The following is a 57,671-nucleotide window of genomic DNA, read 5'->3' as shown; positions in this document are numbered from 1 at the left end:
ATAAGGTCTGGTCCCAGGGTTTGAGCATGAACGATTCGATGGTTTAATTGATTTGTTTTTGCCTCATTCTGCTCGAGAGCTTCAAGGGCTTGTTCGACTGCTCGATCTCCGATAGCATGCATCGCAACCTGCATATTCTCACTACCCGCAATCTGCAGCATCTCATTTAATTGTTGTTGGGTATAAATGCAATTCCCATAAGTTTGAGGTTTATCATGATAAGGAAATCTCATAGCAGCGGTATGCAGACGCTGCGTCCCATCAAGAAAGATTTTTATGGCACCTACCTTTACCTTTGTGCTTCCTTGACCAGTGCGCTTATCCACCTCCTTTATAAACCTCTTCAAATCTTCTTCATTAAATATATAATGATGCAGAAAGACAGTGATTGGAAGCTTCCCTTCTTCCTCCAGCTCCCGATAAGCCCTCCATAACCTGTCATAGCTGCCTATGAAATTGAGGTCATCTGTATGGACTGTTGTAATCCCGAATTGCAGCAGGTGGGGGATGGCTTTTTCGATGGCAAGCTTTGCATCTTCAACCGTGCGATCTAAAAAATGGCGTTTAATATAATGGACAGCTGTGTCCTTAAATCGTCCATTCCAGTTTCCATGATCATCTGTTTCCTTAAAATCGTCTGGCTCTAATTTAAAATTTTCCTCTTCCTTTAGCAAATCTAGCACTTTATCATTTACGACACATTCATGGCCATCTTGATGAAGAAAAAATATCTTTTTATTGAGATGAATTTGATCAAGATCTTTCGCAGTTAAATACGAAGCAATGTCATCAAATTTTGCATCATCAAAGCCTTTCCCGCTTATCCAATCATGCTCCTCCATTTCAGAATGAAATTCAGCGACTTCTTCTTTCATCATTTCCCAGCTGTCTACATGCCTTAAATCAAGTTCTTTTTTCAAAAGACCATAGCGAAGCAAATGCATATGAGAATCAATAAAAGATGGAGCTATTGTTCGTTCGTTTGCCTCTATAATATGCTCTCCAATCTCATCTGTTTTCCCTTTTCTTATTTCTTCTATTTTTCCTTTTTCAAAGCGGACATGATAAATGTCATCTGAATGGTAATGACTATAAGGCTGATAGATTCTAACATTATTAATAATCATTTCTTTTTCACTCCCTATGTAAAAGGACTACTCCTTATCTGAATTTCCCGTCTATTCTTGTTCTAAACACCCTTTAATGTTTAAGCTTTTTGAAGTCGTGGAAGGAGTCAATTAACAACATAATGAGGAGGATTTTTTTATGCAACCATTCAACCTATATATTAATGGCCATTATACGGAATCTGAATCTAGTGAAACTATTGATGTCTTGAATCCTTCTACAGGTGATGTCATTTCAAAAATTGCTAATGGTACAGAAGAAGATGCGAATAAAGCAATCGAAGCGGCTGATCGCGCTCAAAAAGAGTGGGAAAAAGTATCGCCGGTTGAAAGAGGAAAAATCGTTCGCCAAATTGGAGATCGGCTTGAACAGAAAAAAGACACATTTATTAAGCTTTTGCAGGAGGAACAAGGAAAACCGTACGACCAGGCGGAAGCTGAAGTAGATACTGCAATTGATTATTTTAGATATATGGCAGACTGGGCAAGGCGGATGGATGGCGAAATTGTCCAAAGCGATCGACCGAACGAAAATATTTTTATTTATCGCCGCCCTATTGGTGTTGTAGCCGGAATAGTTCCTTGGAATTTTCCTGTGTTTATTTTAGCGCGCAAGGTCGCAACCGCTCTTGTCACAGGCTGTACTATCGTTTTAAAACCAAGTCAGCAAACTCCAAATACAGCGAATGAGTTTACGAAGATTATTCATGAATTAAATCTGCCTAAAGGAGTATACAACTTTATTACAGGAAAAGGCTCGACGATCGGAAATGCGATGGCGTCTCATCCTAAGGTCGGCATGGTGACGATGACCGGGAGTATTAAAGCAGGCCAAAAAGTGATGGAAGCCGCTGCCAAAAACATTACAAAAGTAAACCTTGAGTTGGGCGGAAAAGCACCTGCAATTGTGACAGAGAATGCAGATCTGGATTTAGCGATAGAGAACATTAAACAATCACGATTAACAAATGCCGGTCAGGCATGTACAAATGCGGAAAGAGTCTATGTTCACCGTATGATAGCAGATTCTTTTATTAAGAAATTAACAGACGCGATGAAAGAAGTAACAATAGGTAATCCGCTTGATTCGAGAGATATTGATATGGGACCGCTCATAAGCGAAGATCGTTTAAAAACCGTCGATGAAATGGTCCAAAATGCTCGCAAGGATGGAGCAGAAGTTTTAACAGGAGGCAGTCAAGTAGATCGTAAAAACGGTTATTATTATGAGCCAACAATTCTCACAAACGTAACGCAAGACATGGAAATTATTCAGGAGGAGATTTTCGGGCCCGTCTTACCTGTTATCATTTATGACAATCTCGAAGAGGCCATCACCATGGCAAATGATACAAAATATGGACTCTCCTCCTCTGTTTACACGGAAAACCTTCATGAAGCCATGCACGTTGTGAATTCTCTTAAATTCGGCGAAACCTTTATCAACAGAGAAAACTTCGAAGCCATCCAAGGATACCACGCCGGAATGAGACAATCGGGCCTTGGAGGCGCAGACGGAAAACACGGAATGGAGGACTACCTCCACACACATGTAGCGTACTTTCAATATAAGAATGAATTATAAAAAGGTTAAAAGAGAAGTTTAAAAAGCAATCGGTAAAATCACCGATTGCTTCTTTTTAATTTAAGGTAACAAGCTTTTATTGAAGATTACTTTAAAGCCTTTAATCGCCAGACATGGCTTTGAAAATCACCATTCAGTTCTGTTGGTACGCTTAAACCAACAAACTCAAGCTCATCTCCTCCATAAATGTCATTTGTGTTTTCCACCTTATAGGACTTTAATGGATCAAGTCCTTTTACTTTGAAGCTCTCAAACGGACTGTTCGCTTCAGATAATAGTCGAAAATAAAAGACAATTGCTTCATCTTTATCTTTATTTATAAATGCCCATGCTGCCTCATTGTTTTCGAATGGACTTATCAGCCTGTAGAAATCGCCAAATTGAATAAGCTTTCTTATTTCTTTATAGGTTGAAACCTGCTTCTTAACTACTTCTTTTTCTTTTTCAGTTAACTTTGATAAATCGAGCTCGTACCCTAAATTTCCTGACATTGCCGCGTCTCCGCGAATATCTAAAGAAGTATAGCGATGAACTTGATGATTCGGAATATCTGAAACGTGCGATCCCATTGAACTAATTGGATAAACGAGACTTGTTCCGTATTGAATCTTCAAGCGTGAAATCGCATCTGTGTTATCACTTGTCCATGTTTGCGGCATGTAATAAAGAATTCCCGGATCAAAGCGTCCGCCGCCTCCAGAGCAGCTTTCAAACAAGACATGCGGAAACGCTGCAGTGATTTCATCCATCACTCTATATAAGCCAAGCATATATCGATGAGCTGTTTCTCTCTGTTGATCAGGGGGAAGAATAGCTGAACCAATTTCTGTCATATGTCGGTTCATATCCCATTTCACATAGGTTATTGGACAACTAGCCAAAATGTCAGATACCATTTTTATCATTTCATCACAAACATCTTTTCTTGAAAAATCAAGAACCAGCTGATTTCTGCTTTCAGAGCGCGTGCGATTCGGTACATGCAGACACCAATCCGGATGTTTTCTGTATAGATCACTATTGACAGAAATCATCTCCGGCTCAAACCATAATCCAAATTCCATGTCCATGTTCCGGACGCGGTTTACCAAATCCTCAAGACCGCTTGGTAATTTACCTTTATCGACAAACCAATCTCCAAGTGATGATGTATCATCATCACGTTTACCAAACCAACCATCATCTAAGACAAATAGTTCGATCCCTAATTCTTTACCAGCTTTAGCAATTTGTTCGATCTTATCGGCATTGAAATCAAAATAGGTGGCTTCCCAGTTATTAATTAAAATCGGACGCTCTTTATCCCTGAATGTCCCTCTGCATAGACGTGTACGATAGAGATCATGGAACGTTCTTGACATACCGCCCAGACCTTCATGCGAATAGACCATTACCGCCTCTGGACATTGAAAGCTTTCACCAGGGTTTAGCTTCCAGTTAAAATCAAACGGGTTAATGCCTAAAGAAACTCTCGTGTTATTAAACTGGTCAACCTCAGCCTGTGCTAAGAAATTACCACTGTATACAAGATTCAAACCAAAGACTTCTCCATTGTCTTCATTCGTACCTTTTCGTAATAATGCAACGAATGGATTGTGTTGATGACTGCTTGCCCCTCTCCGGCTTTCAACAGATTGAATACCTGACCTGAGCGGTTGTCTCTCTATGTGACGCTCTCTCCCCCATGCACCAGGGAGATGGAGAAAATCAAAATCAGCATCACGGAAATCAATATTTACACTTAATGCTCTTTTTAGATCAACTGACGCGGATCCGGTATTTATTATTTTTGCCGTTCTGGTGATAACATTTCGCTGTTCATAAACTGTATAAGTCAATAGTACGCTTATGTCTGCTATCTGATCCTCGAGGGTGATTTCAAGAGTTTCTGCTTCGTTTTTATCCTCTGCGTATACTGCCGGCAGGCCTTCAAGCGCCGGCTTTCCTTTATAGATGACATGTGATTTGTAGCGTAAGTCTGTAACAGTCGTACCATTATCAAGCTGCAGTTGATAGGCAGGATTTCTATAATCTGTATTCCCATATCCAGGATACTCCTGTGGCAATGTGTCAAGAGAAAATGTACGATCTATTGACGGATAGGGATTTCCTGAAAAGGCACGATCGACAAACTGCAGCTTATTGGAATGATTGTATTGATTTATTTTTCGTCCCCAATATAAATGCGATAAATATCCATCGCGAATAATTTGCATCACATAGCTTGTATCGTTTGCTTGTAAATGAAAGATGTTTTGTTTTTCCTCAAAAATAATTGCCATTTGCTTTTTCACTCCGTTTCAATTTTCTGCTTATAAAGGCATTTCATTATACGAATTATTATTTTATTGCTCCCCTTGTCACACCACCGATAATCCATTTTTGTGCGATGACATAGACAATAACCATTGGTGATAATGCTAATAGATAGGAAGCAAATGCTAAATTAACATCTGTCGCAAATTGCGACTGGAAAATGTATTGAACCAATGGAAGAGTAGAATGTTCCTGGTCACTTAAGATAATTAATGGCAGCAAAAAGTCATTCCATGCCCATAAACAAGTTAAAATTCCAACTGTAGCATTTATAGGAGTTAATAACGGAAATATCACCTTCCAAAACACACCCCATGTGCTGCATCCATCAACAATTGCTGCCTCCTCAAGCTCTATCGGGATCGACCGTATATACCCTACATAAATAAATGTATTAAAGGCCATACCGTAAACAATATATAAAAAGATTAATCCATTTGGATCTGTCATCCCAAGACTGGAAGTAAGCTTTATAACTGGTAACATAATTATAGGAAATGGAATAAATAAAGCACCAACAAAATAGTAATACAAACCTTTAAAAAATTTCCGGTGCAGATTTCTGGCAATGACATAAGCAACCATTGAGTTAGTCAGAATTGTAAAAACAAGTGTAAGAACCGTAATATAGGCACTATTCTTAAATGCATGAAAGAAGTTTGTTGCTTCAATCGCATTTGCAAAGTTTTCAAAATGGAACCCGAGCGGTAGTGACAGCACTGAATTTGCCAGCTCTTCTGGTGTTTTTAATGCAATCGAAATCGCAATATACAAAGGAAAAATGATAAACAACGAACCTAAAGCTATTAATATGGTCACAGTCCAATTCGTTTTTTTCTGTTTCATTACATGTCAATCTCCCTTCTTTGAAGCACTTTAATTTGAAAAATAGATATCAACATGATGACAATAAAGTAAATGACTGAGTTGGCAGATTGATAGGCAAACTCTCCACCTTGGAAGCCTCCCTTATAAATGAGAACCGAAATCGCTTCCGTTGCCCGGCCCGGTCCGCCATTGGTCAACGCTATTACCTGGTCGAATACCATTAAGAAATTTTTCATGGCAAGAACCATATTAATCGTAAAGAAAGGTGCAATCATTGGGAATGTTATTTTCCAAAATTCCTGCAATTTGTTGGCGCCATCAAGACTTGATGCTTCATATAATTCATTTGGCACCGTTTGAAGCCCTGCTAAATATAAAATGACATTTAACGCACATGCTTGCCAAACCGCCACAAGAACGATTCCGATCCAAGCTAAATTTCCATTACCCAATATATTTGTCGAAAGAAAACCAATATTTAGCTGTTCACCAAATTTCGGAACAATGTTTGAAAAAATATAGTTAAAGATGTAGCCGACAATTAACACACCAAGAACGTTTGGTAAAAAGTAAACAGCTCTGAAAAAATTTTTAAATTTTATCTTTGCATTTAAGCCAATGGCAATTAAAAGACTTAAGATATTCACTAGTATTGTCGATAAAATCGCAAATTTAAATGTAAAAGCATAGGAATTAAATATATTTTCGTCTTTAAATAAATTTAAATAGTTTTTAAATCCTATAAAGTCATATTCAAAACTTAAGCCGTCCCAGTTCGTAAATGAATAATATACACCTTGTAAGGCGGGAAGTGTGTGAAAGACGGCAAAGAGTAAAACGCCAGGCAACGCCATTAAATAGATTGTGATATTTTTCATTTTCATAGTTTTTTCCTTCCCTTTTAGTTGATTAGAGGAATGTTCATTAGATAACCATTAACTTTTTTATGGTTTCAAAAAGTTTAAGTAGATTAAAGTATTAGTGCATTAAAGTTAGTTATCATTGTCCAGCGCAGGTGGACACGTCCTGGTACCGGCAGGCATAAGGAAGTGACGTCTTTGCCGGCCAGGCGCCAGCGGCCCTTAGTTCATAAGCCAATCCGCCCGAAAAGGGTTAAGAACAACTTTCTGCCAGCTCGCCCGAATGCTTGTCGCTGAAGGACTAGCGCCCCTGAGCTTTTCGTTCTGTTCCCTTTTTATTGACGGTCCTGTACTTTTGACCATTCTTTATCAAGAGTCTTTAAAAATTGATCAACATCTTTTTTCTGTGTTAACACTTGCAGCTGTTTTTCGAGTCCTACTGCAATTGGTACATAGTGATCAGGAAAGTCAAGAAGTTCGCCTTTTTCAATACTAGCTTTTAAGCCCTCTAAAACAGGGTCTTCCTGGACAACGCTTTTTTTCGCTGAAAATGCGTTCTGCTGATTAATATATGTTTTTATATTTTCATCGTCTAATAGAAACTCAACGAATTTTTTAGCTTCTTCAGGATGTTCTGATGTCGTCGGAAACGCAAGTAATAAGTCCACTCCTGAAACTAATTTGGATCCACCAGGTTTATTTGTTACAGGGTAGGGGAAAACTCCAAGATTAATGTCAGGATTTGCTTTTTTTATTTCAGGAATTGCCCAAATCCCTTGGAGATACATGGCTGATTCACCTTTAGCAAAAGCAATGTTTCCATCAGAATATGCTCTTCCATACTGGGCTTTATGACCATATTCAACTAGTTTTAACAGCTTCTCCGCTGCCTCCTTATGACCTTTTGCAAATGTTGTTTCCCCTTTTCTCAAATCCTGATAAAACGTTTCTCCTTGTGTGTTGGCTGCAAGGGCATTATAGGATGGAAGGGTTGTCCATGCATCTTTAAAGGTAAAGTAAAATGGAATTTTTCCTGCTGCCTTTATCGTTTCGGCTGTTTTAATAAATTCATCCCATGTAGTTGGTACTTCAAGTCCCAATTCTTTGAAAATATCTTTATTATAAATAACCGCACTCGCGTTAGCTGCGTATGGAACCGCATACACTTCCTCTACAGCCGGAACTTCTTTCATCATTTGAACATAATCAGGTTGGATATCCTTTAACAATTCATTACCAGTAAGATCTTTAAATATTTTTGCGTTAGCCAAATCGGCAAAAGTAAAGTTTGCTCCAATTCCGATAACATCAGGAATTTCACGCTTCACAACGCGCATTTTCAAGACTGTTTCGGAATCAGGTGGATTTGATTGAACAACATCAATTCCAGGGTTCTCTTCTTCAAATTTTTCAATTAATTGATCGAATGTTCCTTTTGCTTCGGTTTTATAATGGAAAAATTCAATTTTAATTTTATCACTAGATTCATTAGCTGCATTATTTCCACAGCCTGATAGGCTTGCGAGAGTTAAAAAGCTAGTCAATAGTAAAGTCACTGTTTTCCTCATTTTAATTTCCCCCCTACATTAAGTAACCGTTTTCTTAATCCTATAAAAACGAGGTGAAAACTTTATCAAAGTGAACCCATTCAACCTCTTATCCTTTCAAACCTTATTTGCCTGACAACTATCTCTAATAACCAGCTCTGTCCCAAGAATAGACCTTATAGGAATGTTTCTGCCATTAAATCGATCATATAAAAGCCTGGCTGCTACCTTTCCCATCTCGCCTGTATGAACCTTTACAGTTGAAAGCGGCGGATTTAAAAATTCTGCTGCCTCAATATCATCAAAACTAATAATCGAAATATCTTGAGGCACTATAATCCCTGATTCATGAAGAGCACGCATTGCCCCAATTGCCATCGGATCACTTGCAATCACCATTGCACTTGGTAAATTGCCTTTGTTGATAACCTCTTTCATTAGTTGATATCCACCGCTTGCTCCCCATTCACCAATATAAACATGCTCTTGATCATACAGCTCTTTTCTTCTCATGACATTTTCGAAAGCGATTCTTCTAATATCTTCAACTTCTTCTGAAGGTTGTTTTTCATCAAGTTTTATAAGTGTATCTTTCCCTCCAAGAAATCCAATATTAGTATGATTTAGTTGAAACAGATACTCTAATACATCTTCTGTTGCTGTATCAAATCCTGACGCAACAACATCATAATTCTTTAAATACGGGAAATGGTTTACAAAGACAACATGCTTATTACTCTCCAAAAATTCTTTCAAGCAATTGGGATCGATTCCTCCAATCACAATCAAGCCATCTAAATTTTCTATATCTTTTAAGGATGCATCATTACCTGCTCTGATAATCTTTTTAATAGTGAACGGAAGTGTTTCGCAAGCAATCTCCACCCCAAGACGAATAGACATAAAATATGGATCATTCACCTCTTCTTCCTGAGTAATGACTGAAATAATCCCAATATTGTATAACTCAGAAGGCTCATCGGAAATCTTTTTGGAAGTTTTTCTTTTTCTTGAAGGCTTATAGTTTAACAAATCTGCTGCATCTAATACTCTGTTCCTTGTATCCTCAGCTACCGATAAAGATGGATCATTATTTAAAATTCTGGAAACTGTGGCACTTGATACATTTGCTTCATTCGCAATATCTCTTATCGTTGTCATATTATCACCATACAATTTAGTAAATTTTACTTTCTGTATTCTTACAGTAATGCGTTTTCATTTTTGATTTTAACAGGATTTTTGTCATTATACAACAAAATTATAATATTTTACTTATAATTTACTATTTATTTTATTTAATTTACCATTTATTTTACTAAATTTTTATAATTGCTTTTTTTATTATTTTGTTTTTTCGTAAAACTATTCACACTTATGTTTTAACTGGAAGGTTAAATCCTCTTAAGTTATGATTTTTTTGAAAAATATCAGGTTGGCTGAGGTACAATACAGACTGCTTTAAAAAAAATTAGAAGAAGATAAGTGTATAAAACTTGAGCCTGGGAGGTCATCTTGGTACATTTCTAAGATCTGAATTTATCCAATTTAGTAAAGGTTTCAGGAGCAAATCAGATAACAGGAGTCATGCCGCTTCCTTATTCAAAAAAGTATGAAGGGCTGGCAGCTGATCTGAATTTATGAGAGGATCTGAAATTCGCCTTTATTGAGTAAGAACTAGGAAGATAGAACTTTGCTCTTGTTTCCAAGTTTTCCGCAATATAAGAACTAAAAAAAGAAAACAATCTTAAAATTGCTTTGAAATTTGGTGTTAAGACTTATGTATCAGAACATGCAGGTATAAAATGGAATGAAAGTAGGTGTGGACAGTTTTTCCACAGATCAAAAAATAGTAACGAAGGCAGAATCAAAAGTAATGATAGAATAATTAATAGAATTGATTTCAAATAACCTTCCTTCAAGCTTTAATTTTACTCAATAACGATTTTAACAGATGGAATTGGTGGGAGTATGGTGAATTTCGCCACTAACATGCCCCCATTTCCCACCATAATACCTATTTATCCCGATATTTGCACCATCACCTGGATATTTACATCATTATCCGAATATTTGCACCGTCACCGCTTTCCACATGTGTCGACTCTAGCATAACTGCCCTACTAAAGATAACAGAAAATAAATTTTTACACATAAGTTAAAATAAGTCGTTCTAAGGTAACTTCGTTTCACCCATTAAATATTTGTCACATTCCCTGGCAGCCTCTCGACCTTCATTGATCGCCCAAACTATAAGACTTTGTCCGCGGCGCATATCACCGGCAGCAAAAACGCCTTTGATGTTGGTCTTATATTTTCCATATTCAGCTTTTACATTTGAACGTTCATCTGTTTCAACATCAAGTTTTTGCAGGAAACTTTGCTCAGGTCCAGTAAATCCTATCGCAAGTAACACTAACTGAGCAGGCCATACTTTTTCTGTACCAGGAATCTCTTTTCGAACTCGTCGCCCATTTTCATCCATTGTTGTTTCTACATTAATAGTATGGACTTCTTTGACTTGCCCGTTTTCATCCCCAACAAACTTTTTCGTCATCACGGCATAGGCACGTGGATCTTCTCCAAAGACAGCCGCTGCTTCTTTTTGACCATATTCAACTCGATGAATCACTGGCCACTGCGGCCAAGGATTATCATCAGCTCGAGTGTCACCTTTTTTCTCATAAATATCAAACTGTGTTAAACTTTTGCATTTATGTCTAATTGAAGTAGCTAAACAATCAGTCCCTGTATCCCCTCCACCAATGACAATGACATCTTTATCTTTTGCTGATATATAGTCGCCATTTTCAAGATTTGAGTCTAATAAACTTTTCGTATTAGCATGGAGAAAGTCCATTGCATAATGAATCCCTTTTAACTCTCTCCCGTCCACCTGTAAATCGCGATGCTTTGTAGCCCCACCGCAAAGAACCACAGCATCAAATTCTGTTTGAAGAGTAGAAATTGGGTAATCATTTCCTACTACTGTATTTGTCACAAACGTAATTCCTTCTGCTTTCAGAAGATTTACACGTCGCTCGACAACAGCATAAGGAAGCTTCATTTCAGGTATTCCATATGTTAAAAGACCCCCAACGCGGTCATGACGTTCAAATACAGTTACCTTATGTCCTGCTTTGTTAAGTTGAGCGCCGCACGCCAAACCTGCTGGTCCAGAGCCAACGATTGCCACCTTTTTATCAGTTCTGATTTCTGGAGGCTCTGGCTTCACCCATCCTTCCTTAAATCCTTTTTCAATAATTTCTAATTCAATTGAACGTATTGCAACCGGTGGCTCATTTATACCGAGAACACATGCACCTTCACAGGGTGCCGGGCAAGCCATCCCTGTAAATTCAGGAAAGTTATTCATTCTATGCTCTCGTTTTAAGGCCTCTTGCCATTGCCCTTGAAAAACTAAATCGTTCCACTCTGGTATTAAGTGATTGACGGGACAACCAGAAGTCATCTCGTTTAATATCGTACCTGTATGACAGGTTGGAATCCCGCAATCCATACAACGAGCACCCTGTTGTTTTAGCACTTTTTCATCAAGCGGCAACGTATAAACGTCCCAATCATTCGTTCGTGTTACAGGGTCACGTTCGGGTCGTGTTTGACGTTGATAGTCTATAAAACCCGTTGGCTTTCCCATCGTTTACCCCCCATCCTTTATTGAATTGACTACTTTTTTGCCTTCTTCAAATGCAATGAGCGCGGCATTATGATTACTTAACCCGCTTGCTTGCAAGTGTTTAATTCTCTCTTGCATCTCTAGATAATCTTTTGGAATAACACGAACAAATTTTTCTTTCATTTCTGCCCAATTATCCAACACTCTCTTTCCAAATGCACTGTTTGTATATTGAACATGTTTTTCAATCATTTCATAGACAGTTTGAAGTTCAATTTCATCAACAATAGAATCAAGATAAACTAGTTCTTGATTACACTTTACTCGGAAACCATTTGATTCATCCAATACATACGCAACCCCACCTGACATTCCAGCTGCGAAGTTTTTCCCTGTTGCACCTAACACAATGACCTTTCCACCTGTCATGTATTCACAACCATGGTCTCCAACGCCCTCTACAACAACATTGGCACCACTATTTCTTACACAAAACCGTTCACCAGCAATTCCATTTATATAGGCTTCTCCTGCAGTTGCCCCGTAAAAAGAAACGTTTCCGATAATAATGTTTTCTTCTGGGATAAATGTGCTCTTCCTAGAAGGGCGGACAATAATTTTACCACCCGATAAACCCTTCCCTATAAAATCATTTGCATCTCCAACAAGTTTCATTGTTAATCCAGGTGGAATAAATGCACCAAAACTCTGTCCAGCAGAACCTTTACAGGTAAGACGAATAGTGTCCTCAGGCAGCCCCTTTGCACCATAACGTTTTGTTATTTCACTTCCTAGCATCGTCCCTGCAACTCGGTTAATGTTCCGAATTGAGAAAGTCGCTTCTACCGGTTCTTGGTTTTCAATCGCTTCTTTACATAATGGGATTAATTCTTGTTTGTCTAATGTTTTATCAAGTCCATGAACCTGTTCAACTGTCGCATATCGACTAACATTTTCAGGTACTTCTGGTTGATAGAGAAGAGAGCTTAGATCAATCCCTTTAGTTTTCCAATGGGTAATGGCTTGATTGACTTCTAGGACATTCGTCCTGCCAATCATTTCATTCATTGTTCGAAACCCGAGTTCTGCCATTAGCTCTCTTACTTCAGTTGCAATGAATCTCATAAAATTTGTAACATGCACGGCTTCACCATTAAACTTCTTCCTAAGCTCTGGGTTTTGTGTCGCAATCCCTACTGGACACGTGTCAAGGTGACAAACACGCATTAAAATACAACCTAAGACAACTAAAGGGGCCGTTGAAAACCCATATTCCTCTGCTCCAAGGAGCGCAGCAATTACAACATCTCTACCTGTCATCATTTTTCCGTCTGTTTCAACAACGATCCGATCACGCAAACGATTCAACAGTAAGGTTTGATGTGTTTCTGCCAGCCCAATTTCCCATGGCATTCCTGCATGTTTTAAACTTGTCCGCGGAGCTGCCCCAGTTCCCCCGTCATAACCACTGATGAGGACAAGATCTGCTCTCCCTTTCGCGACACCTGCTGCAATAGTCCCAACACCTACTTCTGAAACAAGCTTGACACTAATCCGGGCCGTTGGGTTTGCATTTTTCAAGTTATGAATTAATTCAGCTAAATCCTCAATTGAATAGATATCATGATGCGGTGGTGGTGAAATCAGTCCTACACCTGGAGTTGAGCCCCTCACTTCCGCAATCCATGGATACACTTTCTTTCCAGGAAGATGACCTCCTTCTCCTGGCTTTGCACCTTGAGCAACTTTTATTTGAATCTCATCGGCGTTGACTAGATAATGACTATTAACGCCAAATCGACCCGAAGCGATTTGTTTAATGGCACTTCGCCTTAAATCACCATTTGGATCAGCTGTAAATCGATCAGGGTTCTCTCCCCCTTCTCCCGAGTTACTTTTACCTCCGATCCGGTTCATGGCAATCGCAAGTGCCTCATGAGCTTCACTACTGATTGAACCGTAAGACATTGCGCCTGTTTTAAACCTTTTACAAATCTGTTCTATTGATTCCACTTCGTCAATCGGTATAGCATCTCTTTTCTTAAAAGAAAGCATTCCTCGAATCGATTGTAAATTGTGTTCCGTATCTGTTAGTAATGATGAGTAGTTTTTAAAGAGTTTATAATTATTTGTACGACAGGCATGTTGAAGCAAATGAATCGTCTTTGGATTGTATTGATGATCTTCTCCATTTTGACGCCACTGAAAATCATCGCCTGATTCTAATGTCTTCTCTAACCCTTTTGAATCATCAAATGCTCTGTTATGTCTCAACAAGACTTCTTTTGCAATAATATCTAATCCGATTCCACCTATACGTGATGCGGTTTGTGTGAAATACTTATCGATAACGTCCTGATGAATGCCAACGGCTTCAAATATTTGTGCACCCCGATAACTTTGAATCGTTGAAATTCCCATTTTCGATATCACTTTAACGATTCCATCCGTAACAGCCTTCCTATATACTTCAACAGCTTTCTCAAATTGGTAATCAAGTAAGGCTCCTGTTTCAATTAGACCTCCGATTGACTCAAATGCTAAATACGGATTGATTGCTTCTGCCCCGTATCCAAGTAAGGTTGCAAAATGATGGACTTCTCTTGGTTCTGCAGATTCAATTAGAATACTTACCTTAGAACGTGTCCCGCTTCGGATCAAGTGATGGTGCAATCCTGAGACAGCAAGCAGAGCCGGCAATGCTGAATATTCCTCATTTACTCCTCGATCAGATAAAATGAGCAATGCCGCTCCCTTTTCAATTCCATTGTCAGCTTTAGCAAATAGCTCATCTAATAGCATTGCAAAATCAGGAGGCTCAGCTTCGATTGGAAATAGTATTGATAACGTTTCACACTTAAAGTCTGATTGATAAAGTTTTTTTAGTTGACCATTATTCAATATCGGCGAATCAATTTGAATTTGTCTGCAGCTTTCTGGCTCAGGTTTGATAAGATTTCTTTCCGGTCCAATTGTTGTTACAACAGAGGTGATGATTTCCTCTCTTATCGCATCAATCGGAGGATTAGTTACTTGTGCAAACAACTGCTTAAAATAGTTATAGAGAAGCTGGGGTTTTTTTGATAAAACGGCAAGTGGGGAGTCATAACCCATAGAGCCAACGGGGTCTTTCCCGTCCGTAACCATAGGCTTCATCATTTTATTTAACTCTTCATAGGTATACCCAAATGCGAGTTGTTGTTTCGTACGTTCATCCACATTAAATACTGGTTTGTCATCACTCGTGTCTGGTATGCCATTTAAACTGACTAAATGTTCAGACAGCCAAGCTTGATACGGCTGTTCTGACGCAATTTGCTTCTTAATTTCTTCATCTGGAATAATCATGCCTTTTTCTAAATCGACCAGGAGCATTTTCCCTGGATGAAGCCTGTCTTTATATTCAATATCTTCAACAAAAATATCTAAAGCACCAACTTCAGATCCTAATACGATCATTCCGTCTTTTGTTACATAATATCTTGCTGGCCGTAATCCATTTCGGTCTAGACACGCCCCTATTTGTCTTCCATCTGTAAATACAACAGCTGCCGGCCCGTCCCATGGTTCCATTAGACAGCTGTGATATTCATAAAAAGATTTCTTTTCATTATCCATTGTTTCATCATTAGCCCATGGCTCAGGGATCATCATCATTGCTGTATGAGCTAGAGATCGTCCTGAAAGGTGAAGAAATTCAAAACAATTATCAAACATTGAAGAGTCACTACCATCTGTATCAATCACCGGGAATAGCTTTTGATAATCCTCGCCTTTAAATAATTCCGATTCACATTGCGACTCCCTGGCCTGCATCCAATTAACATTTCCCTTAATTGTATTAAATTCGCCATTATGTATCGTAAATCGATTCGGGTGTGATCGCTCCCAGCTTGGAAATGTATTCGTACTAAAGCGTGAATGAACGAGGGCTAATGCCGATTTGAAATCCCGATGATTCAAGTCAATATAAAAGGAATCAAGTTGTTCTGGAATTAACATACCTTTATACACAATTGTACTTGTCGATAAGCTGCAAATGTAAACGCCTTCTTGATGTTCAATATCAGAGGAAGGTACTTCTTTTTCAAGTCTCTTTCGAATCACATATAATTTTCTTTCAAAAACACTCTGATCATTGATATCACTGGAAGGAGCAATAAACATTTGGCGAATAAACGGTTTTGATTTCTTAGCCATGTCACCGACATACGAATCATTGACCGGAACAGTCCGCCAACCAAGAAAGATTTGTCCTTCCTCTTCAATTACGTTTTTGACCAGTTTTTGAGTCTGTTTTCTTATTTCCGGGTCCTGGGGGAGAAAGACCATGCCAATCCCGTATCTGCCTTCTTCCGGAAGTATAATGTTTTCTTTTTCGCATTGTTTCTCAAAAAAAGAGTGTGGGATTTGTGTCAGAATACCTGCACCATCTCCGGTACTAGTGTCTGCTGATTGTCCTCCCCGATGCTCTAAATTACATAAAATTGTTATAGCATTTTCAACAATTTCATGTGTTTTTTTTCCATTAATATTTGCGACCATCCCGATCCCGCAGGCTTCATGTTCATGTTCAGGATGATATAAACCTTGCGCAACCGGATATCCTTGCTTTTTCATAACGACACCCCTTTTTAAAAATGAAGCTTTTAACTACAGAGGATAAGAGGATAAAATGAACCTTCCATCAATGGTGTTTTTTCATCCCCACTGATGTTTAGCCTGGGGCCCACAGGATGTGGGTCACACAGACGTTGGCGATTGACGTGGCGCTCTTAGTCTGTGCTCCTTTGTTTGGGCTTTAACGGGCAAGTTATCCCCCGCCTACCCTTCTTCGATTTCACTAAGTCTTGAAGTGGTGTATTACTGCCCATTAATGTGGGATAAAACTGGCTTATTTATGTACATCTGCTCCAATATCGAGAAAACAGCCATTTATAATTCCCAGCGATAATGAATTTAGTTGTTAAAGTACATACCTAACACATATATAGTGTTTGATTTTTTCCTCCATTTAATACAAGTTCATAGTAACCAAACTTAATATGTTATCCATCCTAGAAAGCCTCAATGTCTTCATACCCTATTAACAAATTCGATTTCACCTATTTATCGTGGTCATGAAACTGAAAAACTGCGATCACAAACATGCCAAAGCTAAGCATTAACGACATCATTTCAAAAGTAATCATTAATTAATCGCCACCTTGAGTTCATCTTGCCCAACTCTATGTTTGTCCTTTCAAACAAAAGTTAATCACACAACAAAAAAGCCCCTAATATAGAGGCTCAACTGTGTATCATTATAGGATGTATGTTTGGTCAACACCCCTCTTCTGTTCAATGTACCGTTTGGTATTCAAAAGAATGTATCATCGCTTTCATCAGTTAAAACATTATGGGAGTTCTCTGCTTTTTCCTTTTGACACCTCTAGGACAGAAAAAGGAGAGAAGCACAGCTATCCCTCCCGTTAATTTTTCACATATAAAATCTTTAAAAGACTCCCGAAATCTTTAGAATGATCCATCATCTTCTTCGCAAGTGATTAGGCTTCTTTTTTTGTTAGACTCATTGTAACAGATCGCCTCTCACATTCTCTTTTTCTACGAGTCTGTCCAATTATGAAAGAAACTATACATACTCCCCCGTCCACCCGCATATAGATGTAATAAATATGGGACACCAAGACAGTGTCCCTAAGCAAAATTTGTATTTAAGCTAATCCTGCTCATGGGCTAACGAGTACTTTTTCTCCACCAGCTTTATGAAGAAGAGTCATTTGTGTCTTCTTTCGCAGTTGCTGGCTGCTCTGTTAACTGTTCAATATTTTTCGTCACCTTTGTATAATAAGTAAAATCCCCGTAGCAATAGGGATACCTGAAATTGCTTTTGTCCCCGCCGCAATTATAAATATCGGGCTGCTTGTCTACCTGAATACTTGAAAACTCTTTAGCTAATTCTTCTGTATGCTTTTTCCCGTTTTTCTCTATAAAATCAATATAGCCAAGTCCCATATTGTAGGATTGAATAATCGTTGCATCATCTACATTTTTTTCCTTTCCATACGTTAGGCTGGCGTGGAAATGTTTTACTCCCTGCTGGATACTTTTGACAGGGTCTTCGATTGTATTTCTAGGGAGCCCTGCCGATTCGGACGATTGCATCGGATCTCCCCCACGCCCCTTACTTTCCTGCTGCATCAAGGCTAGCAAAATAGGAGTATAGGATTCTAGCTCATATTTTCTTAATTCTTCTCGCAAGACATCCTCATATCTAGTCACATTTTCAAATTCGTCTCTATTGTTTACAGGCTGACTAAGGTTTGAATTTACTTCAAAAATTGCAATGAAAAGAATGGCTACAAAAAGGATAAACAATAAGCCTAGAAAATTGTTCAGTGTTCTTTTAGCTTTTTTCATCTGACATCTTACTCCCTATATTCTTATCTACTAATATTATATAAAAATTGACTGCTGTAATAAAAGTACTAGAGTTGTAGCTGCACTAAGCCTTGAGCCTTACTTGAAACTTTTAGGCTTTCATTTCGTCTATTTGTTTGAGTATAATTTAGTTGTCTATCTATCTCATAAGTGAGGGATTTCATGATGTTTGAAATTAAAAAAATTAAAGCAAAAGATACATATCCGTTACGAATGAAAGTATTATCATCTAACAGCACTTTAGAGGATTGTCAGTATAAAGGTGATCTGGAGGAATCTTCCCTGCATGTTGGAGCTTTCGCAGAAGATCGTGTCATTGGAGTGGCTTCTTTTTTTAAGCAAGCACACGAAAAAGTACACGGGAAAAATATGTACCGGCTAAGAGGGATAGCCATTGATCCAGAGCACCGAAATCAACTGCGCGGACAGACACTAGTCTTATTTGGCGAAAATTTACTGAGACAAGCTGACACCGAATTAGTTTGGTGTACAACTGGTATTAACAATATCGAGTATTACCAGCACCTTGGCTTTAAAGAAAGTGAACATATATACAACAACGGGGATAAAGGGTTATATGTATTAATGTATAAACATCTATGATTAGAAGTGAGAGGTCAGAGGTGGAACTGGATGCAATCAGCGAATGAGCTGATTTCTTTTTGTATAAACCACCCTATACCCTTTAACGTGTAATTATTTCGGTAACGGTGCATATTTCCCGATAACGAAGCAATTTTTCCGATAAGTTGCGCTTTAATGAACTCAACATTCTGATCTTAGAAGAAAAACGGATCTGCTTAGCAATACCTGCTGACCAGGCCGGCCTCAGCATTTCGTTCTTACCCATTCCAAAAGATTCGTTCATCCTTGTCTTTTGCTTCTTCCGGTATTTCTTCTTTTAATGGTTCTTCTTTATTTCGATCAACTGCACCAAAATTTTCTTCATAAAAAGGCTGGTTATCAGGAATATTCTCTTTTTCTCTTAATATGATATTTTTTTCTTTGAGCACCTCATAAAAATAAGGGATAATAAGAAATACTCCTCCCCAAATGACAGCATTGATATATGTACCAAAATTAACAGGGACTTGCATCCAAAAATAGCCCATATCCATCATCATTTGCCCTGAAGAAATTTGTTCCTGATAAATATCAAACAAGGCATTCAATTGTAAAGCAGCTCCTGCAATGGCAATCCCTATAAGGATCACACCAAAAATATTACATATCGATTTAATTTTCACACGCTTGATCCCCCTAGAAACTTTTCCCATCTATCGTACCAAACATACACACAATTGTTCAATTATTAATATGTCGTAAATTGAAAGATTTTCTGTAAGACATACATAATATATTTAAATACGGGCAATTTATCTTGATACTTCTCGTATTCTACTGTATATGTACCCTTTTCATTGTTCCAAATCCGGTTGAAATAGTCATCAACTTCTCTCGTTATTTCCTCATCTGAAGGAGCGACAATCTTCAAATTATTTTCCAGATTATAATTTGCTAAATTTCTCTTCGTAAAGTTTGCTGATCCTCCTAAGATAACCGCATGGTCTCCGTGATCTACATAGAGAATTTTAGAATGATATTGTTCCTTGTCTGTATTATACCAACGAATCTTAATATTTTTCTTCTCCATATTACGGAGCTCTGATGCAACTGGAAGATTTGGCAAGCCTATTTTCTCTGCTCCAAAAGCATTCTGATTCGGATCCAAAACAAGGTTCACTTTCACATTACGTTCTGCTGCATCTACAATGGCATCAATGACCTCTCTATCTGCCAAGTAAAACATTCCAATCCATACCCGGTCACCGTCAGCTGCATCATCTAATGCTTTTATTATATGTCGATAAATTTTCCCTTCGGTAAGATACTGAATCTGAATGGGTCCTGAGCCTTTTGTTTTTTGGTCATACTTTGGCATTTTAGGGCCCTCTGAAAAATCTGAGACAGCCTGTTCTGCCTCAATAATGTCGGCAATAATACCGCCTTTGACCTTAAAAGCTATGTTAGAGTGAAATCCACTTGCGTCATGGGGATTAGCGGAGGAAACAATCGCCGCATTTTCAGTTGCTATCAGTTTTCTATGGTTCGCCTTTATATTCATTAGCTTTAAATACGACCTCATCGTCACCTTTGGTGCTGTTTCTGCCATAGGATTGGGCACCCACCCAGTTCCTTCTTGTCCAAACCATTGAATAAAGGTTCTCCAAACACTTGAATAAATTGGGTTAGGATCACGTAAGGGATTTAATTTTGTGATGACAACATCTATTCCATGCTTTTTCAACTGCTCAAGCTGTTTTGCCTCATGTGATCCATACGTCGTATTGACAGAATCACTCACTACAATAATTTTTAGCTTTGGCTTTTTTTCTTTTTGATTGATAAGTGTGTTTGTTAAACTTTGACTAATGTTTGGATAATCAATGTTTTCATCCACATAGGAATTGTAAAGAAACATATCCACAACGATAAATTGCTCCGCTTTTTTGATTGTTTGGTTGATCTCTTTAAAAATGGATTGCTCATAAACTTGGGCACCATACTTATCTTTATATGTTAAATCTGTTAAAAAATCCACATCTTCTACTTGATATACTTTTCCGCCGTAGGAAACACCTTGCGGAAGGGGTTTATACGTTTGATAAATCATGACGATAGCTAGAAATAAACTGAGAGATAATAAGAGAAGGACTGATTTCTTTTTAAAAAGCTTTTTTATTTTCATCTTTGTTAGCCTCTGCCGTTTCTTATTTTTGTCTGAATTTTTAATGGATAAAAAATGACTTAAAGGCAAAGCTGCCCTCAAGCCATCTTTCCTTGTCCATTTAGTTAACCAGTTTTACAAGCATGTGAGCCAGCATTCCACGTTCCTTTACATCTCCAGCCTTCCACAATTCTTGTAAAAGCTTCTCTTCTCGGTTTTTCGGTTCTTCATACCTAGCTAAGTAGCCGGCAACCATTTCAGCTGATTTAGCCAGCTGCTCCTCTGTCAGTCCTAGCTTTTTCCCTTTGATCACTTTATCACCAAGATAGTCTTTAAAGCTTTCAAAATTGGAGAGAATATCTTGTTTTTTGTCTTCACTCAAATGGTTTAATGTTTGCTCTACTTTCTCGACATTTTCGGAATGATTCTCATTAAAGGAATTTCTCATGTGAAAATCTCTCCTTTATTTTATCATGTTTACACTATTCCACTTAGGCAAAATATTAAACCTTTCTCTAAAGAAACCATTTTATCTGAAGGAGAGAATGAATATGAAAAGCACAGAGCCAGGTCTCATTAATAGCTTCTCCAAGCCTTCTCATACTTTTCAATAATTGTTGGTTTCATCAAAGTATTGGTTTCGATTGAAACAGGCTGACCATCATCATTGACTATTTCGTTATCAATATCTTTTCCAAAAGTAGTTAATCCGGCTACTACTTCATTTGTCAAAAATTTTGTCTCAACAAAAATGTCTGCTTGATCCAATTTAACTGGTTCTCTTTTCGCAAGGACAAATCCCCAATCGCCAAAGCTTGGCACATCTACGTGCAGATTTTCTGTATAAAGACCAGCCTCTTTGATAGTCTGATTGATTGTCCAATATACTTCTGTTGCAAAAGTAGGACTTGTGCCTTGGATCATTAGTGATCCTCCTGGTGCAAGCCTATTTCTTAGCAGCTGATAAAATTCAAGCGTGTACAGTTTATTCAGCGACTCATTGTTTGGATCTGGCAGATCTACTAAAATGACATCATAAAATTGGTCAGAATGATGTTCTGCAAATTTAAAAGCATCCTCATGCAGGACCTTCACCCGCTCATCCTCAAAAGACTTTTCGTTCAACTGAACAAGGTCTCGATTTGTTTTTCCAAGTGCAACTACTTTCGGATCTAAATCAACTAATGTAATAGCCTTAACTTCTTCATATTTTCGCAACTCCCTTAATGCCAAACCATCTCCACCGCCAAGAACGAGAATGTTTTCCCTTTTTTCCGCTGTAGCCATCGCTGGATGTACAAGGGTTTCATGATAACGGTATTCATCACTAGAGCTAAATTGCAGCTGGCCATCAAGAAAAAGCCGAAGGTCGCCCTGTTCTTTTGTCAAAATGATCTGCTGGTAATCAGTTGTCTCAGAATAAATAATGGGATCTCTATATAGCTTTTGCTCAAATGAAAAGGCCATTTCTTCTCCGAAAAATACACCTGCGATAAGAAATACTAATATGGCAATCCCTGCTGTAAAATGGCGTTTAAAGGTTTGAAGCTCCTTTTTAAAATAAAGTAAAATCCATAATGCTATGACCACATTAATAACCGCTACCAGGAAAGCGGTTTTTACTAACCCAAATTCCGGTCTTAGCAAGTAAACAAAAAGGAGCCCGCCGATCAATCCTCCCGCATAATCAGAAAAAAGAACGCGTGCCGTGCTTTTTTTCAAAGTGACGCCAATATCATTAGCCTTACGGATTAAAATAGGCAGTTCCACACCTGTTAATGCTCCGACAACTAATGTAATAGCATAAAGAAAAAAGGCATCTGTCCCTTCACTTAAAAAAGCAGAGATGCCAAATAATAAAAAGGTAGATGAACCTGCAATGATTCCGATCAAATATTCAATCCATACAAAGGAAAGAATTAAATTCTTGGTCACCCTTTCACTAATGGTCGCTCCGATCCCCATTCCTGTTAGAAAAAGAGAAATGGTGAGGGTGTATTGCTTTACACCATCACCAAGTAAATAGGACCCAGCCGCACCAAACAATACTTCAAAAATAATCCCGCATACAGAAACTATTCCCGAAGCCCAGTATATTGCTTTGCTTTGTTTTATCGTTTGTTCACCCACACAACTGTCTCCCTTGTTATTAATCATGGCTGTTTTCATAAAGTTTGTTGCTCCCTGTACATTCTTGAGGTGAGAAATGGGATGTCAGACTAAGATGCAACTGGAGACCCACTGATTGCTCTTAACTATCCTTTCTTATCGGGCAGTAAATCCTCCTCCATGCTTCTGAGGAAACGATAATTTAGGTGGATAAACTGCCCGTAAAGGTCCAATTGGTTCAAGGGCCCTTGCGGTCATCCCGTATAAGGACTAACCATCAGTGTCCCCACAGGTAGTTTCAATTTATCCTTCAGAAGCAACAAATATTTTAGAAAACAAGCCTTTCATTAAGTAATGGAAGCACCAATAACAAATGCTAATCCGACTGAAACACAAAAGCTGATAATCCCGACAGAAATATTTCCTTTATGAAGCTGCTCCTCCACTGAAAACTTTCTTGTAAAGAGCTCAAATAATAAATAGGCAATCATCTGTAATAAAACCCCAAATGCTCCCCAAATTAAAGTATCCATTATATGTGAGCTATGATAAACAGAAAAAGATAAAATGATACAAATTCCAACAATCTTGCCGCCGATTGAAAGCGATACGGCATGATTTCCGTTTAATACCTCATCCCAGTCTTTATATTTTTTAGTCATAAATTCAAAAACCGTTAATCCAATTACTACAACAGCAATCGCTATGAAAAAATAGACGATTGTTAAGATAAAAGGCTCCATTTTTTTACTTCCCTTCCAGATTATTTTCCAGTACCAGGTCCGCCGCCGCGAACAGATGAGGATCCTCCTCTAACGGAAGGCGTTTTGCCTGATCCTTTAAAAGTTCCCCCTGAAGTACCGTATCCTCCATAGCAAGCCCCAGGATTGTTTTTACATTTATTTCTTTGATTATTCGCCCAATTGTTACCCAAAAGCCGGTCTAAGATATAGAATGTAAGAAGACCATTAAAAAAGCTGGGATGGTAATTATCACGAACAAAGCCATATGTAGCGATTTCTACCAATGTATTTTCATCGTTATTTTCATCCTTAGTTAAAGTGACAAAGGCTTCATCATAAATAAGAACTTGTTTATCTTCATTTTTATCACTTATTTCCTCAGGTGTTTCATATTCCTGCAGCTCTCTTGCCACTTCGTCGATCGTTTTATTTTCTGCCGAATAAATTTCGGAAAAGTCTTCTGAGTTTTCTTGACTTGTTACAGTGTCTTGAAAGGTATAATTATTGTTAATAAATTCGGCAATGCCATCTCTAAAAAGAGACCCGCCCTGTGAATTTGGTACTCCGTTTCCACAAGCAGCTAAGATAAGAATAAATGATAACAGAACAAAAAAAAGTGGTTTTTTCATAGAATCACCTACTTTCTTTAACAATCTAATGCGCCCCACTTATTTTAGTAAGGCGCACCCTTCACTTCATTTTGCTTATTCTTTACCCATTTTTCTTTTTAGGGCAGCTAATTCATCATCTACATCATTGCTTTTATCTAAAGCAGCCAGTTCATCATCAAGGCTTCTGTTTGAAGATCTCATATCTTCGCTTGTTTCAGCTTCTGCTTCAAATTGAAGCACTTTTTCTTCCATTCTCTCAAATCCGCGTCTTGATTCATCACTTCCGATGCCTGACATGGTACGATTCATTTTCGTTCTTGTTTTTGCTGATTCGGCACGTGCCTTTAAAGCATCCTTTTTCAACTTCATTTCATGATATTCTGCTTTCATTTCGTCTAATTTCTTACGAAGTGATTCAGAATCTAATTTTGCCCGGTCATAAGACCCTTTTAAAGTTTCTGCTGATGAACTATGAATTTTTTTATCTTCCAAAGCGCGTTTAGCAAGATCATCATTGCCTGCTTCAACTGCTTTCATCGCTTGCTCTTCACGCTTTTCTGCCATTTTTTGCGCTTCTTCAAATTTACGATGAAGCATTTTTTTATTAGCAATTTGTTTGGCAACAGCTGATTCGGCATCCCGAATGTCCGATTCCATTTCTCTCATAAATTGGTCAAGCATTTTTACAGGATCTTCTGCTTTATCCAGCATAGCATTCAATTCAGAATCTACCACAGTCTTTACTCGCTTGAAAAATTTGAACATCGTTTTTCCTCCTAATTACTTGCAATTATTTTCAATTCATATTCTTCAATTTCATATCCCGAACTCACTTCGATTTCGCTACCCCACTTTTCTACAGAAAGAAATCTTTCTTCCTCTTCATCACAAAAGTCAAAGTATTCACACGTTATTCCATTTACATTCTGACCTCTCCCTACCCCATATACCTTTGCTGAACCAGATTCATCCAAATAATAGTATGTTCCATCATGTTCAATTTTTTTCGGGATAGGCAAAGTCAATTTCATTTTTACTTTTTCATAAATACCAAGATTAAGCTCGTCATCCATTTCTACACTTAGCCAGATTGTTCGAGACATTCCCTCCAGCTGATAAGCATGCCATTTAAAGCCATGGTCATCATAGCTTAACTTGCTGACAACTGTGTAATCTTCTAAATCATAGGTCACAATGTCTTCCATTTGCAAATTAAACATATTACGTTCAACTACTGGTTTAGGCGTATCTTTTTTCCCAAATAATTTACTTAAAAAGCTCATTGTTCCACCTCAGGCTTTCTATCCTTTGTTCCAATTAGTACTACGGTCATATTTCCAAAAGGTTTCAAAATTTTTTTCCATTTAAATCATATCATACTATTGGATTAAATTGCCTTTGAACTTATATGCTTTTTTCCAATTTACCAATTGAAGTTTTTTTCTTTTCTAGTAAAATGGAAAACTGTGTGTGTTATTTCACAAGACTAGCTTCCCCTAAGTAGAGGGGTTTACTCCAAAACAGAAGGAAGGCGCCAATTATGTTACTCACTGTATCTAACCGAGAATCACTCGATAATAAAAATAAAGAAGAACTTAAAGAAGAGATAGAAGATCTTGAGTTTCAGCTTTTTCGTATGCAGGAAAATATGAAGAAAATCTCCAAACATTGGGAAGTAATGGGGATTGATCAATCTAAAGAAGACAAATGGGTCATCATCTATGCTCAAGATGATGGAAATCAATGCAAAATTATGCTGAATGAATGTGATTCTTCGTTTCAAGGAACATGGGATTTTTCCATTCATGCCATTTATAAAGATGATGAAACTCTTCATATTGGAGATATAAAAGGCCCAGCTAATAAAGGGTACGGTTCAATTTGTATGGAGTTTCTGAAAGAGAAAGCGCGCGAGCAAAATATCCCATTTATTACAGGAGACATTGCAAAGCGAGATTGGGATCATGTCGATCGCCTCGAGCACTTTTATTCAAAACATCATTTCCGTGTAGAAATTGATTATGAGGAATGTACAGGTGAGATTGTTTGGTATGAATAGGAAAACACCCACAGCTTACTAGAGGTGAGAGGTGGGACTTGATGAAATCGGCGAAAGAACCGATTTCTTTTTAACTTTTATCGCTTTGATCATTCTGAAATAAGGCAATCGATGTCTCGACGATTGCACCTATTCTGACATCTCACCTCTAGTAATGACTGGTCCCCTATACCCTTAATAAATTCATTTCCATTACTGTTACTGCCTGTCCTGAGAGAATAACCCTGTCACCCTGCCAGTCCATTTTCACTACACCGCCACGCTTTGAAGCTTGATAACCTGTAAGTTGTTTTCGATTTAATTTCCTGCCCCAATAAGGAGCTAAACAGCAGTGTGCAGAACCAGTAACGGGGTCCTCAATGACTCCTACTTCTGGATAAAAAGCACGCGAGATAAAATCATAGGAGGGATCTGTTGACTGGCAAGTAACAATGATTCCTCGTGCACCTGTTTCTTCATAGATCCCCCAATTTGGGTTCAAATTTTTCAATTCGTCTTCTGATTGTATCTCTACCAAGTAATCCAGCCGGTTTCTTCCAACATACAAGGGGGAAACTCCTAAAGCTTTTATCAATTCCTCTTGTACATCACACTTTTCTTCTGGTTCACTCGGAAAGTTCATATGAATCCATTTATCAACCTTATTAGCTGTTAATTTTCCGCTTTTAGTAAAAAAGACTGCCAGTTCAGATTCTTTTAAAATACCAGTTTCCCATAAAACATGCGCACTCGCTAAAGTAGCATGACCGCATAAATCGACCTCAGAAACTGGCGTAAACCATCTAAGTGAATAGCCTTCTTTCTCATGCATTAGAAAAGCAGTCTCCGAGAGATTCAGTTCCATGGCAATCTGCTGCATCCATTTGGATGGTTTTGGTTCGTCAAAAATACATACACCTGCTGGATTTCCGGAGAATGGCTGATTCGTAAAGGCGTCAATTTGATATAATTTCATACTAGAACCTCTCCTTTTTCCCAAATCGTTTTCTATTCTTTTTCTACATATTAACAAGTACCCAAATTAAGTCTATCATAAAAAAAGCAGCTTCAAGTAAAAACCTGAGCTGCTGCTTTCTTTTAGTCTTCGATATACCGTCTCGCTCCTGCATACTCTTCCCCATAACCTGATGTTTCAACTTTATCTATTCGTACGTGAGTCGAGGTGTTCGGAGAGTGAATCATCTTGCCATCCCCGACATACATACCGACATGGTGTACTCTTCCTTTTCCTTGGTCGTAAGCAAAGAATAATAAGTCACCTACTTGTAAATCTTCTTTTGCAACAGGTGTCCCAAATGCAGCTTGGACAGATGAATCACGCGGAATGGTGATGCCGTTTGCCTTGTAAATCGTATGGGTAAATCCGGAACAATCAAATCCAAACCCTGACATCCCTGCCCAAAGATAAGGCAAGCCTAAAAATTGTTTACCTGTTTCAAAAACATCTTTACCAGTTGGTTTTGGTATATCATCTTCACTCTTATAAATTTCTATTTCATTTTTTGAAATCCACTTCATCCCATCACTCGGTGTGGCAACTAAAACTTGGTCTCTCATTTCCTTTTTAACGGGCAGCCTTGTGTTAAAACTCACTTCCATATATTCTCTTTTCAGCTTCTTATCCTTGTACAGCCATGCAGTTGGAGATATAACTAACGCAAACCGCTTGTTATCATATTTTGAATAAGCTTTTCCCTTCGTCAGCTGCTCTTTTGGCATCCATCCAGGATACCCTAATTCATTTCGTGGGGTTGGCTGGCCATGTGCAGCTACTTTTACCCAGTCACCCTTTTCTTCTAAAATTGTTACCTTTGATCCTAGTAATGCTTGTGTTTCTAAATTTCCTACCAACCAAAGTTTTTCCTCATAACTCATACTCTTCGTCCAAGTCCATAAGTCCACCGGGTTTACCGTTGAAGGCATGTCAATTTCTCTTGCAAGATTTGGTTCTGTCCATAAAGTCGCCGCTGCTACATCAATGTAAGCTGTCTTGCTTTCAACTGCTTTCACACCATCCACCGGAAAATTACTTCCTAAAAAAATGATTACCGCTAAAAAGACAATCAATTTCTTCATAGGTTTATCCCCTTTCATTTATTTTTTCAGGCAAGACGAATTAAAATGTCTTGTATGAATACCCAGGCCTGGTAAATCTCCCAAAATAATGGATTCCCCTTTAAATTGAATTCCTTCTATTTCTTCTTGAAGCCATAAAGGAGCATCCATATCAACCTTTGTAATATTTGGGTGTGCCATTGCCAAATGAATAGCTGCTGTTACACTTACTGCAGATTCCATCATGCTGCCAATCATACATTCAATCCCGGCTGCTTCTGCAATATCAGCAATTTGAAGTGCTGTTCGAATCCCACCCGTTTTCATCAGTTTAATATTTAAATAATCGACAGCGTTTTCGTTAAGTAATCTCAAGGCATCGCTTGGAGAAAACAGACTTTCATCTGCCATGATCGGAGTTGTGACATGATCTTTAATTTGTTTAAGCCCATAAATGTCTGCTGCTTTTATAGGCTGTTCAACCAGCTCAATATTAGCTTCTGCTTTTTCAAGATCGGTAATAATGTGGATGGCTTGTTTCACAGTCCAACCCTGGTTTGCATCAAGCCTAATGGTCACCTTATTTCCGACAGCTTCTCTAATCGCTAGTACACTTTTCCCATCAGTTGTCCAATCCTTCCCAACCTTTACCTTTATTGTTGAAATTCCTTCTTGGACAATTTGTTTGGCTTCATTCGTCATCTCTGCAATTGAACCAACACTAACCGTTTTATCGTTTTTAAGCTCCCTGAATTTCCCTCCTAGAAATTGATAAAGAGGTACATTGATTGATTTACAAAATGCATCGTATAGGGCTATTTCCATTGCCGCCTTGGCACTTGTATTTCCTATACAACTATTTTGGATATTGACAGAAAGATCATTAAGATTTCTTAAATCTTTTCCTGTGACTTCAGGTATAAGAAGGTGCTTTAAAACACCTTCGATACTTTCTTTCGAATCTCCGGTTATAGCTAAAGTCGGTGCTGCAGATCCAATCCCAGTTACACCATTCTCTACTTTTAAATAAACAAATGTGTTTTCAATTTCGGTCACAGTTCGTAAGGCGGTTTTGAATGGTTTAACCAATGGTATGGTGATTGTTTTTATTTCACAAGATTGAATCCTCAAAAGATGTCATTCCTTTCTTATAATGCCCCTAAAATGTACGAAGTTAAGATTCCATAATACGTTCCAAGCAAGCTTCCTAAGACTGCCATTAAAATCCCTATTGGAATCAACGCCCGATTAAATGCCCCTGCAAGAATTGGAGCTGACGCAACCCCACCTACATTCGCAAGAGAAGCTACCCCCATCGTGAAAAGATCAAGCTTAAAGACTTTCGCTAAAATTACCATGATTAATCCATGGAAAAACAGGATCATAAAGCCTGAAATGATATAAATCGGTGCCTGAAACATTTGCGAAAAATCAGCATGAGAAGCAATTAATGCAATCACAACATACAGCATTACTTTCGATATTTCCATCGATCCGGATATGGTCGAGACTCTTGTCATCGCGAGAAGTAATCCAACGATAGAGGCAATGATAATCGTCCATGTCGTTGCATTAACGGCAGCCCCAAGCTCAGGCAGCATTCCGCCAATTTTAATAGCAACAGCCGATACAAAAAGACCTAACGCTAAAAACCCAAGCAATTCTACAAAACCCATTGGTTCTTTTTCTTCTTCTGAAGTTGCAGCCAGTTCAGCTGTTACCTGATCAATATATGAGGTATCCGTTTTAGTCCATTTATTAAAAACCCCTGCAAAAGGAACAAGCCAAAACAATAGCATCACCCAAAATGAATAGTTCACGGTATCCATAATTAATGCATATCCAAAAATATTTTCAGGGACGTCCAGTATTCCCTGTAAAATTACCATATTTGCTGAGCCGCCCGTCCAGCTGGCGCTTAAAGCAGCAAAAGCCTTCCATGTCCCTTCTGCATAAAACCCTTGCAGGAGAACATAAGTAATCGTGAATCCACCTATGATACTTAATGATGCTGCGAAAAAGGTTAACAGCATTTTAGGTCCTAAACGCATTATTTTTCTCAAGTCACACTGCAAAAGCATAAGCATTAATAAAGCTGGCAGTAACAATCCTCTAACTGTACTATAGGCACTTTCTACAGATTCACTTGCTGAAAAGACGCCAAACGTTTTAAGCAATGCACAGGTAATGTAAATCAACACAATTCCTGGCACATACTTAAAAAACTTCCCGCCAATTCTTTTCTCTGCTAAAGCTATGACGGCCGTAATTGCGATCAAAAATGAAACATACATAACACCATCTTGGATCATTCTATTTCCCCCTTTTTTTGTAGGTCTAATAAGAAAAGCGCAAGCGCCTTGGTCAGCCAGGGCAAGCATAAGACGCAAATGAAATGAAGGTGTTCTTTACCTTCAATTCATTTGTGGCTTATGACCTCAGGCGGGCTAGGCGTTGGAGCTGGACACGAAAACTTGGTACAAAAACTTATACTCCCTCATTAAAGTAAGGTTTCTTTCTTGTTTTCTCGGTTTTTCTCAGTATTTCAATTTTTATAAGATGAACATATTGTCTTTGAACGAAAAGCTCAGGGGGCGCTAGTCCTTCGGTGACAAGCATTCGGGCGAGAAGGCTGGAAGGTTGTTCTTTAACCTTCTCGGGCGGATTCTTGAGCTGATGTCGCCTTGCCGGCAAAGGCGTCACGGCCTTATGCCTGCCGGCACTAGGACGTCCTGTCCGCCTGCGCTGGACATCGATAGCCAACTTTAACACGTAAATACTTTAATTAACTTAAACTCGCTGATTTCATAAATTAAAAAATCCAGCTATTAGAGACAACTTGATCTCTAATAGCTGGATTTCATCTGCGCAAAACAGGTGAAGCAGCTAGCTTCCTTTAATTTTTTCGTATTTAATACTCGCATTTTTCAATGCAACAATAAGAGCTCTTTGCGATGATCCGAAATAGCGCCGTTCAATTTCTTCCGTTAATTTCTCAATCTCTAAGATTGACTTTCCAATCAATAACGAACGTACAAATCTTGTCGTTAACTCAACGATTGAGGAGCACTCAGCATCAACTATCTCATGTGTATGTAGATCAATCACCAAGCCAACAAAAAACGCATTATATTTATGCATAATGGGATTGCTAGATGATGTTTTAGAATCTCCTATAACATATACAGTATCACGATGAAACACAGGGACCTCCTAAAGTCAGATAATGCACGAGGTATTTATGAGGATATCATAAATATTCGCCGCATTGTGATTGGATCCTTAGTACGATTATAGACTATCCCCCTATTGTTTGAAAACGGAACTTTAGTCCTAATTTTCAAAATTTTTCATTTATTCTAACCCTTTTACAGCTCCTCTTATCATTCTGTTTTACGCTAGCGACTATTTTTTTCATATAAATCTATTAACTTCACAATTCTAATAAAGGAATCCGCTTTTTATACTTATCTACTAACAGTCTATTATCATCATCCGCACCATCAACATTCCCGCTTTTAAAGATTGGCGGGGTTATTCCTTTTTGCAGCAATATGTCTACTGCTCCTGCTACAAGGCTGTTTACGATTGTCATTCCTGCAATCGTAGAACCTGGTGCGAAGGCAAGATTTGATTTTTCTTCCTGAAGCAAGAAATCTCCCAATTGTATACAATTATCAATGACTAGGTCTGCCGCCTCAAACAGAAATAAGCCATTTTTATGCCGAGATGATTGAGTTTCAGCATATCTAGGTGAAGTGATCGCAATGACAAAAGCACCATGCTCTTTTGCGATTTGTGCTACATCAATAGGAACCGGGTTTCTTCCCGAGGTAGAGGAAACGATAAGAACATCCTTTGCTTGGATATCGATGTTTACCATAAAAGTTTGTGCCATCCCGTTTGTTCTTTCTAAAGTTGAGGAGTTTACAGCTCCGCGGTGCAGCATTAAATCCTCTACCAAAATTGGATTCACTTGAGCAAGTCCTCCAGCACGATAAAATAATTCCTCACCAATCATATGAGAATGCCCGCATCCAAACAAATGAATGATTCCTTCGTTTTCTATACTTTCTGAGATTTTTTCGGCTGCTTTCTGCAAGACATCGTTTTGTTTGTCTTCAATCGTTTCTAATAATTTTTTGATTTCGGTAAAATAATTTTGGATAAGAGACATGCTATAAACCTCCATATTATTTAAAAGCAGTTTATTTGGCCCGGTTGATCGCTGGATTCAACGAAATATCGATCAAATTTGCCCGCTTCCATGGGTTGGCCGAATAATTGATCGAATTGGATGGATTATCGATCGAATTGGTCGGATTAATCCCAGTATTGGACGGGATTGCTCTGATCTGTCGGGATAAATCAATCATAAACCCGGTTGCCTTGAAACAAATTAATCACTAAAAAAGAGCTTTATCCTAAGCTCCTTTTTCTGCATTCAGCTCCAGCTTTGGCAATGCTTCTTCATCGACAATGACAGTAACATTCGGATGAGTATTTAAGATAGAAGCTGGGAACTGTTCTGTTACTTTTTCCGATAATAATTGTTTAATGGCTTCTTTTTTTGATTCACCTGATACGAGCAGTACAATTTCTTTTGCATTCATTATTGACTTAATCCCCATGGTAATCGCTTGTGTTGGCACATCTTCTGGTTTATTGAAGAATCTCGCATTTGCTTCTCTTGTCGATTGGGTTAATTCAACGATATGTGTCATCGATTGAAAAGAAGTACCTGGCTCATTGAAACCGATATGTCCATTACTGCCAATACCAAGGATCTGCAGGTCAATTCCGCCAAGCTCCTCAATATTTTTTTCATAGCGCAAGCATTCCGCGTCTAAATCTTCCACTTCCCCATTTGGAATGTAAGTATTGGACGGTTCGATATCTATATGATCAAACAGCGTCTTTTTCATAAAAAAATGATAACTATTAGGATGATCTTTTTCCAAACCTACGTATTCATCCAAATTAAATGTTGTCACTTTCTGATAAGAAGTAAAGTTTTGTTTATGATCGTGAATCAGCTTATCATAAAGCCCCTGAGGAGTTCCGCCTGTCGCTAAACCAAGCTTTATTTCCGGATTTTGACGGACTTTTGAAATAATAAACTCAGCAGCTTTTTGGCTCAATTCATCATACCCTTTAGTTTGCAAGATGTTCATGAGTGATTTCCTCCCTTTGATAAGCTATTTCTCCTTTACATAGAGTCATCCATACGTTATGGTTTTCATCCAAAATAACGATATCTGCATCTTTGCCAGCTTCAATACTTCCTTTTCTGTCAAAGATTCCAAGCTGCTTAGCAGGAGTGACAGAGCTCATCCATATGACGTCTCTTAAAGAACAGCCTGTGAACTCCATCATATTATTTATTGCTTGATTCATTTGCAAAACACTGCCTGCAAGGGATCCATTTTCTAAAACAGCCTTGCCATCTTCGACAAATACTTTTTGGCCTCCCAATTCATATTCTCCGTTTGGAAGACATTTTGCTCTCATGGCATCTGTTATAATAATCATCCCTTCATGACCCTTTTGATGATAAGCAAGCTTTACTGTCTTAGGATGAACATGAATGCCATCTGCTATAATCTCTGTTTTCAGTTCTTCGTGTATCAATGCGGCCCCAGCTGTTCCAGGATCGCGATGGTGCAATCCTCTCATTCCATTAAAAAGATGGGTTACATGTGCTGCACCTGCTTGTATCCCTTTGATCATCTCATCATACGTTGCATCTGAATGTCCAATAGAGCTAATAACCCCTTGTTCACTCATATATTCAATCAGTTCCAAACCACCGTCAATTTCCGGGGCAATTGTAACAAGCTTGATATGTCCCTGTGCTAAGCCCTGCCATTGATTGAAAAGCTCAATAGTTGGTTTTAGCATATATTCAAAAGGCTGAGCTCCTGCCCTTTTATAGTTTAAAAAAGGACCTTCTAAATGGATTCCTACAATTTCAGCTAAACCTGCTTGATGATTTTCCTCTATATACTCACCCGCATTTATTAACGCATTTTCAATTGCATGCTTAGATTGCGTCATAGTAGTAGCCAAAAAACTTGTCGTTCCCTCTTTTGGCAATGCTTCAGCCATTGTGCTTAATGCATCATTAGAAGCATCCATTGTATCTGCACCATTTACACCATGAATATGAATATCAATAGCCCCTGGAACAGCAAAATAAGAAGAAGGAATCTGAATGAACTTATATCCGGTTATATCATTTATATCGTTTAAGCTTCCTATTTCTTTAATTAGACCCTTTTCTATTTTAATAAACCCATTAGAATAGGTTTGCTGTTCACCATAAACATTTAGTCCGGTAATGATAACGTTCTCCATCATAAGAAACTCCTTTTTTCAGCAAACAATTTTTATTAAAGTTTTTCATGCATAAAATTGATTTAACAATGTCGAACAACTAGCACTGATCTCTTTTTACAAAAGAAAAGAAATAACTTCTTTCTGTGTTGCACACCTTGTAGAGCCCCAAGCTTTCAAGGAGCTTCCTCTATTGAATTATCATTCTTATTTTTAGTGTAACATTACAGAACTTAGTTGTCTATACCAATTTTTATTTTGTAGAACTTCCCTTAACAAAAAACTCGTTTTAGAAAAGGATTCTAACAAAATTGATTACTAGTTTACAAGATAATGGTATAGACAACTAGATTTTAAAATAGGAATTAACTTCAGCCTAAAACGTTGGTGTACAATATAGGGACGGCCAACATTAAAAAAAAGGAATTGAAGCAGAAATCATAAACCCTTCCCTCTCTCAGCCAAAAGAAAAAACACCGATTATCGGTGCTTTATCTTTCATACACATGGAGCTACTATTCATTCGTCAAGCCATGTAATCGTCGAGCTGATCAAAGGGTCCGCCTAAACCTTGCTTCATTGATTCGAAACCTTCCTTAAATGTCTTACCTTCTTCCTCAGATGCATGTATAGGAACCCCTCGGAGGGTGAAATGCTTTGGCTCGGTCCACGTCTTGAATACAAGTTCGCGTGGCACATCAAAGGTAAGCGTAATAACCAATTCGCATTCAACAGCATTCATTGTCATGCTGTTTGTTGCATTTTCCTTTTACATTTCAATTCCTCAATAAAGGCTGCTGCCATTTTAGTTATATTGTTAAGGTATTCTTACTACTTAATGAACTAGATTTTATTATTTTGTGATGGTAAATATAAGAGCCGGCTATCAAAATATAGGCGATAATGAAAACCAGCATTCCACTAGGAGGATCGCCTACAGCTATGCTTGAATACATGGCACCCGTAATATCAAATACAAAACCGGCATAAGCCCATTCCTTTATTCTAGGAAAACCAGGAATCAGTATCGCGACAACACCTAATAACTTTGCAATTCCTAGAAAGGGCAGGAGGTAGGCTGGATAACCTAAATGATTAAATAAAGCAACAGCATCGGGAGCAGACATAATATCCGGAATAGAACCCAAAACCATTAATGCCACCAACAGACCTGTAAAAATCCAGTAAATAATTTTAAATTTCTTCATTTTATACCCATTTCCCCTTATTTTGAAATATTTAAATGTCTATTGCCCATTTCCCTTTGGTATATGTTGTGTCATCAAGTCTTAGCCAATCGTTCCTCGAGACGATCAAGGGTGGATTTTGCTCCGTCAATGGCACCGTACTTCTTGACCACCTTTCTGAGCTCCGCTTCAAACTTAAAGAGCATCCGCAGCTGAACTTTCATACATGATTTCACTCCTCCTATTCATGTTGTTATAGCTCCTCTAAATGACTATGCTTTTCATCATCGTTCAATTCCTTTTTTGCAAGCTTGCAGGTAATCGTCCAACAGGTCGACTCTCTCATTCCAGATTTGATGGTAAGACTCCAACCAGGCATCAAGTTCTTTGAATGGCTTGGCCCTCAGCTTGTAGATCCGTCAATTGGCAATTACATGAACCTGGGGACGAGCCCTTCATTACTAAGTACACGAAGATGTTTGGAAGCATGCATCTGGTTAAGCCCGAGTCGATCGGCAATTTCCCCTGCAGTAAGAGAGCAGTCATGCAAGAGTTTAACAATTTGTAACCGATTGGGCTCGACAAGAGCATTCAAAGTTGTTTTCATGATTACAATATACCTAATACAGAATATTCCTTTAAAGGAATATAATTATAATTTTTCCCTAATTAGGGTAATACCAGCGTAGCTGACACCACCCGCAAACACATGGATAAAAATGTAAGAACCCTCCGCGTCTGGAGAGTTCTTTTTATGAGTGATAAATGTACCAATTGCAGCCTGTTTCTTAAACTAACGTCTTCGTTAGTGAACCAGGATACAAAAAGCTGGTACTTTTCTGATGGTCTATGCTACAGTCACGATGATGGGCTGATTCTTTGTAATTATTATAGTATGCTCCTGTTGTGCCGCAAAGCTATTGTCAGGCACGCATAAAGTCCACCCATCCGACTGCTCAACGACATATCCAGCACCTGTAGATAAAAAGGGCTCGATTGTAATGACCATGCCCTCTTTCAATACACGTTTATCATCCTTGTTATAAACGGGTAGAATCTCTTTGGGCGTCTCGTGCAGGGATTTCCCAATACCGTGACTACACAGATTCTTAATAACATTATAGCCGCCCTTTTCAGCCTCGATTTGAATAACCCTCCCGATTTCGTTCAATTTTACTCCATGCTTAAGTGAAGAGATCACCTTCATCATAGTATTGTGCGTGTATTGGCAGAGGCGTGTTAAAGACGGGTTGTATGGGGGGATCGGAAAAGAGTGCCCCGCATCCGCAAAGTAGCCTCCCCGTTCGGCTGAAACATCGATGTTTATTAAATCGCCCGGTTGAATCATTCTATTTCCCGGTATTCCATGAGCAATTTCATGGTTAATGCTAATACAAGTGTTGCCGGGGAAGTTATAAGTTGTTTTAGGTGCAGGCACAGCCCCATGCCTTTTCAAAAATCCTCCACCAATATCATCCAGTTCCTTTGTCGTAATTCCAACACGTGCGTGACTTTTCATTTCACTAATCGTCAATGCAACGATTTTGCCAATTTCCTTCAGACCATCGATATCTTTTTGAGATCCTATTGTCATAAGAGACCCTCCATTTTCCAGATAACTTCATTTTACCACATAATAGAAATCTTCCATTATCCTGCCCGTTAGTGTAGTCCTCATTAATAAAATAAGTTCCGAATTTGTTTTTGTTATAGGAACTTTACTTTGGAGGGGATAACATGAAACGGAATTGGGAACTCGACGAATTAATCGAGCATTTTACGATCCTACCGAAGGTTGATCGAGAACAAGACCGAGGAAACTAGGATTGGATTTGCCATGCTACTCAAGTTTTTTCAAAATGAAGCCCGGTTCCCAACTCATAAGTCCGAAGTTCCCAAAGCGGTGATCGCGTACATTGCAAAACAAATCTTCTTTGAGCCGGAATTATATGCTCAGTATGATTGGACCGGTCGTTTAATCACCTACCACCGAACACAGATCCGGGAGTTCTTCGGGTTCCGCGAGGATACGATAGAGGATGCTCAGAAAATGGCAGAATGGCTATGCCAACATGTTCTGCATCACGATCATGAATTTGAGCATTTAAGAAGGAATTGGCTTGCATATGTATAAATAATGAATAAGAGATATCTCTTATAAGAAAGGAAGGCTGGAATGAAAAAAAAATACAATAAATTATAACCTCCATATAATAGATTAAATTTACATCATTCACGAGCCCCTCCATTGTGAATCAACTTTCCATTCAAAATGATTATGACATGCGGAGGGATTTTTAATGAGAAATGAACAAGAAATGATGGACTTAATAATAAACACTGCCAAGGAAGATGAACGTATTCGAGCCGTATATATGAACGGTTCGAGAACGAATCCGAATGTGCCAAAAGATATTTTCCAGGACTATGATATCGTTTATGTCGTAACGGAAACAGCCTCTTTTATCGAAGATAAGAATTGGATCAATATTTTTGGAGACTTGCTTATGCTGCAAGAACCTGATAAAAATAACAAAAATGTTGGGATGGATATGGATTTTGAACGGTCTTACGGCTATTTAATGCTGTTTACAGATGGGAATCGCATCGACCTTCATATTCAAACAAAAGAATGTATGATGGATAGCTATGTCAGTGACAAACTGACCATCCCATTATTAGATAAGGACACCTGTTTTCCATCCATTCCTGACTCAACAGATGTTGACTACCATGTAAAAAGACCAACAGAACCGATGTTCATGAGCTGCTGCAATAATTTTTGGTGGTGTCAACAAAACGTTGCCAAAAGCATTTGGCGTGATGAATTACCCTATGCAAAGTTTATGTTTGAATGTGTAATTAGACATCACATGCATGAGATGGTTTCATGGTGGATTGGAACAAGGTCTAACTTCCAAGTCTCAACTGGGAAAATGGGAAAGTACTTCAAGAAATTCCTTTCCGAATCATACTGGGAAATGTATCAAGAAACTTATTCCGATGGCAGTTATGAAAATATGTGGGATTCTGTATTTGTTACCTGTGAATTGTTTCGGACGTTAGCAAGAGATGTAGCAGATTCACTTTCCTATATTTATACAGTTGATGACGATAAGAACATGACTGAATATTTGCAACATGTAAGAAAATTACCTTCAGATGCAAAAGAAATCTATTAGTAAATGGAGCACCCTGCAAAGTTTGTAGGGTGCTTATCTATTCAGCAAACCTTTTTCTTGAAAATCTGTGCATATGGATGTCCAAGGAATCTTCCGAAAGGGCGCGATTGTAATTTCCATGGAGATTTGGGTGCTAACCTTTATCCCTCTTTCATATAAATGAAATAATGAATCAACCCGAGACATATCAATTTTTCACGAGAAGTCACTTTTTCATTAAGAATAAGAGTATGCTGATTTGCTTCTTTAAACCATTTTGTCCATTCGACCGGCATCCATCCTTCCCTGTATCGGCACAACTCTTTTCCTGCAGCAGCTTGAAGGCACACATCATAAAGATAGGCATCCGTGATGATCTCCGCTAATACTTCATCAGAATTTGAATATACTTTTCCTTTCAATGTCAACTTGAATTTTTCTTCTTTAAATAAGCCAATCACTTTTTGATGTTCATCTTCTATCTTAAGTGGTGAATAAATCCCTGCACCATTTTTTATGTAGCCAATAACTTCGTTTTTGTTATTTCCTATTACCCACTTTTTAGGAAGAAATGTCCGAATATTATTTGGCATGAGCAAATCTACTATCCAAGGAGTAGTGGGAGTAATTTGATAGATTAGAATTCCATTCGGGTTATAGGCAGTCAATTTTAAAAAATGAGAGGGCTCTTTCCTCAACACAAATTGACGCTCTTTTTCGTTCTCTTTCATTTGAATTTTTTCATCAGCCATTCCTTTAGTTTTTTTATAGTTATTGAAGTGATAAAGACCTGTGAAAAATAATACAATAACACTTAATGCAAAGGGCAGCACGAGATCCCATTGCTGGCTGGAACCCAAGTTAGGATAAAAAATGATTAAAGTAATGATACAAATAAGCAGACAGACACCTGAGCCAATAAAGGCTATTTTTGAAATCTTTAAATAGTGGTTAGTCATATATGAACCCTCCTCTCTTACATTTTCGATAGATATAGGGAGAAAGTTTTGATAATAGATTGTGAAGTTGTTTTATATCGAGGAACCACTCGGTAGATAAACAAGTGGAACAGACTATTTAACTATTTATTTTACTTTTAGATAGAGTCTTGCAGAGAAAAGAAAAAAACCCCTCTGTTTGACAGTTCATTTTCAAAGTCTGTTAGTACTTGTTGGTAGCTGTCACCCTGAAGGTTGCTAGAACGCATGTGCCGTATGACTGACAAATACATGGTGATCAAAGTATCTGTGTCAATCGTATCCATTCTGTCCTTCAATTCAATCCCACCTCCCCTCGTTAGAGAGTCCGAGTGGCTCCATTCTTCACTTTAATGCATTCCATATGGTTTTATTTACCTAAATTTCTAAAATTTTCACCGTTCTTTAGTCGCGATTATTAGGTTAATTATACCATAAAAGGAAAATTAGATAAAAAAAACAAGCTCTCCGTATGGAGAACTAAATGTTTAAAGCATCTTATACATTATGATGTGCGGTCCAAGTGGATCAATGTTAAATACATCTCCTTTTTTGCACAAACCCAATTTTTGATAATAGGCTTCTACATCTGTCCTGGCATTGCACCACCAAACATCAGCCCCTTGCTTTTTAAGAAGGTTTTCAGCAAAATAAATAACATTACTGCCAGCCTTTAAATTTCTAAATTCTTCTAAAGTAGCCATTCCTCTAAGCCGATATTGGCAGCTTCCTTCTATTTCAAGATGTGCTTGGTGATAAAAGGAAGCAATACAGATTAATTTTTCGTGTGCGAATGCACCAATATGAAAACTACCTTTGAACTCATCTCCTTCATATTTGCATTCATTGATTGTTTGATTAGGCCGGAGAACTTTTTGCCTTATCTCATATGTATCTTCCGGTTTTATCTGCTTAATATTCATCAAGCTCTTCACCCCTTTATTATTGTAACTAGGAGAGTTACTCTCTATAAAGACGGAAATTCTTATCAACTGCCATAAGAAAATACAAAAAGCGAGGGGTGCCCGTATAGCGACGTATGGACTGAACTGAGCCGTTAGGCCCAAGTCGCGATTAGATGGTTGCATATCGCAAGGAGGTGAGGGAAGTCCACTGGTTGCTGGAGCTGGATGAAGAAACGATTATCCGCACTATTAATGGTTTATCATTTCTTATACGATTAAAATAGCAGCCCTGATAAGGAGCTGCTATCTTACTTAATCCACTAATTTAATCCGATCTTCGTTTGAAGCTTTGATTGGCTGCTGTGCTTTTTTTATATAATTTACTAATGCATCTTAATTATCATAGTGAAATTATTAATTTGTAGACTTGAGATTTGTATTTCGATTTAACATAATCGCAATAGCATAATCACTATCATATTCCGATTTTTCAAACTTTTTATAGTAATCTAGAAACTCCTTTTCTTTACCCAAATCCTTACTAATTACAGCAGCATTATATAATAAAACTTGTTTATATTTGTCAGATGAATTTTCTAATAACTCTGTAATCATACTTAAACTCTTTTCAGGATTTTCACTAAAAGTATCTAATGCTTTAACAAATGAGGCTGCATATTCATTAGATATAGAAAGATTATTGAGATTTTTTAATTCTTCATAATCTTTTAATTTAAAAAGTGTGTCTGCAAGTAGGAAATATCCATAATCATTTTTAGGATGTTTACTTGTGAAATTTCTGAAACTTTTTTCTGCGTCATTTAGTTTATTTACTTGTAATTCTAATAATCCTAATTTTATAAACCTTTCAGAGTTTTGTTCTGAATCAATTAAGAGGGCCTTTTTTAAAGCGCTAATTTTTAAATGTGACTCTAGATAGTCTTGGTTACTAAGAAGATCGTAAGCTTTTTGATTATTTTTGGAATCTTTTAATGAAATAAATTTATTTACCATGTCATCAAGCATTTGATAAAAATCTTTTTCTGATTCTTCTACATTTTGTATTTCTGCTGCCTCAATTGCTTTCTTAATATTATTGATAAATTCTTCTTCATCGTTTAATAAAAAATAAACTTGAGCAAGATTTGTTAATGCAACGGGATTATATTCGTTAAACTTTAGTAATTTCAAAATAGTCGTTTTTGCTTTGTTGTATTCCTCGATGCTCATATAACTTACAGAAAGTTGATGTAAAGCGTCTGTATCATTCTTTTTTATCTTTATTATTTCTTGATTTAATTTAATAGCCTTTTCATATTGATCTGTTAAAAGGTATTGCCAAACCAGCTCCTTTTTTGAGGCAAGGTCGTCTTCATTATTTTTTACATATTCCTCTAATTGGTTAATATCTTTATTTCCACTTTCTTCATTCAGTGAATTAGCTTGTTGTTTATCTATATTATTAATTAATATTGCTATCATAAACAAAGATGCTACTGCTAGTAACACAAAAATATATTTTTTCTTCATATTAAACCTCCGTTTAGATATAAGACTGCTTTTTAAAAACATAAGAAGATGCAAAGAAAAAAATCATTATAAATGCAAAAGTAGATACAGTAATTTGAAAAGATTTTAATAAACTACTGTTAGGATCAATTAAACTATATATAACAGCATAGCCATCAATAAAAGTAATGAACATATTCTGCTGGAACAGGTATAAATTTTAATAAGAGAATAAAAATCAAACTACAAATAATGGATATCATTCTTTTTTTAATTATTACATTTACCAACATTGTAATTGACCCTAGAGCAATAAAATAAATTAACAACATAAAATGGACTATTGTTACTTGCCACAGTACTTGAACCCAGCTATATAACTCAATTTCGTATCCAACCGGAAGTTGCACTGTGCTTGAACCATAATTAATAAATAAACGAATAATAATATATTTCCCGGTATGAAGTACAGAATGAAAATTATTGAAGCAGCGATAAACTTAGAAAAAAATATTTTTTCCTTCGAAAATTTACTTGTAAATAATAATTTAATAGTATCTTTGGAATATTCACTACTGATAAAATATGAATAATGAAAGATAAGCCATTTAGTATGGTTTAACTCTAGATTTCTAATAAAAAATGAGCGGAAAAATTGAAAGATCCTGTTTAATGTATTTTGAAAGTTATTGGATTTTGTTGATGATGACCACGTGTATTAATAGAATTGAAAGTGTACTTCTTCTGCTTGAGGTCAAATTGGGGTCAAATAACAAAGTTGTTGAAGCTTCTCTAACCTTTGAAATCCTATTCAACTATGAGTTTAAGTATCCTATATTAAAAGATAAATGTGAAAGGAAGTTATCCAGTTACTGCAATGAAACTTCTAGCTTTCATTTTTAATACATAATTATAGCTTTTTTTCACTCCTTGGAATAAAGTTGCATTTCATCGAAATAAATAAAGGAGTGATTTATCTTTTTTGAGTCATTCTTTGAATGGCTTTTTTACTTTGTTATTAAAAAGGGCAAAGTTTGGATACTTTGGTTCCCATCTGAGAAAACCTATACTAATCCAAGATAAAAATCCAAATGAAGGTTAGTCAAAAGAAGAAAAAGACAAAGAAGTAAGGGAAGAACAAAATTCATCCAAAAAGGTAAGTAAGGTGAAGATTTTTCCTACAACTGAACTGTATTAAGATAAAGAAAACACAGAGAGCTCAAGCCGATTCAATGTTAAGTTATCACAAGGAAGTGAGGAAGTCCACTAGTCGTTGGGCGCCTAGAGCTGGATGCAGAAACGCTTATCGACAACAATCAAGCTTTATCATATCCTTAACGATTAAAATAGCAGCCCTGATAAGGAGCTGCTATCGTACTTAATCCACTAATTTAATCCGATCTTCGTTTGGAGCTTTGATTGGCTGCTGTGCTTTTTTTATATAATTTACTAATGCATCTAAATCAATAGGGCCAGTTTCTACATTTGAACCATTTGTTAGAACTGTAAATCCATCACCGCCGCCAGCAAGAAAGTTGTTTACCGTAACAGTGTATTCTTGATTGGGAAGCAATTCCTTACCTTCGGAGGTTTGGATTTTACCGATTTTTTCTCCTATTGGCGCAGCCCTGTTCCAGTTGTAAGTTAAACCTGATATTTGCAATATTTTTGATCCGCCTTCTTGCCATTGCTGTTCTAAAAGATCTTTAATTTGCTCACCAGTTAACGTCATCTTCACTAATGAATTATTAAACGGTTGAATATTGTACAGTTCTCCCCAAGTGATTTCCCCTGCATATAAGTTATCACGAATACCGCCCGGATTCATGAAAGCAAAATCTGTTTTCATCGCTTCCCTTTGCACGTCTGCAATAAAATTACCAAGAACAGATTCTCCGCTGGCATCTGCTGACCTTGTCAGCTCTTCTTCGGCTGTTCCAACAACTTCATTGATGAAAGGACCTACTTGTTCTTCGTAGCCTTGCACCATACGTTGTATTTTTTTGTGTGGTTTAATCCCTTCATGAAAAGTTGTTACGATTTCTGCTTTTTTTTCAACAATGTCTTTTGTTTTTGGATCAATTTTTAAATCTATATCAGAAAAGGCAGTCCCAGAAGAGTAAGATTGAACAATTAATTTATCATCAACAACTGTGTTTGCAAACTGATGACTATGTCCCCCTACAAGAATATCAACTTCATCATCAATTTCAGTCGCGATTTCCGCTAATTCACCACTCGGGTTTGTTCCATCTTGATTTGAGCTAACAGGAACATGAGCCAAAACAACAATTGATTTGACCCCTTTCTTCTTTAGCTGTTTCGCAGCATCATTAATAGCCTTTGCTTCATCAATAAATTTTACGCTGCTCACAGCCTCCGGCAGCACAATACTTGGAGTTTCAGTCGTAACAACCCCAATAAACCCAATTCGCATCCCATTTACTTTTTTGATGACATAAGGAGGAAGAATAGGCTTTTCGCTTTTTTTATCAAGCACATTGGCTGCTGTATATGGAAACTCAGCACCTTCGAAATCTCCTGTTAGCTTATGTTTTCCTCCATTAATCAATCTGAACATTGCCTTATAGCCATCATCAAACTCATGATTACCAATAGTTCCTACATCAAATTTCAGTTCATTTAATATTTCAATTGTCGGCTCATCTTGTAAAAGCGCGGATGCTGGTGCGCTTGCACCAACAACATCGCCTGCATGTACGAGCAGAGAATTTTTCACCTCTGCCTCTCTTTGTTTTAAATAGGCAGCCATGTAGGCAGCTCCTCCAGCCGGTTTTCCGTTTACTGTTTTGAATGTATTAATTTGACCGTGAAAATCATTGATTCCCAGAATTTGAACTGGTATGTATCGATTTTTATATCTTTCTTTATCTTGCTTCGCAAACCCAGGTGTTGAAAAAATACACAAAGCCAATGTTAAACATAGAATTCGTTTTAATTGATTCATCCTATCATCTCCTCTCATAATTGCTTTCATTTTAAATGTAAAAAGTAAGGAGCAACTAGGCAAGCAAATCTTTTATCATTTCTCCAAATGAAAAGATAGACCCGCACAATATGAACTAGGTTTCAACGAAATTCACCAATTTATATTACAATGTGACTAAATATGTAGGATGATTTTTATAATGAAAGGTTAGACAAAAAAATTTGGTAATCCAATTATTCTTTTAGCAGCAGGTCTAATGGAGAATCCTTCTTCAAATTGGATTTTGAGAGTATTATGGGGATTAATTTGATGTTGAGCTTCCTTTGAGATATATAGTCCGGCATGCCCTTAATTGTTTAATTGATAAAATTTTTTTGTATTTTCGAAAACAGCTTGATAAACGGCTTCTTTTTTCAAACTTTTTAATGAAGCGATTGTTTCAATTGAACGATGTATCATGGACGGGTTTGTCATTTGATCCTTAAACTCTCCTTCGAAAGGCCATGGTCCATCTGTTTCCACCATTATTTTCTCGAGCGGAAATACTTTTCCTATTTTTTGTATTTCTTTTTCATAGCAAACATCTGGTGTAATGGAGATATAGTAACCGTTAGATTGCAGGCGATCAATTACCCTTTCATCTCCTTTGAACCAATGAAAATGCGCTTTTTCTACTCCATAAGTTTCCAGCAGATCACAGACTGAGAGAGTATCCTCATAGATGGCATGCAATATAATCGGCTTGTCCCACTTTTTTGCAAGCAGGACAAACCTTTCAAGCAGCTTCATGTACACACCTCTATCAAATTGTTCAGGATTTTTCTTACGAGAATAATACGGCAGACCGACTTCTCCAATCGCAGCAAACTTCTCTTGATTCCATTCCATCCAGTCAAAAAGCTTGTTTATCTCTTTTTCATCAGGTAATGGTTGTTCAGGATGAAAGCCGCATGCAGGGATGATCTTTGCATGTTTTTCAGCAAGAATTAATGTGTTCTGTGATGACTGGAGATCCATAGAAACAGCAATTAAAGCAGCTATTCTATTCTTTTCCAAGCCATTTATTATCATATCTCGCTCTTCTGATGAATATTTATCGAAATGAATATGGGAATCAATGATTTTCATTCAGAACAAGTTCTCCTTTAGTTCTTTGTAAGCTTTCGTAAATGTCTCGTTTATAGGTTAGAAATTCATTTGATAACATTAATTCTTTTCCTCTTGGTCTTGGAAACGCAATTTGGATTTCTTTCAAAACAGTTGCAGGTCTTGCTGAAAGAATATAGATTCGGTCTGACATAAATATCGCCTCATCAATACTGTGAGTAACAAAAAGAATAGAGCGGCGGTCTTGTTCCCATATCGACAATAACCATTGCTGCATATCCGCACGGGTAAATTCATCTAATGCTGAAAAGGGTTCATCAAAGCACATAAACGGCTGCGGACTCATAAGAGCACGAATAAACGCCACTCTCTGCTTCATCCCTCCGGAGAGCTGGTAGGGATATGACTTTTCATAAGAGCCTAAACCTACTTTATTCAGCCATTCTCTTGCTTTCTCTAAATCGGGTTTTTTCGAAAATTCCTGACCAAAAACAACATTTTGAAGAACAGTTCTCCACGGCAGAAGGGAATGCTGCTGCGGCATATAGCTGATTAATCCCCGTTTCCCGTTTACATTTTCTCCATTTAAATAAATCGTTCCTTCATCCGGGGACATCATTCCGCCGATTAAATGAAACAGCGTACTTTTCCCGCTTCCGCTTGGACCGAGGAGAGTTACAAATTCGCCGTTGTTCACATGAAAAGAAACGTTATTCAAAACTAGATTTTCATCAAATGATTTTGAGATCATTTGTAAGGATAATTTCATCGATTACTCTCACCTTTCTTGCGCCCTTTTATGAATAGCCTTTCTAAATAAACAATCAAGGCGAAAAATAGCAAGCTTACGATCATGATCGTTAAAATCGCTACAAAAACACGATCTGTTCGAAAGGATGAGGAAGCTAGCGTCATATAGACTCCGATACCTGATTTTGCGCCAAGCCATTCTGAAATGACAGCCCCCATTACACTGTAGGTCGCAGATATTTTCAAACCTGAAAAAATGGCGGGGAGCGCATATGGCATTTCAAGCTTCCAAAATAGCTGGGAACGGGAGGCCCCCATCATTTTTACGTAATGCTTCCACTCACTTGGAGTCTGCCTAAAACCGTCGAGTGCAGAGATTACTACAGGAAAAAAACAAACGAGCGAAATAACGATTACTTTTGGAAGAAGTCCAAAACCAAACCAAATGACAAGCAATGGCGCAAGTACTATAATAGGTACATTTTGCGATAAAATAAGCAAAGGATACAGCATATCTTTTATTTTTGGAAGCAAATGCAATAAAATTGAAAGGACAATCCCTATACTCGTTCCAATTGTAAAGCCAACTAAGGTGAGCCTAATTGTCGAAAAAATGTGATGTCTAAAATCCCCAAAAGATTGAATGCCCTCAAGCAAAATTGCCGAGGGCCGTGGAATCAACCAATCTGGCACCTCAAAAAAGGCTGTCATCATTTCCCATGCAATAATGAGGAAAATGATGACATAAAGAGGTGCTAATTTTTTTATGATCTTTATCACTTTCTGTACTTCTCTGTTAATGTTTCTAATGCAATCCCTTGAGGTTGATATAAGATTTTCATTTGCGTAATCACATTGTGACTCCCCAGCTCGATCATTCTTTCATTCATTTTTCCTACAATCTCTAAAAGTTCGGTCATATTGCCTTCCATCGTTGTTTCCAATTGATGAACTTCGTACTTAACACCTGCTTGGTCAATAATTTTAATCGCTTCATCTACGAATGGAATGACATCTTCAACTGATTTAGTTTTCGGAATGATTTGTACACTTACCAACGAATTTCCCATATTAATTCTCCTTTTATCCCACTATTATCAGGCAGTTTCCCCATATAACTCAAGCTTCAGAGGAATCCATAAGATAAGAAGATCAACTGCCATTTAAGGTCTAATTGATGCAAGCTTGACAACTGCGGTCAGTGGATGAACCCTGCTGATTGATGCACCATTACACCGTTAACCGATTATTTGCGCCGTTATCTCAATATTTGCACCGTTAGCCGATTATTTGCACCGTTAACCCGTTATTTGCATTGTTAGTCAGTTATTGCAACGTTATTCGGTTATTTGCACCGTTTTTGAAATATTTGCAGCCTCAGTCGATTATTTGCACCGTTAACCCAATTGCATTGTTATCCCGATTATTCTGGCAAATACTCATTTGTAAAGGCTTTTTCCGGGTCAAATTCCCCTTCAATTAACCCATTTTCATTCATCCAGTCCGCATAGTTCTTCCATACCTCAAGCTTTTGCTCTCCCCAGCGTTCAGCATCATCTTGATATTTCGGGGATAGCCATTCCTGGCTTTTCTTTACTAACTCAGGATCAAGATCTGGTTCCGCTTTTATTAAAATATCTGCCGCCTCTTGTGGATTCTCAATTGCAAACTGATATCCTTTGGTAACTGCATTCATAAATGCTTTTACCGTTTCCGGGTCCTTTTCAAGCATTTGTTCACTTGATGTTAAAACAGGTGTATAATAATCTAGCTTTTCTGTAATATCGGTTAAATAGATCATGTTCAAATCGACTCCACGGAGTTCCGCTTCTACTCCAGTCCAACCATAATAAATCCACATGAAGTCAACATCTCGTTCAACTGCTGTAAAGAAGTCTGTATCACCTGTGTTTAAAATATCTACTTTATTTACATCCGCATTTTCTAATTTCATAACCGAATCTATGACTGCTTGCTCGGTTGGCGATCCCCATCCGCCATACGTTTTCCCTTCAAAATCCTTTGGTGTTTTAATTTGTTTATCAACTGGAGATGCAAAGCCAGACGTATTATGCTGAATTATCGCTGCTAATGATACTAGGGGTACCCCCTGAGCACGAGCCTGTGTTAAGCTTTCTTGAGCGCTAATTCCAAAATTCGCCTTACCTGAAGCAACAAGCTGATCTGCTCCTGCTTCTCCAGGCATCATAATCTCAACATCAAGACCTTCATCTTTAAAATACCCTTTTTCTTTTGCTGCGTATAAACCTGTGTGGTTTGTATTTGGCGTCCAGTCAAGAACAATGGACACTTTTTTCTTTTCTTGAGGCTTTTCTCCGTTTTCAGATGAATTGCTTTCTGAATTACATCCTATTAAAAGAACAGCCGTCAATATAAATATGACCCACTTTTTCATTTTTGAATCCTCCTCGATTGGCCTAAGTCATATGCAAATATCTAGATGAGGACGAACGAGAAGAAAAATTACAAACAAAAACCGCTAACCTTCTTTTGGAACGTAGACTTCATTCTACAAGAAGACATAGGAAAGATTATGATTGCTTCACAGAAAGATATTTTTTACTTTCTTTGCGGTTTGGCTTGTATACCGTGAATCTTTGGCTCTGACCAGCAATGGCGTAAAGTCCTTATGCATGATGCAGAAGGACACCCTGTTTGCCTATGCTGGAAAACGATAAAAAACGCCCGAACGAATCCGAGCGTTTAAAAACATACCTAAGTTACAATTCAGTATATGTTCCCTCCGCTGGCACCATCCAGATCAGGTTCTAAGGGTCAGCATCTAACGGACGCAATCTCAGCCGGCACTACCGGCCCCCCTACAATGAATTTTCGCATATGTACTTGTTATGCTACATTATATCAAAAGTTATCATTAGTGATAAGTTTTTTCTACTGGACCTCTGTTCTGACTTCTTCTTTTTCTTTTACTTTATCAATTTTATCAACAAACATTTGAAACACTTTGCGTTTTTCCTCCAACTCCACCACTGTTTTTTTCAACTCATGGTATTGTTCTTCAAATGGCTGGTGATAAAGCTCTCTTATCTTCCCGATTATTTCTTCGTTCACAGTAGATTGAACGACTTGCTTTGTAATGTTGTATTTATAGGAATAGACTTTCAAGTCCTTCATCACTTGCTCATATTCTTTATCAATCTCAAATAACAATTCAGATATTTCCTCTTTCCATTCATCTAAGGACTTTTTTATGTACTCCTCCATTTTGATCCTCCTTACTTTTGAGGTACCAGGTACCAATTTCTCCTCTAATATATATATTTTCGTAAGAGGATGTAAAAAAAGGTCGGTTATGTTCGAATTTTATCGTCTGTTAAGAAATTTAAGTTCATTAAGGTGTTGATGTGGTAAATCGGGCACCGAGCGAAAGCGGCACCTATGCCTCCGGTAGTCGGTCGTTTTAGGCTTTTCGTATTCATTAAATGTTCATATAATATCCTTTGCTTCTTATTCTTAATTTAAGCCATAATAATAATACAAGATGTTTTAGGAAGGGATTTTCATGATGAAAAAAATATATGTTTTAGTAAGCCTATTTGTTTTATTTCTATCGATAACTGGTTGCTCACAAGATATTGAAAAAGCAAATGAGGACTATTCATTTGCGGCCATTTATAACGGCACCTGGGTCGACCGTACAAAAATTGATAAAAAAGGACATTTCGTAAAAGTGAAGTTTGAAGAAAAAGGAAGCACAGCTGAATTGACCATCGGCTTAAAGTCAAAGGATAATCAAGTAATTGAAGAGTCACACACAACTGCAACCATGCAAGGAAACGGGGACGGCCCATTTACAATCAAACATCCTGATTGGGACAAGCCTGCAGAAGGTACGATTTCACTAAGAGAGGATGAGATTGTATTAAGTATTAAAGGCGTAGCCGAAGAGGCTGAATCAACTCACGGATTACGTAATGGCACGATGCTTTATGAAAAGGTAGATTATAAAATTAAGTAAGTTCTAGTAAACCTAGTAAACGAATGACACCTAAAATAAATTGTGTTATCATTTCCTTAAATTCACATATACTAAAAAACAAAGGCACCATACATAAAGTGCCTTTGTTAGATACAAACAGAACTCCCACTTTAGGGAAAAGGCTTATCAAAAGCTGCAAACCACCTGCTGCCGCCAAGCTAAAGGGTGGTTTATTTTTTGTCATCTTGACGGAAAGACAAAACCGCGAGCATCAGCATCGCGAAACTTAAAGCAAATTGTAACGACTCACTTATCGTCATCAAAGGCTCCACCCCCTTTCCGCTTCGGAAATGGGTCTTTTTTAGAGCCTTCACCCATGAGAATTTCTGCTTCTATCGTATCTTACATTATACCATAATTACCCAGCATTTTCTCTTTTGTGCATAAATATGATGGCATATCCAAGCCCATTTTTTAAAAATCGTTATTTAAAGTGGATAATTTAATAAAACACACAGCCTAGCCTAATTCTTAATGTAACAAGACGCGCCTCTTAAAAAGGCAAAAGCAGCCTTTTTGAGAGGTTCGACTTGTACTTGCTCATGGCTTTATAAGGCAATTTTCGACTTTCTTTAGTGAATAAGAAAGTATAATTTTTGTACTTAGTTTTCGTTTCTAGCTTCAGGCGCCATCGGCTCCTGGGTCATAAGCCAATCCGCCATGAAGGTTAAAGAACAACCTTCATGCCGTTCGCCGATAGGCTTGCACTTTTCTTATTGAATGTTAAAAGAAAACTTTTCTCTTGCCTTTTTAGCGGCCATTACCATTACTTTTAAGGCATCCACAGTTTCTGTTTCCCCTCTTGTCTTTAAACCGCAGTCTGGATTAATCCAAAAAATTGATGGATCAAGGACACGAAGAGCACGATCCATATTTTGAATCAGTTCTTCCTCAGCCGGTACTCTTGGACTGTGAATATCATATACCCCAAGTCCTATTCCTTTATTATACGTGTAGTCCTCAAATGATCTCATAAGCTCTCCATGACTCTTTGATGTCTCAATTGAAATCACATCTGCATCAAGAGCATCGATTGATTCAATGATATCTTCAAAGTTTGAGTAACACATATGGGTATGAATTTGCGTCTGATTTTTTACGGAGCCAGTTGCCAATTGAAAAGCATTGACCGCGATTTGTAAATACGTTTCCCAATGTTCTTTCTTAAGAGGAAGGCCTTCCCGAAGCGCAGGTTCATCAACCTGTATCATTCCGATACCAGCAGCTTCAAGGGCTTCTACTTCTTTTTGCAAGGCCAGTGCTATCTGATTCATCACCTGCTCTTTTGAGAGATCCTGCCTAGGAAATGACCAATTATAAATAGTGACAGGTCCTGTCAGCATTCCCTTTACAGGCTTTTCCGTCAGATTTTGAGCATAGACTGTTTCTTTCACTGTCATTGGACCGTTATAAGTGACATCACCAAAGATAATAGGTGGTTTCACGCAGCGGGAACCGTATGATTGAACCCATCCGAATTTTGTAAAATGAAATCCGCCAAGCTTTTCTCCAAAAAACTCTACCATATCATTACGTTCAAATTCACCGTGAACGAAAACATCAAGGCCGATTTCTTCTTGGAGTCTGACCCATTTTTCGGTTTCAGCTTGGATAAATGCCTCATATTGTTCTGTTGTGCGTTCGCCTTTTCTCCACAAGGCACGATTTTGCCTCACCTCTTTTGTTTGAGGGAAGCTTCCAATTGTTGTGGTAGGCAAAAAAGGCAATTGATAGGCTTCTTTTTGAGCAGCATCCCGAACATCAAAGGAGTCTCTTTTTGAAGGTTTTTCAAATAAAAGCTGCTCTAGTCCTTTTCTTACTTGCGTGTTATTTCTAATTTCTGATTGATTTAGCTTTTCAATTGAATTTTTGTTTTCTAGAAATATAGCTTCATGATCTGCACCATTAAGACATTCAGTTAAATGAATAACTTCTGTCAACTTTTCATCTGCAAATGCTAGATTTTGTTTTAACAATTGAGGAATTTCTTCTTCTAATTTTAATGTCACAGGTACATGCAGCAAGCTGCAGGAAGGCTGTACAATTAATCTGCCGCTCCCTACATTTCTCAGCAATTCTCCAAGCAATTGATAGGTTTCCGCGTAATTAGCGCACCAAATATTCCGGCCATTTATGACCCCTGCAGCCAAAACTTTATTTTCAGGAAATCCCTCTGAAAGAATGTGCTGAAGGTTTCTGCCTCCATCATGGATGAAATCCAGACCAATTGCCTGTACTGGGAGAGAAACAACCTCTTTATAATAATCCACACTGTCAAAATAAGTTTGCAGCCAAATATTTAACTCAGGTAAATCTCTTTGAAATTCCTCATATACTTCTTTAAATAATTCGATCTCTTCACGTGAAAGAGTCGTTGAAAGAATCGGTTCATCTACTTGAACCCATTCAACCCCGCCCTCTTTTAATTCATTCAAAATCTTTTTATAAAGAGGAACAAACTTTTGGACAACCTCTTTCAATTGTTCTTTATCATATCCCTTCGATAATTTAACAAAGGTAATCGGTCCTAAAATCACTGGCTTTCCTTCAATGCCGAGCTCTTCCTTTGCTTCCTGATAATAATGAAGAGGACGATTTTCTACTAAATTCGGTGTTTGCCCACTTAGCTCTGGTACAAGGTAATGATAGTTGGTGTTAAACCATTTCGTCATTTCCATCGCCACTGCTCCTTGATTTCCGCGCGCAAGTTCAAAATATGTGGACAGTGGCACCTTTCCTTCCTTATAAGAAAACCTCTCCGGTACCAAACCAAACATCGCAGCCGTATCTAATACATGATCATATAGAGTGAAATCATTAACGGGAATGAAGTCAATCCCAGCCTGCTTCTGTTTTTCTAAACTATGAAGACGAAGGGTTTTCATCGTCTGTTGAAACTCTCCCTCCTCTATTTTTCCAGCCCAAAACGCTTCTAGCGCTTTCTTCCATTCTCTCTTTTCACCTATTCTTGGATAACCTAAATTCGAACTTCTAACTCCTGCCATTTTTTCCAACTCCTTTTTTTATTCTCTTTATCCCAACAAACAAAAAATCCCTCTTTTTCACAAAAAGAGGGATTTGAAGACACCATTAACTAGAGTTGAGATACTTAGTCTCATCCATGATGACTCACTCCTCTCTATATCCCCGTAGAGTAAAAAAAGTGCGTACACCAGGCAGGTCTCCTGACTTAGGTTCTTCGCTTTTTATCCCTTCCCATTTCTAAAATAGAAACAGTGGAACCTGATAAAAAGCTCCCCAATACAGTGGCGGGACCGTGTCGGACTTACACCGAACTTCCCTTTTAAGGAGATGTACCATTCCATCTCCACCTGATGCTTTAGATTTGAAGTTAAAAATAAAAAACTCTCTATTATCGAATAGAGAGGCATTTTTGTTTATAAAACCCCTCTTATTTTTCAAAGCACTGAAGCTTTGCAGGATTTAGCACCTTTTCAATCGAAAATTGAAAGGTTGCCGGGCTTCACAGGGCCAGTCCCTCCACCTCTCTGCATAAGAGTGAAAATATTTAGAATTTAAATGAAATAGTAGCATTAAGATTCCCTATTGTCAAACTCTTTTTTTAAAAAAAGGAAGAGCGGATGGTCAAAATAGGGGTAGGGAAATTTTAACTTCATTGAAATAAGTGGGGATAATAACACTATTAAAGGGTTGAAGCAATTCAACCCCATTAGGATTTAGATGACCATTTCAGATTGAACATAGTAATAAAGCAGCTTTAATGTTTCTTCAATTGATTTTTTATGAGTGCGTTCAAAAGCATGGGAAGAATCAATCCCAGGCCCGATTAAACCATGTACAATATCATGTCCTGCTTTGATAGCAGCCGATGCGTCAGAGCCATAATACGGGTAGATATCCAGCTTATATCCAATATTGTTACTGTCAGCAATAGCTGCTAAGTGTTTTCGAAGCTCATAATGGTAAGGACCACTGGAATCTTTTACACAAATGGATACCGTATACTCATCAGTTGACTGACCATCCCCTATTGCTCCCATATCTACTGCTAAATATTCAACAGTTTCAGGAGTGATATTTGAATTTCCCCCATACCCGATTTCTTCATTATTTGATATAAGGAAATGAGTTGTATTAGGCAACGTAATATTTTCGTCTTTTATTTGCTTAATCAGCTGAAGTAAAATGCCTACACTTGCTTTGTCATCCAAGTGACGTGATTTAATAAAACCGCTTGGAGTGACTTCGACTCTGGGGTCAAAAGAAACAAAATCCCCTACTTGCACCCCCAATTGCCGAACATCCTCTTCATTATGTACAACCTCATCTAATCGAACTTCCATATTCTCCTGATTTCTTTCTGCTTTTCCAGCATCTTTATATACATGGACAGATGTTTGGTGCATAAGGATCGTACCAGTGATTTTTTTTCCTGCAGCTGTTTCTATTTGGCAGTACTCTCCTTCAATTGAGTTGTATCTAAATCCACCGATTAAATCCAATTTCAACCTGCCGCTCGCCTTGATCTCTTTTACAATCGCCCCAAGCGTGTCTACATGAGCAGTCAACATACGATGATTGGAATCGTCCTCTCCCTTTAATGTCGCAATGAGACCCCCTTTACGATTTCTTTTTGTCTCTACCTGCAGTTCTTTTAAATAGTTTTCAACAAATGAAATGACTTCGTTCGTATTGCCTGAAGGGCTAGGGATTGAAACGAGCTTTTTAATTAAATCTATTGTTTCATTTACTAGTTTGGTCATATGTAGACCCCTTTCTTTATTTATTCTTTCTCAAAAACAATCATACTAGAATCACAGCCAGGCCAGAATCCAATCTTTGAATAGAATTTATTTGAAGTAGGTTTATCAAGACCTGTATAAAGTGAATCTTCCATCAGTGTGGTTTTCTTCACCCCCCACTGATGGTTAGATGAGGCCCCACAGAATGTAGGTCACATAGACGTTGCCACAAACGCGGCGCTTTTAGTCTGTGTTCCTCTTTTCTGAACCTTTACCCACCGTTATCCCCCACCTACCTTCATTGCTAACAATGAATTTGAGATGGGGGTTTTACTGCCCGTTTAGAGTGGGGTAAAGTGGGTTTTGCTAAAAAAACTCTTTTGAAGGGAAAACAGAACTGATACCTATCAGTTGCTTTTTGCCTGTTTCACCCATGGTGACAGAACGGTTCTGTCTCCTTTTACTTTAAGATTCAACCAATTTGAAGCCGTGGGTGGATCTTCCCCTTCCATTTTAGCGAAAAATGACGTAATGTACTACATTTCCTTTTTTATCTACTTGTCTGGGAGTTTCACACTAAAATATCTCATCGCTTTAGGGATGCCTTTTATTTCTAGAATCCCTTTATAAATTAGCTGCCGCAGCCTGTCTTCAACAAAATCATCCCTGATTCGCTTAGCTGAGGTACCGATCACTGCGCCAATTGCCCTGGCTGATTTGATGAAATTCTCCGAGACATCCTTGTTGTCAAGGTTTATTATAGTGTTGATTATGTTTGAATCATAGTAACTATCTTCAACGTTTTGTTAGAGATTCTATTTTCTTTTTTAGGTTGTCGATCATAGAAGGATTTTTTCTAGCTTATCATAGCTTATGAAATTTTTTCAGTGAAGGTTTATTGGATTATGAGAAATATGTGGCAAGCTTACAGCTCGTTTTGAGCGATTGATTCGTACAGGGATGAAAGGGAATAATTTACCCATCTGTTTGTCCCCGTACGTGGGAGGTTCATGGAGGTTAGGAGTCTGGTTGCTACAAATCGTGATGAAAGATTCATAAAATGACAAAATTGAAGGTTTGTAATTTTGTCCTCCATTAGGAGCGTATAATCTTGCAAGGATAATAGATGTGCTTTTTCAGAGCCTTTTGAACAGCTTGGACAAAACCATTTTCCATGTGATCTCTTCATTGGAAGGTAAAAACAACTTGGACAATGAACGCCAGTTAATAAGTCATGCTTAGAGATTTCAAACCGCTTTAAAACATCATAATTTTTTGGGACATGTTTATTTATCATTAAATTGAATCAATTTCATAATTCCTTATTCTAAAGAAATAAAGACTTGCAGAATTTGATTTTTAATTACAATTTTTACCTTTATGCTGCCTGCTGTTGAT

49 protein-coding genes, 2 pseudogenes and 3 riboswitches (1 of these 54 running past the window's edge) are annotated in these 57,671 nt (G+C 37.7%); of the genes and pseudogenes, 6 read left to right on the top strand and 45 right to left on the bottom strand.

What is annotated here, in order from left to right; all coding sequences use genetic code 11:
• Positions 1 to 1,127 carry the 5' portion of an amidohydrolase gene (locus tag IC621_RS08765; protein ID WP_191157830.1) on the bottom strand. The gene continues 466 nt to the left of window position 1, outside the view, so only the first 1,127 of its 1,593 coding nucleotides appear in the window; it begins with the start codon at positions 1,125 to 1,127; the stop codon falls past the left edge of the window.
• 139 nt (positions 1,128 to 1,266) lie between these two features.
• Between IC621_RS08765 and aldA the strand changes: the two genes are divergently transcribed.
• Complete coding sequence (gene aldA, locus IC621_RS08760; protein WP_191157829.1) at positions 1,267 to 2,712, top strand: aldehyde dehydrogenase; 1,446 nt, start codon at positions 1,267 to 1,269, stop codon at positions 2,710 to 2,712.
• 86 nt (positions 2,713 to 2,798) lie between these two features.
• Here aldA and IC621_RS08755 read toward each other — a convergent pair whose 3' ends face one another.
• The 9 genes from IC621_RS08755 to IC621_RS08715 all read right to left on the bottom strand — a co-directional run bounded on the left by IC621_RS08755 (position 2,799) and on the right by IC621_RS08715 (position 18,320).
• Positions 2,799 to 4,994 (bottom strand): alpha-galactosidase, encoded by a 2,196-nt coding sequence (locus IC621_RS08755; RefSeq protein WP_191157828.1) that lies wholly within the window; start codon positions 4,992 to 4,994, stop codon positions 2,799 to 2,801.
• A gap of 58 nt (positions 4,995 to 5,052) precedes the next feature.
• Positions 5,053 to 5,874 (bottom strand): carbohydrate ABC transporter permease, encoded by an 822-nt coding sequence (locus IC621_RS08750; protein ID WP_191157826.1) that lies wholly within the window; start codon positions 5,872 to 5,874, stop codon positions 5,053 to 5,055.
• A complete protein-coding gene (locus IC621_RS08745; RefSeq protein ID WP_191157824.1) occupies positions 5,874 to 6,740 on the bottom strand; it encodes a carbohydrate ABC transporter permease in 867 nt (288 codons plus the stop codon). Before IC621_RS08745 ends, IC621_RS08750 begins: the two co-directional genes overlap by 1 nt.
• 311 nt (positions 6,741 to 7,051) lie before the next feature.
• Positions 7,052 to 8,284, bottom strand: a complete 1,233-nt coding sequence (locus IC621_RS08740) for an ABC transporter substrate-binding protein (RefSeq protein ID WP_191157822.1) — start codon at positions 8,282 to 8,284, stop codon at positions 7,052 to 7,054.
• 96 nt (positions 8,285 to 8,380) lie between these two features.
• Complete coding sequence (locus tag IC621_RS08735; RefSeq protein ID WP_191157820.1) at positions 8,381 to 9,424, bottom strand: LacI family DNA-binding transcriptional regulator; 1,044 nt, start codon at positions 9,422 to 9,424, stop codon at positions 8,381 to 8,383.
• A 1,012-nt stretch (positions 9,425 to 10,436) separates the two neighbouring features.
• Positions 10,437 to 11,921 (bottom strand): glutamate synthase subunit beta, encoded by a 1,485-nt coding sequence (locus IC621_RS08725; RefSeq protein WP_191157818.1) that lies wholly within the window; start codon positions 11,919 to 11,921, stop codon positions 10,437 to 10,439.
• Between the two features lie 3 nt (positions 11,922 to 11,924).
• Positions 11,925 to 16,520 (bottom strand): glutamate synthase large subunit, encoded by a 4,596-nt coding sequence (gltB, locus tag IC621_RS08720; protein WP_191157816.1) that lies wholly within the window; start codon positions 16,518 to 16,520, stop codon positions 11,925 to 11,927.
• A 485-nt stretch (positions 16,521 to 17,005) separates the two neighbouring features.
• Positions 17,006 to 17,092, bottom strand: a complete 87-nt coding sequence (locus IC621_RS27175; RefSeq protein ID WP_396652995.1) for a putative holin-like toxin — start codon at positions 17,090 to 17,092, stop codon at positions 17,006 to 17,008.
• A gap of 571 nt (positions 17,093 to 17,663) precedes the next feature.
• Entirely contained in the window at positions 17,664 to 18,320 is a 657-nt protein-coding gene (locus tag IC621_RS08715) for a lysozyme family protein (RefSeq protein ID WP_191157815.1), read from the bottom strand.
• A gap of 183 nt (positions 18,321 to 18,503) precedes the next feature.
• Between IC621_RS08715 and IC621_RS08710 the strand changes: the two genes are divergently transcribed.
• Positions 18,504 to 18,944: a GNAT family N-acetyltransferase gene (locus IC621_RS08710; protein WP_191157813.1), complete on the top strand. Its 441-nt coding sequence runs from the start codon at positions 18,504 to 18,506 to the stop codon at positions 18,942 to 18,944.
• Between the two features lie 239 nt (positions 18,945 to 19,183).
• Here IC621_RS08710 and IC621_RS08705 read toward each other — a convergent pair whose 3' ends face one another.
• The 8 genes from IC621_RS08705 to IC621_RS08670 all read right to left on the bottom strand — a co-directional run bounded on the left by IC621_RS08705 (position 19,184) and on the right by IC621_RS08670 (position 25,815).
• Entirely contained in the window at positions 19,184 to 19,588 is a 405-nt protein-coding gene (locus IC621_RS08705) for a hypothetical protein (RefSeq protein ID WP_191157811.1), read from the bottom strand.
• Between the two features lie 65 nt (positions 19,589 to 19,653).
• Positions 19,654 to 21,090: a phospholipase D family protein gene (locus tag IC621_RS08700; protein ID WP_191157808.1), complete on the bottom strand. Its 1,437-nt coding sequence runs from the start codon at positions 21,088 to 21,090 to the stop codon at positions 19,654 to 19,656.
• 100 nt (positions 21,091 to 21,190) lie between these two features.
• On the bottom strand, positions 21,191 to 21,517 hold the full coding sequence (locus IC621_RS08695) for a DUF3243 domain-containing protein (protein ID WP_191157806.1): 327 nt from the start codon (positions 21,515 to 21,517) through the stop codon (positions 21,191 to 21,193).
• A gap of 128 nt (positions 21,518 to 21,645) precedes the next feature.
• The gene (locus IC621_RS08690; protein WP_224752415.1) at positions 21,646 to 23,238 is read right to left on the bottom strand and encodes a polyamine aminopropyltransferase; all 1,593 of its coding nucleotides are present in this window, start codon (positions 23,236 to 23,238) and stop codon (positions 21,646 to 21,648) included.
• Positions 23,239 to 23,525: 287 nt separating this feature from the next.
• Positions 23,526 to 23,921, bottom strand: a complete 396-nt coding sequence (locus IC621_RS08685) for a DUF350 domain-containing protein (protein ID WP_191157804.1) — start codon at positions 23,919 to 23,921, stop codon at positions 23,526 to 23,528.
• Between the two features lie 20 nt (positions 23,922 to 23,941).
• Positions 23,942 to 24,550, bottom strand: a complete 609-nt coding sequence (locus tag IC621_RS08680; protein WP_191157802.1) for a DUF4247 domain-containing protein — start codon at positions 24,548 to 24,550, stop codon at positions 23,942 to 23,944.
• Between the two features lie 75 nt (positions 24,551 to 24,625).
• Positions 24,626 to 25,297, bottom strand: coding sequence for a PspA/IM30 family protein (locus IC621_RS08675; RefSeq protein ID WP_191157800.1), 672 nt, complete (start codon positions 25,295 to 25,297; stop codon positions 24,626 to 24,628).
• An 11-nt stretch (positions 25,298 to 25,308) separates the two neighbouring features.
• On the bottom strand, positions 25,309 to 25,815 hold the full coding sequence (locus tag IC621_RS08670; RefSeq protein WP_191157798.1) for a DUF4178 domain-containing protein: 507 nt from the start codon (positions 25,813 to 25,815) through the stop codon (positions 25,309 to 25,311).
• Positions 25,816 to 26,072: 257 nt separating this feature from the next.
• Between IC621_RS08670 and IC621_RS08665 the strand changes: the two genes are divergently transcribed.
• Positions 26,073 to 26,591, top strand: coding sequence for a hypothetical protein (locus tag IC621_RS08665; RefSeq protein WP_191157796.1), 519 nt, complete (start codon positions 26,073 to 26,075; stop codon positions 26,589 to 26,591).
• A gap of 166 nt (positions 26,592 to 26,757) precedes the next feature.
• Here the strand turns inward: IC621_RS08665 and IC621_RS08660 are convergent, their stop codons facing one another.
• The 11 genes and pseudogenes from IC621_RS08660 to map all read right to left on the bottom strand — a co-directional run bounded on the left by IC621_RS08660 (position 26,758) and on the right by map (position 37,763).
• Positions 26,758 to 27,546, bottom strand: a complete 789-nt coding sequence (locus IC621_RS08660; RefSeq protein ID WP_191157794.1) for a PhzF family phenazine biosynthesis protein — start codon at positions 27,544 to 27,546, stop codon at positions 26,758 to 26,760.
• A gap of 122 nt (positions 27,547 to 27,668) precedes the next feature.
• Positions 27,669 to 28,667, bottom strand: a complete 999-nt coding sequence (locus tag IC621_RS08655) for a C40 family peptidase (protein ID WP_191157792.1) — start codon at positions 28,665 to 28,667, stop codon at positions 27,669 to 27,671.
• Positions 28,668 to 28,685: 18 nt separating this feature from the next.
• Positions 28,686 to 29,777, bottom strand: coding sequence for a dipeptide epimerase (locus tag IC621_RS08650; RefSeq protein ID WP_191157790.1), 1,092 nt, complete (start codon positions 29,775 to 29,777; stop codon positions 28,686 to 28,688).
• Between the two features lie 17 nt (positions 29,778 to 29,794).
• Positions 29,795 to 30,958, bottom strand: a complete 1,164-nt coding sequence (locus tag IC621_RS08645) for a DUF819 family protein (protein WP_191157788.1) — start codon at positions 30,956 to 30,958, stop codon at positions 29,795 to 29,797.
• A 574-nt stretch (positions 30,959 to 31,532) separates the two neighbouring features.
• Positions 31,533 to 31,850 (bottom strand): DUF3870 domain-containing protein, encoded by a 318-nt coding sequence (locus tag IC621_RS08640; RefSeq protein ID WP_191157786.1) that lies wholly within the window; start codon positions 31,848 to 31,850, stop codon positions 31,533 to 31,535.
• A gap of 229 nt (positions 31,851 to 32,079) precedes the next feature.
• Positions 32,080 to 32,823, bottom strand: coding sequence for an SIS domain-containing protein (locus IC621_RS08635; RefSeq protein WP_191157785.1), 744 nt, complete (start codon positions 32,821 to 32,823; stop codon positions 32,080 to 32,082).
• A 247-nt stretch (positions 32,824 to 33,070) separates the two neighbouring features.
• Entirely contained in the window at positions 33,071 to 33,820 is a 750-nt protein-coding gene (gene nagB, locus IC621_RS08630) for a glucosamine-6-phosphate deaminase (protein WP_191157782.1), read from the bottom strand.
• The gene (nagA, locus tag IC621_RS08625) at positions 33,801 to 35,003 is read right to left on the bottom strand and encodes an N-acetylglucosamine-6-phosphate deacetylase (protein WP_224752414.1); all 1,203 of its coding nucleotides are present in this window, start codon (positions 35,001 to 35,003) and stop codon (positions 33,801 to 33,803) included. Before nagA ends, nagB begins: the two co-directional genes overlap by 20 nt.
• Positions 35,004 to 35,791: 788 nt before the next feature.
• On the bottom strand, positions 35,792 to 36,190 hold the full coding sequence (locus IC621_RS08620; protein ID WP_191157778.1) for a DoxX family protein: 399 nt from the start codon (positions 36,188 to 36,190) through the stop codon (positions 35,792 to 35,794).
• 263 nt (positions 36,191 to 36,453) lie between these two features.
• A pseudogene (locus IC621_RS08615) lies at positions 36,454 to 36,776 on the bottom strand (ArsR/SmtB family transcription factor).
• A 240-nt stretch (positions 36,777 to 37,016) separates the two neighbouring features.
• A complete protein-coding gene (map, locus tag IC621_RS08610; RefSeq protein WP_191157776.1) occupies positions 37,017 to 37,763 on the bottom strand; it encodes a type I methionyl aminopeptidase in 747 nt (248 codons plus the stop codon).
• 201 nt (positions 37,764 to 37,964) lie between these two features.
• Here map and IC621_RS08605 point away from each other — a divergent pair, with 201 nt between their 5' ends.
• A complete protein-coding gene (locus IC621_RS08605) occupies positions 37,965 to 38,303 on the top strand; it encodes a DUF4158 domain-containing protein (protein WP_224752413.1) in 339 nt (112 codons plus the stop codon).
• Positions 38,304 to 38,469: 166 nt separating this feature from the next.
• Positions 38,470 to 39,351: an aminoglycoside 6-adenylyltransferase gene (locus IC621_RS08600; protein ID WP_191157772.1), complete on the top strand. Its 882-nt coding sequence runs from the start codon at positions 38,470 to 38,472 to the stop codon at positions 39,349 to 39,351.
• A 140-nt stretch (positions 39,352 to 39,491) separates the two neighbouring features.
• Here IC621_RS08600 and IC621_RS08595 read toward each other — a convergent pair whose 3' ends face one another.
• The 12 genes from IC621_RS08595 to IC621_RS08540 form a co-directional block, all read right to left on the bottom strand.
• Positions 39,492 to 40,289, bottom strand: a complete 798-nt coding sequence (locus IC621_RS08595) for a hypothetical protein (RefSeq protein WP_191157769.1) — start codon at positions 40,287 to 40,289, stop codon at positions 39,492 to 39,494.
• A 137-nt stretch (positions 40,290 to 40,426) separates the two neighbouring features.
• A complete protein-coding gene (locus IC621_RS08590; RefSeq protein WP_191157767.1) occupies positions 40,427 to 40,606 on the bottom strand; it encodes a hypothetical protein in 180 nt (59 codons plus the stop codon).
• Positions 40,607 to 40,795: 189 nt separating this feature from the next.
• The gene (locus tag IC621_RS08585; protein ID WP_191157765.1) at positions 40,796 to 41,233 is read right to left on the bottom strand and encodes a GNAT family N-acetyltransferase; all 438 of its coding nucleotides are present in this window, start codon (positions 41,231 to 41,233) and stop codon (positions 40,796 to 40,798) included.
• Positions 41,234 to 41,626: 393 nt separating this feature from the next.
• Positions 41,627 to 42,742 (bottom strand): tetratricopeptide repeat protein, encoded by a 1,116-nt coding sequence (locus tag IC621_RS08580; protein ID WP_191157763.1) that lies wholly within the window; start codon positions 42,740 to 42,742, stop codon positions 41,627 to 41,629.
• Between the two features lie 325 nt (positions 42,743 to 43,067).
• Positions 43,068 to 43,322 (bottom strand): ABC transporter permease, encoded by a 255-nt coding sequence (locus IC621_RS27170; RefSeq protein ID WP_396652994.1) that lies wholly within the window; start codon positions 43,320 to 43,322, stop codon positions 43,068 to 43,070.
• 777 nt (positions 43,323 to 44,099) lie between these two features.
• Positions 44,100 to 45,689 carry a bifunctional metallophosphatase/5'-nucleotidase gene (locus IC621_RS08570; protein ID WP_224752412.1) on the bottom strand — a complete coding sequence of 530 codons (1,590 nt, stop codon included), beginning with the start codon at positions 45,687 to 45,689 and terminating at the stop codon, positions 44,100 to 44,102.
• 330 nt (positions 45,690 to 46,019) lie between these two features.
• Positions 46,020 to 46,799: a TatD family hydrolase gene (locus IC621_RS08565; RefSeq protein WP_191157758.1), complete on the bottom strand. Its 780-nt coding sequence runs from the start codon at positions 46,797 to 46,799 to the stop codon at positions 46,020 to 46,022.
• The gene (locus tag IC621_RS08560; RefSeq protein WP_191157756.1) at positions 46,786 to 47,547 is read right to left on the bottom strand and encodes an ABC transporter ATP-binding protein; all 762 of its coding nucleotides are present in this window, start codon (positions 47,545 to 47,547) and stop codon (positions 46,786 to 46,788) included. The genes IC621_RS08565 and IC621_RS08560 overlap by 14 nt, the downstream gene beginning before the upstream one ends.
• Positions 47,544 to 48,308 carry an ABC transporter permease gene (locus IC621_RS08555; RefSeq protein ID WP_396652993.1) on the bottom strand — a complete coding sequence of 255 codons (765 nt, stop codon included), beginning with the start codon at positions 48,306 to 48,308 and terminating at the stop codon, positions 47,544 to 47,546. Before IC621_RS08555 ends, IC621_RS08560 begins: the two co-directional genes overlap by 4 nt.
• Positions 48,305 to 48,598, bottom strand: a complete 294-nt coding sequence (locus tag IC621_RS08550; RefSeq protein WP_191157754.1) for a thiamine-binding protein — start codon at positions 48,596 to 48,598, stop codon at positions 48,305 to 48,307. Before IC621_RS08550 ends, IC621_RS08555 begins: the two co-directional genes overlap by 4 nt.
• A gap of 353 nt (positions 48,599 to 48,951) precedes the next feature.
• Entirely contained in the window at positions 48,952 to 49,944 is a 993-nt protein-coding gene (locus IC621_RS08545; protein ID WP_191157753.1) for an ABC transporter substrate-binding protein, read from the bottom strand.
• A gap of 326 nt (positions 49,945 to 50,270) precedes the next feature.
• A riboswitch (TPP riboswitch) is annotated at positions 50,271 to 50,380 on the bottom strand.
• Positions 50,381 to 50,441: 61 nt separating this feature from the next.
• Positions 50,442 to 50,774, bottom strand: coding sequence for a hypothetical protein (locus IC621_RS08540; protein ID WP_191157751.1), 333 nt, complete (start codon positions 50,772 to 50,774; stop codon positions 50,442 to 50,444).
• A 298-nt stretch (positions 50,775 to 51,072) separates the two neighbouring features.
• Here IC621_RS08540 and IC621_RS08535 point away from each other — a divergent pair, with 298 nt between their 5' ends.
• A complete protein-coding gene (locus tag IC621_RS08535) occupies positions 51,073 to 51,528 on the top strand; it encodes a hypothetical protein (RefSeq protein WP_191157749.1) in 456 nt (151 codons plus the stop codon).
• Positions 51,529 to 52,262: 734 nt separating this feature from the next.
• Here the strand turns inward: IC621_RS08535 and metE are convergent.
• The 4 genes and pseudogenes from metE to IC621_RS27165 form a co-directional block, all read right to left on the bottom strand.
• The gene (metE, locus tag IC621_RS08530) at positions 52,263 to 54,554 is read right to left on the bottom strand and encodes a 5-methyltetrahydropteroyltriglutamate--homocysteine S-methyltransferase (protein WP_191157747.1); all 2,292 of its coding nucleotides are present in this window, start codon (positions 54,552 to 54,554) and stop codon (positions 52,263 to 52,265) included.
• Between the two features lie 153 nt (positions 54,555 to 54,707).
• Positions 54,708 to 54,900: riboswitch (cobalamin riboswitch) on the bottom strand.
• A 58-nt stretch (positions 54,901 to 54,958) separates the two neighbouring features.
• Positions 54,959 to 55,069: riboswitch (SAM riboswitch) on the bottom strand.
• Positions 55,070 to 55,247: 178 nt separating this feature from the next.
• Entirely contained in the window at positions 55,248 to 56,294 is a 1,047-nt protein-coding gene (locus tag IC621_RS08525; RefSeq protein WP_191157733.1) for a M42 family metallopeptidase, read from the bottom strand.
• Positions 56,295 to 56,314: 20 nt separating this feature from the next.
• A complete protein-coding gene (locus IC621_RS26840) occupies positions 56,315 to 56,446 on the bottom strand; it encodes a GNAT family N-acetyltransferase (RefSeq protein ID WP_263575985.1) in 132 nt (43 codons plus the stop codon).
• Positions 56,447 to 56,827: 381 nt separating this feature from the next.
• Positions 56,828 to 57,064: pseudogene (locus IC621_RS27165) on the bottom strand (DUF3658 domain-containing protein); the annotation flags it as partial.
• Positions 57,065 to 57,671 lie beyond the last annotated feature (607 nt).

Source organism: Metabacillus arenae, from assembly GCF_014773385.1.
Classification (GTDB): domain Bacteria; phylum Bacillota; class Bacilli; order Bacillales; family Bacillaceae; genus Metabacillus_D; species Metabacillus_D arenae.
Note: the sequence above shows the minus strand (reverse complement) of the source record. Positions and strands in the feature narration are given on the sequence as shown.

What these genes read in the sequence shown, in the direction of transcription:
- aldA (WP_191157829.1), top strand. Translation starts at nt 1,267, where the DNA reads ATGCAACCATTCAACCTATATATTAATGGCCATTATACGGAATCTGAA.
- IC621_RS08755 (WP_191157828.1), bottom strand. Translation starts at nt 4,994, where the DNA reads ATGGCAATTATTTTTGAGGAAAAACAAAACATCTTTCATTTACAAGCA.
- IC621_RS08750 (WP_191157826.1), bottom strand. Translation starts at nt 5,874, where the DNA reads ATGAAACAGAAAAAAACGAATTGGACTGTGACCATATTAATAGCTTTA.
- IC621_RS08745 (WP_191157824.1), bottom strand. Translation starts at nt 6,740, where the DNA reads ATGAAAATGAAAAATATCACAATCTATTTAATGGCGTTGCCTGGCGTT.
- IC621_RS08740 (WP_191157822.1), bottom strand. Translation starts at nt 8,284, where the DNA reads ATGAGGAAAACAGTGACTTTACTATTGACTAGCTTTTTAACTCTCGCA.
- IC621_RS08735 (WP_191157820.1), bottom strand. Translation starts at nt 9,424, where the DNA reads ATGACAACGATAAGAGATATTGCGAATGAAGCAAATGTATCAAGTGCC.
- IC621_RS08725 (WP_191157818.1), bottom strand. Translation starts at nt 11,921, where the DNA reads ATGGGAAAGCCAACGGGTTTTATAGACTATCAACGTCAAACACGACCC.
- gltB (WP_191157816.1), bottom strand. Translation starts at nt 16,520, where the DNA reads ATGAAAAAGCAAGGATATCCGGTTGCGCAAGGTTTATATCATCCTGAA.
- IC621_RS27175 (WP_396652995.1), bottom strand. Translation starts at nt 17,092, where the DNA reads ATGATTACTTTTGAAATGATGTCGTTAATGCTTAGCTTTGGCATGTTT.
- IC621_RS08715 (WP_191157815.1), bottom strand. Translation starts at nt 18,320, where the DNA reads ATGAAAAAAGCTAAAAGAACACTGAACAATTTTCTAGGCTTATTGTTT.
- IC621_RS08710 (WP_191157813.1), top strand. Translation starts at nt 18,504, where the DNA reads ATGATGTTTGAAATTAAAAAAATTAAAGCAAAAGATACATATCCGTTA.
- IC621_RS08700 (WP_191157808.1), bottom strand. Translation starts at nt 21,090, where the DNA reads ATGAAAATAAAAAAGCTTTTTAAAAAGAAATCAGTCCTTCTCTTATTA.
- IC621_RS08695 (WP_191157806.1), bottom strand. Translation starts at nt 21,517, where the DNA reads ATGAGAAATTCCTTTAATGAGAATCATTCCGAAAATGTCGAGAAAGTA.
- IC621_RS08690 (WP_224752415.1), bottom strand. Translation starts at nt 23,238, where the DNA reads ATGAAAACAGCCATGATTAATAACAAGGGAGACAGTTGTGTGGGTGAA.
- IC621_RS08685 (WP_191157804.1), bottom strand. Translation starts at nt 23,921, where the DNA reads ATGGAGCCTTTTATCTTAACAATCGTCTATTTTTTCATAGCGATTGCT.
- IC621_RS08680 (WP_191157802.1), bottom strand. Translation starts at nt 24,550, where the DNA reads ATGAAAAAACCACTTTTTTTTGTTCTGTTATCATTTATTCTTATCTTA.
- IC621_RS08675 (WP_191157800.1), bottom strand. Translation starts at nt 25,297, where the DNA reads ATGTTCAAATTTTTCAAGCGAGTAAAGACTGTGGTAGATTCTGAATTG.
- IC621_RS08670 (WP_191157798.1), bottom strand. Translation starts at nt 25,815, where the DNA reads ATGAGCTTTTTAAGTAAATTATTTGGGAAAAAAGATACGCCTAAACCA.
- IC621_RS08665 (WP_191157796.1), top strand. Translation starts at nt 26,073, where the DNA reads ATGTTACTCACTGTATCTAACCGAGAATCACTCGATAATAAAAATAAA.
- IC621_RS08660 (WP_191157794.1), bottom strand. Translation starts at nt 27,546, where the DNA reads ATGAAATTATATCAAATTGACGCCTTTACGAATCAGCCATTCTCCGGA.
- IC621_RS08655 (WP_191157792.1), bottom strand. Translation starts at nt 28,667, where the DNA reads ATGAAGAAATTGATTGTCTTTTTAGCGGTAATCATTTTTTTAGGAAGT.
- IC621_RS08645 (WP_191157788.1), bottom strand. Translation starts at nt 30,958, where the DNA reads ATGATCCAAGATGGTGTTATGTATGTTTCATTTTTGATCGCAATTACG.
- IC621_RS08635 (WP_191157785.1), bottom strand. Translation starts at nt 32,823, where the DNA reads ATGTCTCTTATCCAAAATTATTTTACCGAAATCAAAAAATTATTAGAA.
- nagB (WP_191157782.1), bottom strand. Translation starts at nt 33,820, where the DNA reads ATGAACATCTTGCAAACTAAAGGGTATGATGAATTGAGCCAAAAAGCT.
- nagA (WP_224752414.1), bottom strand. Translation starts at nt 35,003, where the DNA reads ATGGAGAACGTTATCATTACCGGACTAAATGTTTATGGTGAACAGCAA.
- IC621_RS08620 (WP_191157778.1), bottom strand. Translation starts at nt 36,190, where the DNA reads ATGAAGAAATTTAAAATTATTTACTGGATTTTTACAGGTCTGTTGGTG.
- map (WP_191157776.1), bottom strand. Translation starts at nt 37,763, where the DNA reads ATGACAATAGGATCTCAAAAAGATATCGATGGTCTGAAGGAAATTGGC.
- IC621_RS08600 (WP_191157772.1), top strand. Translation starts at nt 38,470, where the DNA reads ATGAGAAATGAACAAGAAATGATGGACTTAATAATAAACACTGCCAAG.
- IC621_RS08595 (WP_191157769.1), bottom strand. Translation starts at nt 40,289, where the DNA reads ATGACTAACCACTATTTAAAGATTTCAAAAATAGCCTTTATTGGCTCA.
- IC621_RS08580 (WP_191157763.1), bottom strand. Translation starts at nt 42,742, where the DNA reads ATGAAGAAAAAATATATTTTTGTGTTACTAGCAGTAGCATCTTTGTTT.
- IC621_RS08570 (WP_224752412.1), bottom strand. Translation starts at nt 45,689, where the DNA reads ATGAATCAATTAAAACGAATTCTATGTTTAACATTGGCTTTGTGTATT.
- IC621_RS08565 (WP_191157758.1), bottom strand. Translation starts at nt 46,799, where the DNA reads ATGAAAATCATTGATTCCCATATTCATTTCGATAAATATTCATCAGAA.
- IC621_RS08560 (WP_191157756.1), bottom strand. Translation starts at nt 47,547, where the DNA reads ATGAAATTATCCTTACAAATGATCTCAAAATCATTTGATGAAAATCTA.
- IC621_RS08550 (WP_191157754.1), bottom strand. Translation starts at nt 48,598, where the DNA reads ATGGGAAATTCGTTGGTAAGTGTACAAATCATTCCGAAAACTAAATCA.
- IC621_RS08545 (WP_191157753.1), bottom strand. Translation starts at nt 49,944, where the DNA reads ATGAAAAAGTGGGTCATATTTATATTGACGGCTGTTCTTTTAATAGGA.
- IC621_RS08540 (WP_191157751.1), bottom strand. Translation starts at nt 50,774, where the DNA reads ATGGAGGAGTACATAAAAAAGTCCTTAGATGAATGGAAAGAGGAAATA.
- IC621_RS08535 (WP_191157749.1), top strand. Translation starts at nt 51,073, where the DNA reads ATGATGAAAAAAATATATGTTTTAGTAAGCCTATTTGTTTTATTTCTA.
- metE (WP_191157747.1), bottom strand. Translation starts at nt 54,554, where the DNA reads ATGGCAGGAGTTAGAAGTTCGAATTTAGGTTATCCAAGAATAGGTGAA.
- IC621_RS08525 (WP_191157733.1), bottom strand. Translation starts at nt 56,294, where the DNA reads ATGACCAAACTAGTAAATGAAACAATAGATTTAATTAAAAAGCTCGTT.